We start from the raw sequence: 56,431 nt of genomic DNA, 5'->3' as shown, positions 1-56,431 counted from the left end.
TCCGTCAGCTTCTCCAGCGAATTGATGCCTTGATCCCAGAGATCCTTGCGGATGATGAACATCACCGAGCTGGAACGGGTATCGACCGGCATCAGGACGCGCCCGTTGCGGCCGCGATTGCTTAGCTGCATCGGATGCGTGATGTCGCCGATGCCGATGTCGCCTTGCGCGGAAGCGATGATCTCGCGCGTCTTGACGCCGCTGCCACCCTGGATCAGCTTGCAGTCGAGGCCGGCTTCCTTGAAGTATCCCAGTTTATCGGCGACGAACTGCGTCTGATAGACCGGCACCGCGACCGGATAGATGACGCGGCCGGTCTTGTCCTGCTGCGCCCAGACCTTGCCTGACGCGATCGAGGTTGTGCCCGCCGCCACGATCTTCAGCGCCGAACGCCGGCTGAAATGTGCCATCACGCGCGCTCCTTTTCCCTGGCGGCGACCTTCTCCAGCGCATTGAGCACCGCGTCGCCCATTTCCTGCGTTGAAAGCCGCCTGGCTCCCGCTTCCGCAATATCGGCGGTTCGCGCGCCGTTCGACAGCGCGCTGGCCACGGCCTTTTCGAGCAGATCCGCATCGTCGGGCCGGTCGAACGTCATGCGCAGCATCATGGCGACGCTGAGGATGGAGCCGAGCGGGTTGGCAACGCCCCTGCCCGCGATATCCGGCGCACTGCCATGGACCGGTTCATAGAGCGCCCGGCGCCGGCCATATCTGTCCACCGGGCCGAGCGAGGCCGACGGCAGCATGCCGAGCGAGCCCGACGCCATCGCCGCGCAATCCGACAGGATGTCGCCGAAGATATTGCCTGTCACCATGACGTCGAACTGCGCGGGATCGCGCACGATCTGCATCGCGGCGTTGTCGACATACATATGCGTGAGCTCGACGTCGGAAAATTCCGCGGCATGCAAGGCAATGACTTCCTCACGCCACAGCACGCTGGTTTCGAGCACGTTGGCCTTGTCCACCGAGCAGACTTTGTTGCGCCGGGTCCGCGCCAGCTCGAAAGCGGCGCGCGCGACGCGGCGAACCTGATCGGTCGTATATTGTTCGGTGTTGAATCCCCGCCGCTGCCCGTCGGCGAGCGTCTCGATGCCGCGCGGCTCGCCGAAATAGATGCCGCTGGTCAGCTCGCGGATGATGACGAAGTCGACATCCCTGAGCACGCTGGCCTTGAGCGGCGCCGACTCCGTCAGCGCCGGATGGGCGACGATCGGCCTCAGATTGGCGTACAGATCGTACTTGCTGCGCAGGCCGAGCAGGCTGCCCGCCTTGCGCGCCGCCGGCGGGACCTCCCTGGTTTCCGGGCCGCCGGTCGCGCCCCACAGGATCGCGTCCGCCTCCTCCATCGCCTCGACGGTGTCTGACGGCATCACCTTGCCGGTCGCCAGATATGGAATGAGGCCGTACTGCGCCTCGCGCAGCACCATGGGAACGCCGCGCTTCGCCGCGAACCAGTTCAGCACCCGCTGCGACTGCGCCGTGACTTCGGGGCCGATCCCCTCGCCGCCGACCACGGCGACCTTTATCATGTTGGAGCGTGTAATCATGCTCTTGACCCTGCCGATGTTCCTGCGAAGTGAATCCAGGGCCGCTCCGTTCGGTCGGCCGCCTGGAACGCGCGTATTTCGTCGTCACGCTGCAATGTCAGCGCGACCTCGTCGAGACCTTCCAGCAGGCCGGCGCGCCGGCGCGGATCGATCGCGAAATCGTATCGCTTCCCCGATGGCGACAGGATCGTCTGCGCCTGCAGGTCGATGCTGATGCGCCCCGCCCCCTGCGTCTGCTGCACGTCAGCGGCAAGGCTGTCCACGATCTCCTTGTCGACGACAACAGGCAGAATGCCGTTCTGGAAGCAGTTGGCGAAGAAGATATCGCCGAAGCTCGAGCCGATGACGGCGCGAATGCCCATTTCCTGCAGCGACCAGACCGCGCCTTCGCGCGAGGACCCGCAACCGAAGTTCGGACCGGTGATGAGGATTTCTGCCTGTCGATACGGCTCGCGGTTCAGGATGAATTCAGGGTTTTCCGAACCGTCAGGCAAATAGCGCAGCGCGCCGAACGCCCATTTGCCGAGCGTGCCGCGAATGGAGTTCCCGACCAGCCGCTCGATGCGGATGATGACATCAGTGTCGATATTGCTGCGCATGATCGGAGCCGCGATCGCGGTCAGCGTGTTGAAGGGCTTCGGCATGTCAGCGCCCCATGGTTCGGACGTCGGCGATGGCGCCGGCGATGGCCGCCGCGGCAGCACTTGCCGGACTGGCCAGATGGGTTCGCGCACGCGGGCCCTGGCGGCCGACGAAATTGCGGTTCGAGGTCGAGACCGAGCGCTGGCCCGGCGCGACCACTTCACCGTTGGCGGCAAGGCACATCGAGCATCCGGGCTCGCGCCATTCGAAGCCTGCATCGGTGAATATCTTGTCCAGTCCTTCGGCGACCGCATCGCGCTTGACGATTTCCGAACCCGGCACCACCCAGGCCCGGACATTGGAAGCAACCTTGCGGCCGCGCGCGATCTCGGCGGCGGCCCGCAAATCGCTCAGGCGGCTGTTGGTGCAGGAGCCGATGAAGACCCAATCGACCGGAGTGCCGGCGATCGGTGCGCCCGGTGTCAGGCCCATATAGTCGATCGCCGTTTCGATCGCGGCGCGGCGCGCGGCGTCAGCGACCTCGCTCGGATTGGGCACGCGCCCATCGACGCCGATAACGTGCTCCGGGCTGATGCCCCAGGTCACCTGCGGAATGATCTTTTCGACATCGATGACGACTTCGCGGTCGAATACCGCATCGGGATCGCTCGGCAGCTTTCGCCAGGCTGCAACCGCCCGGTCCCACATCTCGCCCTGCGGCGCATAGGGCCGCCCGCGCAGATAGTCGTAGGTCTTCTCGTCCGGCGCGATCAGGCCCATCTTGGCGCCGAGTTCGATCGAGAGGTTGCAGATGGTGAGCCGCCCCTCGACCGGCAGATCGCGGATGGCGCTGCCGGCATATTCGACCGCGTAGCCGGTGCCGGCCGCCGCGCCGATATGGCCAATCAACGTGAGAATGAGGTCCTTGGCCGTGACACCCACCGGGAGCCGGCCCTCGAACCGCACGCGCATCGTCCTGGGCCGGCGCTGGATCAGCGCCTGGGTTGCCAGCACATGCGTCAATTCGCTGGAGCCGATGCCGAACGCCAATGCGCCGAGCCCGCCATGGGTGCAGGTATGGCTGTCGCCGCAGACGATCAGGCAGCCGGGAAGGCTGAGCCCAAGCTCGGGCCCGATGACGTGGACGATGCCCTGCCCGGGCTCATCGACGTCGAACATGCGGATGCCGGTCGCCGAGGTCTCCGCTCGCAAGCCGGCCAGCAGTTCCAGCCCAACCTTGCTGGTGCCGGCCCGCCCATGCGCCGTCGAAATCGCATGGTCCGGCGTTGCAAAGGTCAGCTCCGGGTTGTGCACGGACAGGTCGCGGCTCTTGAGGTCGAGCAGGCCGCGCGAACCGCCGAGGTCGTGCAACAGATGGCGGTCGACGTGGAGCAGATCGGTATCGTTGCTGACACGCGCGATGACATGCTGGTCCCAGATCTTGGCCAGCATCGTTCGAGCGGGCGTTTGCACTGCCATATCCTCCCGTTCTTCTTTTTCTATGGCAGGTCGATCACCCACCACGGACCGTTTTGTATGGCCGGTCATTCAGGTCTTCGCCCGAACACCGGGATCAAAACATATTGGAACCCTTGGGCCAATGTCTGTTTTGGACCGGGCGGCATGCGCGGCGCGGGACACCGCACGGAGGCGGCATGGCCTGGATATTCTCTGCTCCGGCCCGTCGGCAAGCCGTCACAATCGTTGAATTCCGTTCACATCCGGCTACCTTGAACCACATGACCCTGCCCCTGATATTGCTGGCAGCTATCGGTGTCATTCTGCTGGCAGAACGCAGCGCCAGACATCTGCCATTCGCCATTGCGGCGCTCTCCCTTTGCGCAGCCGCCATCTCATTCATCGTCGGAGACTTTGACCGGGCGATACTGCTGGCGGGCTTGCTGACCGCAGCCATCGCCGCCGCATCGACAATCAAGCACAATTACAGCGCGCTGAAGCTTGTTGTAACCGACCTGCCGCTGATGTTTGCGGGTACGGCTCGCTTCTTTGTCGCGCAGTACCCGCGCGCCGTGTTGTCCGCTCTCGCCGGGACTGCCGTACTCGTCCTCGCTGCAATCGGCACGCTGATCCACGGAACCGGACCTTCAATTCCCCTCGACGTCAGAGTGTCGTTCCTCAGCGTTTCACTCATTTGCGTTGCAGCGGCCTTCAGGAAGAGTGGCGGCGGCACCTCCTTCCAGCGCATCATGGCGCAGCGGCGGTGCTTTTACTCGACCTTCATGGCTTCGCTGATCGATCCGCATTCCTGGCGACAGGCCGGTAGATTGGCGCTGAGCGATATCGCAAGCGACCCGTTGCCGCTGATGCCACCGGTGCCGGCGCGCACCTTTGACTATCCCGACATTGTCGTCATCCAGCATGAATCAATCTTCGACCCGCGCATCTATGGACTTCCGATCGAGCCGACCGTCGAAGCGTTTCTGTCGCCCAGGAACGGTCTCCATGGAATCCTCAACGTCGACATTTTCGGCGGGGGTTCGTGGCAATCCGAATTCAGCTTGCTGACCGGTCTTTCGAGCGCCAGCTTCGGCTCAAGAGCCTACCACCTGTTCAAGCAGGGCGCGGGCCGCTTCCACAACAGCCTTCCCCATGCGTTGTCGGCGCTCGGGTACCGGACCATGCTCGCGTCGAGCTGCCGCCGCAGCTTTCTCCATTACGATGCGTTCTATCGTTCGATTGGCATGCACGACCGACTCTTCGCGGATGATTTTCCTCCACCGTTCGACGTCAGCCAGTTCGAGACGACAAATTCCGACGCAACGTTTCTGAAGGCAGCATTCGCCGCTCATGCGAAAGGCATCGCCGACGATCCCGCGCCACGCTTTCTCTATGCGCTGACCAACTTCAATCATGGTCCCCACAACCGCCGGCTGGCGGCTCCCGGACATTTCGAGAGCGAGCGCAGCTTTGCCGCATCAAGTCTTCCCGATGATCAGTATGTCGAATACTACACACGGCTTGCGGAGACAGCCTCGACCTGGGAACGGCTCAAGTCCGAGTTGGCAACGAATTTCCCCAAACGTCCCGTCATCATCGTGCACTATGGCGATCATCAGCCCGTCATGGCGAAGCGGATCGAACGGCAACTCACACTGCCCGACGATGCGCGGCGCGCGTTCCGTACCTTCTATGCGATAGAGACGCTGAACATCCCGCCCGACCAGCTTGTCTCAGGTCCGGGCGCGAACCTCGATATCGCTTTTCTCGGCACCGTCGCCCTGCAGCAGGCAGGCCTGCCGCTTGATCCGATATTTGCCACCCGCGCCAGCCTGCTCGACCATTGCCGGGAAACCTACTTCGCGTCGCCCTCCGAACGGAAGCGCCGGTTTCATCGCACGCTGGTGAATCTGGGCGTAATAGACACAGCGCCGGGCGCTCCCCGCAGCCGTTACGCACGCATGCCGACGAAATGATGGGGTGACCGGCATGCATCCTTAGCAGACATCCAGCAGGTCTCGCTGGCGCTCCCGGTGGTCAGGCAGGAGCTACTTCGTCCTGCCTGCGCCATTCGCTCGGCGCCATCCCCGACCATCGCTGAAACGCATGGGTAAAGCTGCTCGAATTGGCGTAGCCGAGCGCCAGCGCTATATCGGTGACATCCATTTTCGTCCCCGAGAGCAATTGGCGCGAAACGGAGAAGCGCGCCTCGTTGACAAGATCGCGAAAGTTGACTCCTTCCGCCTGCAAACGACGGTTCAAGGTTCGTGGATGCATGACAAGTTCGTCGGCCACCGCCTCAAGCGACGCATCGGGAAAGACCACCCGGGCATGGAGCGCGCGGACGACGGCTTCCGCAGTACTCGGTTGCGTCACAGCCCAATAGTCGGCGACACATTTTTCCAGTATCCGGCGTAAATCGCGGTCTGCACATCGAATAGGACGCGCGAGCAAGCTCGCAGGAAACGATACTGCATATTGTTGCGCGTCGAATGTGGGAGCGCAACCAAAGAAGCGATTGTAGGGTGCGATGTCGTCGGGCGCTCGTCGAGCGATCAAAATCTGCTCTGGCAGCACGCCTGCCAGTTCCAGCAGCATATTGCGAGCTACCGCCATCGCTCCTTCACTGAGTTGCTCGACCGACCGCATCGCTGGATGGTGAACGGCATATCCCCAAAAAGCCATCTCGTTCTGCACCAGCAGGTAGGCAACAGCACCACGCACATATCTTCTTTGATTTGTACACAAATCGAGTATCGCCGCCTTGAGCGTCGGCGCGTTTCGCATCAGCCGGCCCACCAGTCCAAGGCTGGCGGTGGCTCCTCGTTGACCAACCAGAAGTCCGAAATGCTGGCAACCTGTCGCTGTCACGCAAGCCTGGAGCAGACTTCCGAGCTCGACGAACGAGATCGAATTTTCGGAGCTTCGCAGCCTGTCCGGGTTGATGCCGACACTCGCGATCAGCTGCTCCGGATCCTGCCCCATTTCGCGCAAGACCTGCGGAAGCTCGACGACAACTCCGACGCGTTGCTGCCCTTCCATAGGAAGAACCCCTGGCCGATCAGAACTAATCGCTTGAAGGCTAACAAATCCGACACTTTGTCGCAAATTGGCAAGCGGCCTTTCCCTGCTTCTGCTTCGATCAGCAACAAGGAAAGAACGACACTGACTGACGCCGTAGGCATCGCAGTACCGCGATACGGGTCAGATCGATGAAGCGGGCGACGAGCTACCGGAGATGTCGACGGCGTTTCGGCGGCTGGTTGGCGAGATCGATGCTTTGGATCGCCTGAACCAATGGCGGATGCGATGCCGGTTATTGGCATAAAGCAGCGGTTGGAAGACCAACAGAGCATGACGCATGCGGTTCGCCGCGTGCTCCGTGCTCGGGTGATTTTCCCCAACACTTCCCTCGAAGAAATTGCAAGCGAGTTCTCAATGCAGCCGCGAACATTGAACCGCCGATTGCAGGCAGAGGGCACGACCTTCCGGGAATTGATCAGCGATGCACGCTTCGAAGCCGCGTGCCAATTGCTCAAGGTCACGAGAATGCGAATAGCCGATATTGCGCTCGCGCTCGGCTACGCCAACGCGGCCGGATTTTCGCACGCATTCCGTCGCTGGTCAGGTGTGGCACCGAGCGAATGGCGCAACCATGATCGATCGAGAATGGCGTCATGACAAACACCATCACTCATTTTGAAATCTACGGCGAGCACCCGGTCGCATTGGCTGATTTCTATCGCAAGGCGTTCGGCTGGCAGGTCGAGCAAATGGCGGGCATCGGCTACTGGCGGATTCACACCGGCGGCGCGGAAGGGCCGGCATTGCATGGCGGACTGACCTATCGGGCAATTCCAGGCCTGAACGGCTGGATGCTGTTCGTCAGCGTGCCCTCGCTCGATGAAGCAACCGTCCAGATCCAACACCTGGGTGGTTCGATTATCCGCCCCAAGACGGCAGTACCCAAAACCGCCTGGGTGACCATTGTGGCGGACCCTTCGAAAAACATCTTCGGCATCTGGCAGGTGGACCCGACTGCCTTTCCGATGCCCGAACCAGATTGAGGCCAATCACGTACGAAACCAGGAATTGCCAACACGAAATCGAGAGGAAACAACATGTACTACACAAACGACTCAATCCTGCCGGAAAACATGGCGCCGCTGATCATCACCGCAGCGCCGTACGGCCCGGCGTGGCTGCCGGGTGACGCGAGCGACATCGCCCTCTCCTGGGACGAGCAAGTCCAGGCCGCAGTGGACTGCTACAAAGCCGGCGCTACCGTGCTGCACTTTCACGTTCGCAACCCAGCGACCGGCATGGGCTCCTCGGACTTTGAGCAATACAATTACCTGCTCAAGCGAGTGAAGGAAGCCGTTCCGGAAATGATCATCCAGGTCGGCGGCTCGATCTCGTTTTCCCCGCACACGGCCGACGCCAAGGCGAAGTGGCTCGACTACGACACCCGCCACATGTTGACGGAATTGGATCCCAAGCCGGAATTTGTGACCGTCACGACGGGGACGAGCCTCTGGGATATTTCCGCCGCCTTCGGCCCCGAGGACGTAGTCGGGACACACATGGAAGACCCGAAGGTGCAGGCGGCATGGTCCGGCATGGTGGTCGACTCGACGCCTGCCTTCTACGTCGAGCACCTCAAGCGTCTTCGGAAGAATGGCATCCAACCCTACTTCGTTCCCGGACATATCCACCAATGGGAACTCATCGAACGCTGTATCCGCGCCGGCATTTACATGGGACCGATGAACCTCGCGATCTGCGGATATGGCGGCGGCACGCTCGGTCGCAATCCATTCGACTGGATGAATTTTCTGCAGCGCGTCCCGCAAGGGTCCGTGACGACATTCTGGTCCAGCATGAGGGGGCTGATTTCCCTCTCGGCGATGTCCCTTGTGCTCGGTCAGCATGTGCGGGTCGGCAACGAGGACAATCTGTGGGGCGCGGACCGCAAGCGCAGAACGACGGTAGAGCAAATTCAGGGAGTGGTGCGTCTCTGCAAGGAGTTCGGCCGCAAACTGGCAACTGCCGAAGAGGCGCGCAAGATCATGAAGGTCGGTACCTGGTACAACAGCGTCGACGAGACGCTGCAAAATCTCGGCATGCCGCCCAATCCTTCCGAGTTCAATCCAGGCTTCCTCACCTGGCCGACGGACGGGAAGATCAGGCCACCGGTCATCGGAGGCGACTCGCATCCGATCGCCGCGTGCATGATGGCGCCGGAGCCGGTCCGGGCTGCCCAAGCCAGGTTGATGGCAGCGAGGAAGTAGTCCGCAATATCGAGAAGGTCCCGCTCCTAAACGGGAGCGGGACTGAAACATTCATGAGTATGACCCATGTCCCAATCATCTGCCAAACCGAGCGCCGCTGGACCGTGGGACCAGGCCTTTGCACAACTGGAGGGCTGGGACCCGGACTGGGCTGCAACATGCGCAAAGATGACACTGAACCCCTGGACCAGCGGGATACTGCCCCGCAAATTCATTGAGCTGGTCGGCGTCGCCCTGAATGCCGCGTGCACGAACCTCAACCCCGACGGTACCCGCCGCCATATCCGCGCGGCATTGACCGCCGGCGCGACCCGGGATGAAATCCTCGTGATCCTCAAGATGGCTTCCGTGATGTCGATCCATTCCTGCAGCCTCGGGGCGCCCATTCTGCTGGAAGAGGCCAGGGCGGCCGGAGCGAAGCCGGCCGGCAGACCCGCAGCGCCGACACCGGCCTGCGACAAGATGAGGTCGGTCGACCAATGGAATTCCGCGTGGGACCCGTTTCTTGAGCTCGATCCGGTCTGGACGGACGAATTCATGGCCACCGGCGTCGGGATCTATGGAAGCGGCACGCTCACGCCCAAGGAAGTCGAGCTTCTGAGCATCGCCTTCGACGCGTCGTATACCCACATGTATGCGCCCGGCGCGCGACGGCACATCAAGGGGGCGCTCGCCGCCGGCGCTACGATGGAAGAAATCATGGAAGTCCTGAAGCTCTGCGTCGTTCAGGGCGTGCAGGCTTGCAATCTCGGCGTACCGATCCTGGCGGACGAACTGGAGCGATTGCAGCGAGCCGCTGCGACTCCGTAGGCCGAATTTGACTCGATAGGACCGGGCGAGCCTTGGTCGGGAGACAGAACAATGGCCGAGGATCATTTTAGCCGCCTGAAGCAGAAAGCCGTCGTCGAAGCGAAAAAGCTGCTCTGGATATTCGCCTATCTATGGGCGCTGCTCGGCCTGTTCGCGCTTCACAAATCGATCGTTATGGGCGAACCCTCGTTCTATCACCAGGGCTTCGCCGTGATAAATGCATTGGTATTGGCGAAGATCATTTTTATCGCGGAAGAATTTCACGTGGCGGAGGAACTCAAGGACAGGCCCTTGATCTACCCGATCACGTACAGGTCTGCCGTGTTCGCGCTGATATTGATTGCTTTTCATCTGCTTGAGGAGGTCCTCGCAGCTCTTTGGAAAGGCAAGTCAATCATGGACAGCATCGGGGCCAACAGCCTTTTGGAAATGCTTATCCTCGGGGTGATCATGTTTGTTGTGCTGATGCCATTCTTCGCACTGAGGGAAATCGCCAGAGACGTCGGTGGCGACAGATTGTTCGAGCAATTTTTCTTGCGACGCAGTCGATCGATCGAGTTGCGTTCCTGATGGCGAGGCGGCTGGGGATGGGCCGCGTTCAACTATGACGCTGTGTCCGACACGTTCACGCCCGCCACCCAGGCCGACAAGCCGCCGCAGGCGAACGATACCAAATGCGGGTTCGCGTGTCACACCGCCGTTCAGGCAAAGGATTACGTCTTCACGGAGTACGGAAGAAGGTGATTATAACAAGGTCGATGTAACGGTATTTCACCGGATCAGCGGCATGGTGGCAAGGATTGCCACCATGCCGCTGTAAGCTCCGTTAGGGCAGGACGTTGGTGAAGCCACCACCCACGCCAAGACCGCCATTGTTGGAGAACGCGCCGCTCAAGGCCGCGCCATTCGGACCGGCCACTGCACCGGACTGACCGGTTGACTGACCGATGGACGTGCCAATGCCCGCACTGAGGCTCCCCGCGGGCGTGGCAACGGCAACGCCGCTACCCACCGAAGTATTGACACCGTTGGCCGCCGAAGCAGCCGCGGCGTTGCCCAGCGCTCCAGCGCCGGTGAGCGTGGTCACATTACCAAGATTGGCACCGCCGCCGATGGCGAGCGTGGAGCCGGCGTCAGCCGGAACAGCACTGCACACCAGTGCAACGAACGCAGCACTCATCAATAGCCTCTTCATCATGACTTCTCCTTCCTCTCGGTTACCACCACGGCGGTTGCCGCGGCGGGTGATGCCGCCGTGTGAGACTTTTCACCACTCGTCGTCGCCTTCTTCGTTGCCGAATGGCGGACGGTGCGGGCCCAGACACGGCAGCTCTGCTGGGCCACATCGTAGTCGTTGCAAAGACGGGTCTTGCCGGTCGCCCCTTCGACCAGCCAAATGTCGCCGCCGGTGTACGGTTCATCATCGGAGGCTTCGGCCCGCGCGGAGCGGGTGGGGATCGGCGGCGGGGTCGGACGGACCGGCGCGCGCTTCGGCAGGTAGATGTCGCAAACCTCCGGCATCGCGCGGTAGATGTCGCCGTTAAGGCAAAGCCGCGCCACCGCGGCCTTCTTCAGCCCCATGCTCCACAGCGTCCGTGCATCGAGCCGCGCCGCGCAGGCGGGATCGGGGATCGTGGTGCCGAAGCTTATTCCGGTCCCGACAAACGCGCCGCCGGCGGAAACCGACCCGAGGCACGTTTCGAGCCCGGCCGCGGCCAAGCCCGGTGCGAAGACGCTTGGTACATTCTTGACTGTCTGATGGGCCGGAACGGAGCTGGTGCTGGTGATCGTCGCGACACCCGCGCCGCCCTGCCCCGAGATCGACTGCGAACTCGATGTAGAGCTGCCAACGCCAACGCCCGTACCCGTCGATGTCGATGATTGAGCCCATGCAGGCTCGGTCGCCGCCATCGCAACGATGGCAGCCAACAATAGCCGCTTCATGTGTGGTTCTCCGCGCGCCGGTACAGTGAAAAATTCACAACCGTCCGCCGACGGCACACAAAGAACAGAAGAAGAAAGGGCTCCCTGGTTCTCGCCCGTTCAAGCGACGCGACGCGCCGGTGAACTCTGCGATCGATTCAATTTATCTTAAATTTTAAGCTTTGCTTCACCATACTCGTTTCGTGGTTAACGGGCGCGGCGCGCCGGAGTTCGTTGCGCACCTGTGCAAGTCCATTCGATGCAGCGCTCGCCTTCCTCGAACCGGGATCTCGACCCAGGACTACTTCGCGTATTTGCCCGCGAGCTGCGGAGTGATGTCCGGATAGGCGCGACCGCCGCCTCGAGCCGCGGCTTGTAGCTGCCCCAATGTTCGATCAGCCCGTTCATCAAATCGCCGGGGCCGGTGTGCGGGATGTCCTTGACCTCGGCACTGACATCGACCACGGCGTCGCCCTTCAGCACACCGGGCTTGAAATCGTCGAAATGCAGTAGCTTCATCGCGTATTCCTCGCCTCTTATGCCGAGCTTGCGCCCACGTCGGTCCGATCGCGCAACGTCGCTCGTCTTCTCCATGCCCGCAGGTCAGCCATGACTCTTACGGTCGCCGCGAGGACCAGCACGCAAAGCGCCACCTTCGAGACCGTCTCCATCGTACCCTCGATCAATATGCCATGAACCACGCTCCCCGCGACGATGACAATCGCAAGCAGCCTGTGGGCGATGCGCCACGTTCGCGGTCGCAGCCCCATTCGCCGGCGGAGCGTAGCCAAAAGCGCGACGGCGAAGATTGCCCACATGGCGATCACACCCCAGGGGGAAAACGGCGTCGGCGATGCGAAGAGAAGCGCGTCGATCATGTCGGGCGGACTGGTGATCCAAAGGCCCCCGACATGGATCACCACCGCCACAACCAGCGCGCCGCCGATCCAGTGATGGGTGCGCCGGCTACGATAAGCCGACAGTCCCGGCAAATATCCGGCGATCAGCAACGGCTGAATGAGCATGAGCCCCAGCGCGATAATCCCGGCGAACCCGGCCAGGATGTAGACCGGACCTCGCCATTCGAGCAGCGGGCTCGCCGCTGCAGCGGCGATCGGCACACAAACGGCGGCTGCGAGCGCGACCCAGATCAGGGCCACCCGGGCCGATCTCCATCGCTCGGTTGGCAACTCGGTCAGGCCGGCTGAAGCACGAAATGCGCTTCCAGGCTGGTTTCCTTTGCGCTGCGCATCACGGGACGCAGGAAGACGGTTTTGAATTCCCCGCTGTCATAGGCGAGGTGGCCATGCGGCTGGCCGAAGATCGGAATGATCTGCGGCATCTCGAGACGGAACGCCCCGTTCTTGTCGGTCAGTGTGGCGCCATGGCTTTGCGGTTCGTGCTCCTGCCCCTCGGTCGTGTGCGCCCAGATTTGAATACGTTGCCCGGCAAGCGGAGCGCCGTCGCCTGCGCGACGCACGGTGCCGCTCATCCAGAAACCACCCTTGCCGATCCGCTCCACTGTCGGCGCGCCCGGCCGGTAGTTGTTGGACCCACCTTGCATCGAAGCGGTCGGCGCAAGCCCTTCCGCGCGGGCGGGCAATAGGAGGCCGGAAACCCCTGACGCCAGGACAGAGCCGCCAACGGCGAGGAGGTTGCGGCGGTTGAGTACGACGGTGGTCATGTCAATTCCTCCTGGCGACCGTGCAGTTGCTCCATCGAGGCTACAACAACAAGCGCGAGACGCCCAGTTGAGGGAAGCGAAGAGCGCGATGGGTCGCAATAAAAGTGTTGTGAACGGGTGTGATGCAATCCCGGCCCGACGCCTGCCGGCGAGCCCTGGCAGACTTCGCTGCGGGCCAGCCCGCCTACCCTGCGGCGGAACGAACTGGTAGCCTAACTAAGCCGGCGCGGCCGAGCGCGGCGTCGATGACAGGGAGTGATCAGATGATACTCAATCCGGATCATATCACTATCGGAGTGGCGGACGCCGGCCCGGCGATCGAGTTCTTCGCGCTTTTTGGTTTCAGAAAGAGTCACGTCGCGACGATCGACGGTGGCGTTCCCGCCCGCTACATGGGCATGCCCAGCATGAAAGCGCAGCACATCACCCTCGCACTCGAAGGAGCAAATTTTCCTTTCGAGATCCAGCGGCTTCAATTCGATCCGCCCCCAGGGACTGATCCGGGTGCGTACCCGACGAACCTGCGAAAGCGGGGCTTCAATCACCTCGCATTCCGCGTCGACGACATCGAGGCGGCGACCGCGTACCTCCTGGCCAACGGCGTCACCGTGCTGAGCGACGAGATGGATTACATCAGCCGAAAGCTGCGGCTCTTCGAGGGTCCCGAGGGCATCACCCTCGAGTTGGTACAGCGGGACGACTGAGCCGCTGCATTACCCCCGGAGTCCTCCGACGAACTGCCTGACGCGATCGAGCACCGCCTGCCGGTCGCCGGCGAAGGCAAAGTGATCTTCGCCGTCGAGTTCGATGAACCGCGCCTGCGGGATGTGGTCGGCGAGATGTCTGCCGGCGCCGATGCGGACGGCGCGGTCGCCGCGGCGATGCAGCACCAGCGTCGGCACGGCAACGCGAGCCAGCAGATGTCGCACATCGGTATCGCGCAGGGCCTCCAGCACGCCCTTGATGGCGCCCGGGCTCGAGGCCGCACGAAGCAGGCCTGCCCACCAGGCTCTCGCCTTCGCATCGCCGGCAAGGGATGGCGCGAACGTCTCGATACCGGCAGGCCCACCCCAGGCCGAAACAAGCTGCTGCAGCCACATCAAATACTGATCGGCGCGCAGCGCGTGCGGATAATCGGGCGCAGCGCTTCCCTTCGCGAGCGACGCGAACAGGATCAGCCCGGCGACGCGGTCGGGATGATCGGCCGCGAAGCGGATGCAGGCAGGCCCACCTTCGGACGCGCCGAACAGCACGACGCGCCGCGAGCCTGCGGCGTCGAGCACGGTGCGAATGTCCTGCGCGGTCGCCTCCGCGCTCGGGCTGAAGCCGACCCGGTCGGACTGGCCGACGCCGCGGCGATCGAACAGGACGAGGCGGCCCATTTCCGCCAGCGAGGCAAGGAAAGCCCGGCACCGCGCGTCCTCCCAGACCCGTTCGACATGGGACACGAAGCCGGGCAGCATCAGAATGTCGGCACGCCCGCTGCCATAGGTCTGGAACGCGAGATGCACGCTGCCGCCGCTGACATATTGCGTCGGCGGCGGCTCTGCAGCGGTGACGGCCTCAAGCAGCGCGCGGGTCTCGGCTTCCGGCGCCACGTCGAGTTCGTCGCGCAAACGCTGTGTCAGCGCTTCGTACTGGCGCTCGGCCCCAGCCCGATCGCCGCCCAGGATGAGATTGCGGATGAGGTGGCGCGCATAGATCTCGCTGAGCGGATCGAGCGCCACCAGGCGGCCGGCATGCGCCGCGGCGGACGCGTGGTCGCCCGCCGCGTGCTTCTCCTGCACCACCCGCTCCAGCGCCTGGATCGCGCGGCCGCGCAACGCCTCCTTGCGAAAGAACGCCCACTCGTCGAATTGCGGACTGTCGCCCGGCGAGAAGCCGTCGAGGAAGTCGGCCAGATAGAGGCCGCAGGCGCGCTCGAACTCGCCGCGGTCACAGGCCTCCTCGAACAAGCGTGAATCAAGATCCAGACTGACCGACTCCGCCAGCCTGACCGTGGATCTATCGGATGCGAGGACATCGCCAAGCGCGAGCTGAAGCCGATGCAGCAGCCGTCGCAGCCGCGCCCTGACCACGTCCGCAGGGCTTTCCGGCCACAACATGGTCGCAAGAGCTTCGCGCCCGACCGGCCCCCTCGCCTCGGCCAGATAGACCAGCAGCGCAAGGCCCTTGCGCAGGGCCAACGGGCACGGGCGGTCATCACACCGAACCTCCGGAAAGCCGAGCGTCCGGATGCTGAACGAAACCATGGCACTGCGATCTTCGATTGTTGCGTCCGGGGACGCAATTGCTGCGTCCGGGGACGCTGAGGGGACGCCGCGATGATAGCACCGGTGACATTGCACCGTCACCTTCTGGAGAAACCTCATGATCGGACGCGCCGCCGCCCTGCTCTACGGCCTGGCGAGCTATCTCATCTTCTCGGCTTCATTTGCCTACACCCCGGCCTTTCTCGGCAATTTTCTTGTTCCGAAGACCATCGACGTCGGACCGGACAGCGGACGCGCGCAGGCAGTCCTGATCAACACCATCCTGCTCGGCCTGTTCGCGATCCAGCACAGCGTGATGGCACGCCCGGCCTTCAAGCGCTGGTGGACCCGCATCATCCCGGCGTCGTGCGAGCGCAGCACCTATGTGCTGATCTCGAGCCTGCTGCTGATCCTGATCTTCTGGCAATGGCGCCCGATCGCCCCGACCATCTGGCACGTCGAGGGCTGGCCGGCAGCCATGCTCACGGCGATCTTCTGCATGGGCTGGGTGATCGCGCTGGCTTCGACGTTCCAGATCGACCATTTCGAGCTGTTCGGACTGCGCCAGGCTTTCGACGCGCTGCGCGGCGCAGCCGATCGCGTGCAGGCGTTCAAGACGCCGTTCCTGTATCGGCTGGTGCGTCACCCGCTGATGCTGGGTCTCTTGCTGGCGTTCTGGGCGACGCCGCATATGACGGCAGGCCACCTGCTGTTTGCCGTCCTCACATCAGCCTACATCCTCGTCGGCGTCAGGCTCGAGGAGCGAGATCTCGTTGCCGAGTTCGGCGCGAGCTACGAACGGTATCGCGAACGTGTTCCGATGCTGATGCCGCGCCTGTTCGGCGGCAGCGGCGCTCCTGCTGTACAAACACGTCGGGAGGCCTGAGATGCGCGCCATCCTTTGCAACGCGTTCAAAGGCGCCGAGGCCCTCGCATTCACCGAGACCGCCGACCCGCGCCCGGCAGCGAATGAGGTTCTTATCGACGTCCATGCCGCGTCCGTCGGCTACATGGACTATCTGATGAGCACGGGCGGCTATCAGATGCGGCCCACCCTGCCCTATGTGCCGGGAACGGACGCCGCCGGAATCGTGCTGGCCTGCGGCGAGCAGGTCACGCGCTTCCGGCCCGGTCATCGGGTCAGTTGCGGAAACTGGTTCGGCGCATTCGCCGAGCGCATGGTCGCCAGGGAAAGCAGCGTCGCATTGCTGCCGGCCAATGTCGATTTCACCGTGGGATCGACCGTCATGAACACCTATCTCACGGCCTGGTACGCGCTGATTGAACGGGCGCGGCTGCAGGCCGGCGAGACGGTGCTGGTGACGGGAGCCGCCGGCGGCGTTGGCCTCGCCTGCGTCGAGATCGCGCATTTGATCGGCGCGCGCGTCATTGCCGTCGTGGGCAGTGCCGCGAAGGCGGCCGTGGTCCGCACGCACGGCGCCGCCGAAGTCGTCGATCATTCCTGCGAAGACGTGCGCGATCGCGTGAAGGCGCTTGTTGGCAACAAAGGCCTCGACGTCTGTATCGACAATGTCGGAGGCGCGCTGTTCGCCACGCTTGCAAGGCTGATGGGCTGGAACGGCCGGCTGCTCCCGATCGGCTTCACCAGCGGCGAGATTCCGTCGCTCGCCATGAACCTTCCCCTGCTCAAGAACTATTCGGTCGTCGGTGTTTTCGTCGGCGCCTGGATGGAGCGCAATCCGGACCAGGCCGCGCGCGCGGTCGAGGCCATCATGGCATGGGTCGGCGAAGGCAAGCTCCGACCGCAGGTCGACCGGGTGCTTCCGCTTCAGCATGCCGGCGAGGCGATGACCCTGGTTGCGAACCGGAGCGCGATGGGGCGAATTGTACTGCGGGTCAAACAGGAGCCTTGACCGAAAGCAACGGGCGGCCGAGGGACGCCTGAGGCGCCATGACATAAATCAAGGGACAAAGGAACTCGACCTGCCAGCCTCTGCTCGGGCTGGGAGGGCCCAATATGTCAATCAACCGTCGTCAAACGCTTGCGGGGCTGAGCGCCGCAGCCTCTGTCCTTGCGCTTTCACGCTCCGCGCACGCCGAGTTTGATGGTCCTATCGTCAGGGCATTGGAGGGCGGCGAGGACTTCTGGGTCGCACAGGATGCGTATATTTACGGATATCCACTGGTCACGATGGAAATGACCCGCAGGGTCATGACGAATGTCGCGTCAGCCGAAGGTACGCGCGGACCGATGGGACAGTTCGTCAAGCTCCGGAAGTATCCGGATGCCTCCTTCAGGGACGTAACGGCTCCCAATGCCGACACCCTCTACACGTCGGCCTGGATTGACGTGGGGGATGAGCCATGGGTCCTGAGCATGCCCGACATGAAGGACCGCTATTTCCTCTTCCCGATGCTGGATGGCTGGACCACCGTCTTCCAGGTGCCGGGCAAGCGGACCACAGGCACGAAGCCGCAGACCTACGCGATCACCGGCCCGGGCTGGAAGGGAACGCTTCCCGCCGGAGTCAAGGAATACAAGTCGCCCACCAGCCTCGTCTGGATTCTGGGCCGCATCTACTGCACCGGCACGCCGGAGGACTATGCCGCCGTGCACAAGGCCCAGGACGAGTTCAAGCTCGTGCCGCTCAGCGCGTACGGCAAATCCTATTCCCCTCCCCCGGGCAAGGTCGATCCTTCGATCGACATGAAGACGGCGGTTCGCGAGCAGGTCAACCGCATGGACGCTGTGGCCTACTTCACCCTGCTTGCCCAACTGCTGAAGCGCAATCCGCCGGCTGCCGCCGATGCGGCCGAAGTCGCGGAGTTCGCGAAGATCGGCCTCGTCCCCGGCAAGGACTTCGATGCGAGCAAATTCAACGCCGCTTTCGCCAAGCGCATCCCGCAGATCGCCTTCGACCGGATCATGCTGCAGTTCAAGATCAACAAGGCGATCAAGAACGTCAACGGCTGGGCTTACGATAGCGAAACCGGCATCTACGGCACCAACTATCTCAACCGCGCCCTCGTCACGGCGATCGGCCTGGGCGCCAATCGCATTCAGGATGCCGTCTATCCAACGTCGCAGAAAGGCGCCGACGGAAGGGAATACCACGGCAGCAACAAGTACGTCATGCGTTTTCCGAAAGGACAACTTCCGCCGGTCGCGGGCTTCTGGTCGCTGACGATGTATGACGAGAACTTCTTCTTCGTCGAAAATCCAATCAACCGCCAATCGATCAGCGCCCGCCAGAACCTCAAGGCCAATCCGGACGGTTCGGTTGACCTCTACATCCAGAAGGACAGTCCGGGCCCAGACAAGGAGAGCAACTGGCTTCCCGCGCCCGCGGGCAAGTTCGTTCTGATGCTGCGCATGTATTGGCCGAACGAAAAATCGCCGTCGATCATCAATGGAACCTGGAAGCCGCCGCCGGTACGGAAGGTGACAGTCAACTAGTTAGGCCGCGAACCCATAAATCTGCCAGTGCACCGCTTGCCAGAGTCCGCAGCCGGCATCGAGCCGCTTGCAGCGATTCCTTCATGCGGCTCGCCATGGCGTCAACCGCGGAATCCAGCGCGGCACATTCGTCCGAAAGCTCTCGTACTCCGTGCCGAATGCTTGCTCGAGCGTCGGTTCTTCGTACATCACCACAAAGACATGGAAAAAAAGCCAGAGTAGCGCGCCGTACCAGAGGAGACGCCAGTCACCAAACAAAAGGGCCTGACCAAAAATGACTGCGACGACCGCGATGTAGATCGGATTTCGCACGTAGCGATAAAGGCCAGTCACTACGAGCTTTTGTGTCGGCGCGACCGGGGCGGGCGTCCCCAGTCCCTCCAGCGCAAAACGGGCAAATGAATCCAAAAGTCCGGGCACTCCGACAAGGATCAATATACCGCCGAGGATGCGGGTTAGATCGACGCCGAAAAAAGCTGGCCGAAATTCCCACTGCGTGACCCACCGGGGGACGAAGCCTGCCAGCACCAACGGCGCAATGACGAAGAACAGAGCGGAGCCTAGGACGGCAATTGCTTTCGACATTGCGCGCTCCCATGACCCGACCGTCGGCGTGTCGCGACCCGATACGGCAAACTCGCAGCCAACTATCTTGCGTTCGTCAAACTCGCATCAATCCGAATTTGGCTGCGTCCTGATGAGTCCACGCCCTGGCGCAATTCCTATTCGGCCTTGATGCCCGCGAACTTGATCACCTTTGCCCATTTTTCGGTGGCGTCTGCGATGATCTTGCCGAATTCCGTGGGCGTGCCGCCGAGCACCGTGCCACCGAGCTCGACGATCCGGGTCTTGACCTTGGCATCGGCGAGGCCGGCGTTGAGTTCCTTGTTCAGCATATCGATGATTTCCGGCGGCGTGTTCCTGGGTGCTCCAATGCCGGCAAAGCCGCTGGCCTCATAGCCAGGCACGAAGTCCGCCACCGTCGGAACGTCAGGCAAAACCTCCAGGCGCGCCGCGGTCGTCACCGCCAGGGCGCGCAACTGGCCCGCCTTGATCTGCTGGACCGATTCCGACAGCGGCGCGAAGATCACCTGCAGATGGCCGGCAATCATATCTGTCACTGCAGGCGCGCCGCCGCGATACGGGACGTGGACCAGATCGACCCCGGCCATCATCTTGAAGAGTTCGCAGGCAATGTTCTGTGGCGTGCCGGGGCCGGCCGAGCCGTAATTGATCTTGCCCGGGTTGGCCTTGGCATAGGCGATGAACTCGGGGATCGTCCTGGCGGGGACCGAGGGATGCACCGCGACGACGTAGGCCAGCCGCGCGGCGCAAACGACCGGCGCGATGTCGCGGATGAAGTCGAAACCCAGATTGCTGTAGAGCGCGGCGTTGATCGCGTGCGGCGTCACGATCTGCAGCAGGGTGTAGCCGTCAGGGGCGGCTCTGGCGACCGCCTCGGTCCCGATGTTGCCGCTGGCGCCGGCGCGGTTCTCGACGATGAATTGCTGGCCCAGTCGATCCGACAGCCACTGCCCCATCAGGCGCGCCTGGATGTCGGTCGCCCCGCCGGCGGCAAAGCCGACGACGATGCGCACTGGCCGCGACGGATAGGCTTGCGCCCGCGCCATGCGGGGCACGGCCGGCAATGCAGCCGCACCCGCGGCCAGACGAAGGAATCTGCGACGGGGAAATTCCATGGCGCGCCCTCCGCAGTGCGTGATGTCGCGGACTTGCTATCCGTCTGGACGCCCTGCGGGGACAGGCTACACCGGTTTTGCGAAGAGGCGAAAGAGGCATGTCACGGCTTGGCCCATGCGGACCTGCGTGCGGCTTTGGGCGATGGTAGCTGATGACGCTACGTGGATGTTACCGCCGCGCGACGCCCGCCTGGTCCAGCTTTGCCAGGAACGTGTTGATCGCGTCGGCGCCCAGCTTCGGCTGCTGGCACATCCACCAATGTCCCACCCCGTTCAAGACAGCGACCTCTGCGCCCGCGCGCTCGGCGCAACGACGCGCGAGCGGCTCACCGCCGCAGTAATGGTCCTCCGTCGCGATCACGGCCAGGCCGGGCTTTGCGGCCGCGCGCGACAAACCGGCGCCGAAGTCTCGCATCACCGGCTGCGCGGCCGATCTGTAAACCGCAAGGATCGCCCTGCCCAAATCCGGGTTTGTGCCGGCAACCACTTTCCGGGCGATCGCCGAGGTCATGCCGAGGCTCTCGAACCGCTGGACCCGCGCCTCGGCCGGTGCACCTGCCATCTGCGCGATCGCCTGCTCGCCGGCTTCCGGTTTCTGCCAGACCTGCGCCATGTCGTGCCAGACGTAATCAGGATCGAACGCACCGAGAATATCCGACGTCCAGGATCGTATCAGATCCGGATGCTCCATTGCGATGCGGACCACATGTCCCCCGCCCCAGTCGTGCCCGATGAGATCGACCGGTTGCACCAACTTCCTGAGTTCGCCCGCAAGCCAGTCGCGATAGGCATCGACGGTGCAATCAAAGCCCGGAGGGATCGCCGATCCAAATCCGGGTGGCGAGAGACGAACGATATTCTGCTCGCGCAGATGCGGGACGAGATCGTCCCAGACCGCTTCGGTTTCGGGATTTCCGTGAACGAGAACGATGGTCATCGCGAGTTTCTCCCCGACTGAGTCCGTTGAACAAGTGGCAATTCACACTCCGTCCTGGTTCGTCACGGTCCCCGCAGCAGCTTTATGCCGTGCGCGAGCGCCGTTTGCATCAATAGCGTGTCAACGCCGTAGGCTATCATGCGAAAGCCCCTGGCGCGAAAATCGCGCGCCCATTGCTCGTTGCCGGCGAGAAAACCTGGCGTCTTGCCGTGCTTCCTGCAGGCCTGGACCAGGCGATCGACGGCGGCGTGGAATTTCGGGTTGTCGAACTCCCCGGGGATGCCGATGAAGTTCGTCAGATCGTAGTGACCAAGCCAGACCACGTCGACGCCCTCGACCGAAGCGATGGCCTCGACATTTTCGCTAGCGGTCATCTGACTGAGATTGCGCCACGTCCGCTTAGACAAACAATGCAGATTTCCATCGAGCCGACCTCAAAGTCCGCTAAGGGCCGAAAGCAGTCACTCGATCACCTCGTCCGCGCGGGCTACAAACGCGGGCGGAAGTTCGAGCCGAAGCTGTTGGGCGGTCCTCAGGTTGATCAGCAACTCGTACTTTGTCGCTTGAAGATAGGGCATCTCGCCCGGCTTTCCCCCGCGCAAGAGTTCTGCCTGCTGTTGTGCCGATAGACGAAGTGCTAGTTTGAAATCATCTGCATAGGCCATCAGCCCGCCTGCTTCTACCTGCTCTCGTAAGCAATACATCGCTGGAATGCGAGTCTGACCGACCAGTTCGACAATGAGCCGTCTGTGATGGAAGAGCTCAGTCTCATATGCAATCAGAATGCCATCGGAGTGGATGGCTGTGATTGTCTCGAAGGTGCGTCTAAGCGTGGCCTCATTAACGGGTGTGTCTACGGGGGCCCTCACCAAGAGCACTCCGAGCCTCTGAGCCACCTCGCGCGTCGCCTTTCCTCCCGCGCCGTCCCATGCTGCCGCCGTCGAAACGAAAAGCACTCTTCGTAGGTTAGGCAACGCCTCGACTAGCATCTCCAGTCGCTTGCCCCACAGTTCAAATCCAGCGTCCACGCTAACACCGGTAAGGTTGCCCCCGGGATGCGCGATATTCGTTACCAACCTCTGCCGGATCGGATCGCCGGTTACGCTCACTATAGGGATCGTAGTAGTCGCGGCCATGAACGCGCGGGTCAAGGGAGCGCCTGACGTAGCGATCAAGTCCGGTTGGGTGCTCACGACTTCGCGTGCGAGTTCAGCGTACCGGTCTTGGTTTCCTGCAGCGGTGTATCGCTCGATGATCAAGTTGCGGCCCTCGACAAAGCCGAGCCGCTGTAGTTCCTGAAGGCCAATGGTGAAGGAGCTATCTCCGCCGATCTTCATATCCTCAATCCGCCCGGCAGGATGCGCTACGGCCATGCGCTTCATGCCAGTCGAAGGTTGCGCGCCTGCGCTGCCGGTCACTGCCGCCAGTACCAGCCCACCGATGAAATCTCTCCGCCTCAATTCGATCCCCAGCCCTAAGGGTGGACGGCGAGCTGATCTAATCACAGTTCATTCCCATCTGCCAGCCGATGGGGATGCTACGGGTCCCGGGTCAAGCCGGGACGACGGATGACAGGCCCGTGGCTCCCCTACCGCCGAAAACTCTTGATCTCCGACACGCTGCCGTCGCGATAGGTCAGTTCGACCGACACCGACCTGGTCGTGGGCGCGAGCTTCATATAGGGGTTGGCATCGTGCGGGATGACGCTGGGATCGCGGGGATCGCAGGGCGGCATCTTCAGCACCTTGTCGGGCACCGCGCTGTCGATGCCGACGCGCACTTCGCGGATCGCGCAGCGATACGACATCAGGTGGGTGTAATAGACCAGAAGGCCGTTGAATTCGCGGAACGACAGCCAGCTCGTCGCGGTCATATCGAGGATCTTGCGCTGTTCGCGGATCAGCGCGGCCTCGGGGTCGAAGCGGATCGGGAACGGCCCCTGCAGGTCGCCATTGGTGTCGACATAGCGCACCTGGATGTTGCCGGCCGGCGCATCGGCCGGGAGCTCGATCGAAGGGTTCGGCATCCGCTTGCGGGTGCGCGGATCGAGCGTGTCGATGAAGCCGGTTTCGCGGAAGTCGCCGGCTTCCCCGAGTCGCCAGGAAATGCCGAGCGTCGGATCCGCAAACGAGAACACGATCGTCCAGCCGCCATTATGGCGCGAGAACGACGCGATCGGCGCATTCAGCGATTCCTTCTGCGGCGGCAGCCGCTGCACCGGCGACAACGCCGCAAGCTGCTGCGCCGGTTCGGCGGGCTTCGCCGACACTTCAGGCTGGCCCTTCATCACGCCGTTCAGGAACACGTCGTCGACCATCTGGTCGAAATAGACCGGGATCTGCTTGTGGCGGACGGTCTCCGCCATTTCGCTGACAACGCGTCGCGTACGCTGCGCGACCTGGACGAGGTTGGCGCCGGGTTGCGTCAGCTCCCTGGCGAAGGTGCGCGTAAACACCGAGTTGGGATTGGCGTCGTCATTGGAGAGCCGGTCGAGCGCGGTCTGCCGCGGTCCCGCCGAGAAGATCGAGAACACGCCTTCCGGCAATTGCGTCATCGGCGCCAGGCCGCCGCCGCCGGCAACCGCACGGGTACCGGCACGCTCGAACGGATTGTTGCGGCAGGCGTCGAACACCAGGATCGCGGTGCGCACCTTGCGGTTCTGCAGCCGCTCGATGATGCGGTCGGCGAGAACAGAGGCGTCGCGCACCAGTTCTTCCTGGCCTTCGGTCGCCGCCGGAACGTCGGTCGGCAACAGGAAATTCTGGCCGGCGATTTCGAAGCCGTGACCGGCATAGAAGAAGAACGCGGTGTCGCCGGCATCGACCGCCTTGTCGAAGGCGAGCAGCGTCTGGCTGAACGCCTGCCGGTTCTGGTTCTCCGCCAACATCACCGTGAAGCCGAGCTGCTTCAGCGTATCGCCCATGGTGCGGGCGTCGTTGACCGCCTTCTGCAGCTTGGGCACGTTGCGGTAGTCATTGTTGCCGACCACGAGCGCCACGCGCTTCTCGGCGCAGGCGGGCGCGGCAAAGGCCGCGATGCACGTGGCGAAGCTCGTCACTGCGAGCAACCTGGAAAGCCAACCCTTCATCGAACTCCCCAAGATCGAATTCCCCAAGATCGAATTCCCCAAGCGCACGAATGGTCCTGGTCCGGGCCGTGCATCGCCGCTTCATGCCATAGTCGGCATCCGAATGCCCGCGGTTCAACGGCCCCGATTGATAGCAAGGCGCCCGCCCAAATTGGCGGCCAGATGACGGTTTTTGCCCTTATTTGTGCGAAAACATTAAGGTTTTTCAGCTATAGGACCGGTTCAAAGATTGACTTTGGCCATTTCGACCCTATGTTCGCGCTCAATGCGGCCTTGGATCGAAGAGCGATTCCCTGGTTTGCCGCTCGTCTGCGTAAGTCAGAGCCCCCAGCTTCCTAGAGCGCGCCGTTTCGGGGCAAAACGCGACAGCCTTTTTACCTTCGATTCCGAACGGCGGTGTCGACTAGAGGCTCAATGTCTTTTTCCAATCTCGGCCTTTCCGATAAGGTCCTCGCCGCAGTTGCGGCCACCGGTTACACCACCCCTACCCCCATCCAGGAACAGGCCATTCCGCACGTTCTGGCCCGCCGCGACGTCCTCGGCATCGCCCAGACCGGCACCGGCAAGACCGCCGCCTTCGTCCTGCCCATGCTCACGCTTCTGGAAAAGGGCCGCGCCCGGGCCCGAATGCCCCGCACCCTGATCCTCGAACCGACCCGCGAACTCGCCGCCCAGGTCAAAGAGAATTTCGACAAATACGGCGCCGGCCAGAAACTCAACGTCGCGCTCCTGATCGGCGGCGTCTCGTTCGGCGACCAGGACTCAAAGCTGACGCGAGGCGTCGACGTCCTGATCGCAACCCCCGGCCGCCTGCTCGACCACACCGAGCGCGGCGGTCTCTTGCTCACCGGCGTCGAACTGCTGGTCATCGACGAAGCCGACCGCATGCTCGACATGGGCTTCATTCCCGACATCGAGCGCATCTGCAAGCTGGTGCCGTTCACGCGACAGACGCTGTTCTTCACCGCGACGATGCCGCCGGAAATCAGCCGCATCAGCGAAACCTTCCTGCACAATCCGGAACGGATCGAAGTCTCAAAGCCGGCAACGACCGCAACCGGCGTATCGCAGTTCAAGGTCGCCGGCGGACGCGAGGCGCACGAGAAGCGCGAACTGCTGCGCCGCCTGTTGCGCGACGCCAAGGACCTCAACAACGCGATCATCTTCTGCAACCGCAAGCGCGAGGTCGCCATCGTTCACAAGTCGCTGCAGAAGCACGGCTTCAGCGTCGGCGCCCTGCATGGCGACATGGACCAGTCGGCGCGCACCGCGGCGCTCGATCAGTTTCGCAGGGGCGAGATTCCGCTGCTGGTGGCCTCCGACGTCGCCGCGCGCGGCCTCGATATTCCTGCCGTCAGCCACGTTTTCAATTACGACGTGCCGCACCATGCCGACGACTACGTGCACCGCATCGGCCGCACCGGTCGCGCCGGCCGTAACGGCACCGCGATCTCGATCGTCAGCCCGCTCGACAACAAGTCGATCGCTGCGATCGAACGGCTGATCGGAAAGACCATTCCGCCTGCCGAAGGCGACTACACCGTGCACTCGGATTCATCCGAGGAAGGCGAACGGCCGCGTGAGCATCGCGCGCGCGAGGGTTCTCGCGAAGGCTCGCGCGGCGGCCGCAAGCGCCGTGAACGCGAACCGCGTCCCGCCAAGGCACAGGCCAAGGAACACGTCAAGGAACACGCCAAGGAAAATACCAGGTCCGCCGAGCGCGAGCCGCGTCATGCCAGGGGTGGAAGCCGCGGCGGCAGACCGCAAGCGGAAGCCGCGGCCGTTGCGCCGACGGCCCCCGCACAGCCGTCGCGTGTGCCCTCGATCGGCCGGCCCGAACCGCGACGTGCGCAGCGCGACGTCGAATCCGAGCCCGGCGATCACTCGCACCTGCCCGCGTTCCTGTTGCGGCCCGTTCGCGCGCGCGTCTGACGCGACACGATCCGACGGCCGGAACGGTTTACCGTTTACCGGCCGTTCATCCTCCTCCGTTAACTTGGCGGCGATAATTTAGTCATTTGCTGCACGGCAACGCGCAGCGCCGCCATGATGATTGTTGGGGACGGATCAGTGGTCAATCTGCTGGACGAACACGAACGCACGATGGCGTTCGCCGAGGTAGCGTTAGGCCAGATCAGATCCCTCCGGCAAACCGCCGTCCCGCGCAACTACGAAATCTGGTACGTCTACGCGACCGGATACAACGCTGCCCTCAACAAGATCATCAACGAGACGCTGGCGCGCAGCGGCAAGCTCAGCGAGTCCGATCTCGAGCAGATCTACGAAACCTATCTCTCCCACATCAAGGCCTCCGACCGCATCGACAAGGTCGGCGCGCGCGTGATCGGCGAGATCGACGGCGTGATGACGCTCATCACCGAGGCGCTCGGGATGTCCACGAGCTACGACTCGAGGCTGAGCGGCGCGAACGAGCAACTCAAGAACGCCAGGAGCCGCGATCAGCTCAAGGCCGTCATCGATGGCCTGATGAAATCGACGCGCGAGATGCAGGAAACCAACAAGGCGCTGGAAAGCCGGCTGATGCTGTCGAAGACCGAGATCAGCAATCTGCAGCACAGCCTCGAGGCGATCCGCGCCGAGAGCCTGACCGACCCGCTGACCGGACTGGGCAATCGCAAATATTTCGACCGTTCGATCGAGATGGCGGTGCGCTCCGCGCAGGCAAGCGGCGAGCCGCTGTCGCTCATGATGTTCGACATCGACCACTTCAAGTCGTTCAACGATTCCTACGGCCATCTCACCGGCGACCAGGTGCTGCGGCTGGTGGCGATGTCGCTGAAGCAGACCATCAAGGGCCAGGACATCACCGCCCGCTACGGCGGCGAGGAGTTCGCGGTCGTGCTGCCGAATACCGGCTTGCGCCAGGCGCTGACGGTCGCCGACCACATCCGCCGCGCGGTCATGGCAAAGGAATTGAAGAAGAAATCGACCGGCGAGATTCTCGGCCGTGTCACTATCTCAGCCGGCGTCTCCATCCTGAAGCCGGGCGACGACACGGACTCGCTGATCGAACGCGCCGACGCCTGCCTCTACGCCGCCAAACGCAACGGCCGCAACCGCGTGATCTGCGAGACCGACCGCGAATACGCCGACGAAACCCGCAGCCAGGTTGCTTGACCGCCTAGCTGCGCGAAGCCTTCTTCGTTGGCCGGGCCTCGCCCGTTCCGATCGCCTTCCGCTTCGGCTTGGCCGCAGCCTTCATCGACACCTTCGGCTTCGCCTTGCGTGCCCTCGGCGGCTTGCGCAGCGCCGCACGCTGCGCGGCTGCCAGGGCCGCCCTCGCCCAACTGGCCAGTTCCTCGGAATCATCGAACAGGCGCGCCGGCAACTGCCAATACGAGTTCACCGTGACCGTCTTGGTTCGCGTCTGATATTGAAACGGCCTGGAACCCTCCGCTTCGAATTGCGGAATGGTCTGTTCGTCAGCACGGAAATAAAGACCGGCGCGCAGCGAGAGGGCGAAGTTGGTGCCATCGGCGGAGATACCGTAGCCGGAAAACATCTTCCGGATGGTGACCGGACCGAAATCGGCAAACAGGTCGATCAGGAATTCCCGATCCATCGCTCACCGTCCCCGGCGATGCCGCCGCTCAAACCTTCGCAGGCGTCAGTTGCACCGACTCGCCGCAGCCGCAGGCGGAAACCTGGTTCGGGTTGTTGAAGATGAACTGGGCCTGCATCTTGTCGGCCTTGTAGTCCATCTCGGTGCCGAGCAGGAACAGCACGGCCTTGGGATCGACCAGGATCTTGACGCCCCTGTCCTCGACGACCTCGTCGGTCGGGCGGATCTCGTGGGCATATTCCACCGTATAGGACTGCCCGGCGCAGCCGCCATTCTTGATGCCGACGCGCAGGCCGACGATTTCCGAATCGGCACGCTTGGTCAGTTCCGTGATCCGCGCGGCCGCAGCCTCGGTCAATTTCATGACCTGGGGCCGGGGCCGGGGCTTCGGCTTGGACTGGACGGTGATATCCATCGCGGTTGATCTCCGGCGCCGCCTCAAGGCGACGAGCTATCCTGGCATTAAAGTAACAACGAAATTCCCACTGTGAAGGACCCAATCACACCAGGTATCACCACATGTTCAGCACGAGGCGCGCCTCGTCGGACATCCGGTCCGGGGTCCAGGCCGGATCCCAGACCAGGTTCACGCTGACGACACCGACGCCGGGAACGCTGGCGATCGCATTCTCCACCATGGTCGGCAGTTCGCCGGCCGCCGGGCAGTTCGGCGTGGTCAGCGTCATCGTGACGTCGACGCTGCGGTCGTCCTTGAGATCGACCTTGTAGATCAGGCCGAGTTCGTAAATATCGGCCGGGATCTCCGGGTCGAACACCGTCTTCAGCGCGGCGACGATTTCCGTGCCGAGGCGCTCGGTCTCCTCCGGCGGCAGCGCCGAATTGGTTTCCATATTGGCTGACTTGACTTCGGCCGTATCACTCATGCGAACAAATCCCGCGCCTTGATCAGCGCCTGTGCCAGGTGGTCGACTTCTTCCCTTGTATTATACATGCCGAACGAGGCCCGGCAGGTGGCCGTGACATTGAACCGCTCTAAAAGCGGCATCACGCAATGGGTACCGGCGCGCACCGCGATGCCCTGCCGGTCGATCACGGTCGCGACGTCGTGGGGATGCGCGCCCTTCATCTCGAAGGAGATCACCGGTCCCTTGCCACGCGCGGTGCCGATCAGGCGCAGCGAATTGATCTCGCGCAGCCGCTCCTGGGCGTAGGTCAGAAGATCGTGCTCGTGGGCGGCGATGCGTTCCTTGCCGATCGAGGCAACGTAGTCGATCGCGGCGCCCAGCCCGATCGATTCCACGATCGCCGGCGTTCCGGCCTCGAACTTGTGCGGCGGATCGCCATAGGTGATCCAGTCCTTGCTGACCTCGCGGATCATCTCGCCGCCGCCGTTGTAGGGACGCATCGCGACGAGGTGCTCATGCTTGGCATAGAGCACGCCGATGCCGGTCGGGCCGTACAGCTTGTGGCCGGTGAAGACGTAGAAATCGGCGTCGATGTCCTGGACGTCGACCGCCAGATGCACGGCGGCCTGGCTGCCGTCGACCAGCACAGGGATGCCGCGCGCATGCGCCAGCTTCACCACGTCCCTGACCGGCACCAGCGTGCCGAGCGCGTTCGACATCTGGGTGATGGCGACGATTTTCGTGCGGTCGGTGAGCAGCTTCTCGAACTCGTCGATCAGGAAATTGCCGTCGTCATCGACCGGCGCCCATTTGATCACGGCGCCGTGGCGCTCCCGGAGGAAGTGCCAGGGAACGATGTTGGAGTGATGCTCCATGATGGAGATCACGATCTCATCGCCCGCCTCGATGTTGGGCTCGCCCCAGGACGACGCCACGAGGTTGATCGCTTCCGTGGCGTTGCGGGTGAAGATGATCTCCTCGGTACGGCCGGCGTTGAGGAATTTCGCCACCTTGGCGCGGCCGCCCTCATAGGCTTCGGTCGCGGCGTTGGCGAGGTAATGCAGCCCGCGATGCACGTTGGCATACTCGCTCTTGTAAGCCTCCGTCATGCGGTCGAGCACGGCGGTCGGCTTCTGGGCCGAAGCCGCGTTGTCGAGATAGACCAGCGGCTTGCCATAGACCTTCATGGCGAGCGCGGGGAAATCCTCGCGCACGCGGTAGACGTCATAGGCTCCGTTCTTGACCGCCGGATGCTGGCTCATGACCGTGCCTCCAGCCAGCGCTGCGTGGCTGCCATTGCGAGTTCGCGCAGATCATCGTTGACGATGGATTCGATCGCCTCGCCCACGAACGCCTGAATCAGCAGCGCCTGGGCATCCTTCTCGGGAAGGCCGCGGGCGCGCAGATAGAACAGAAGACTGTCGTCGAGCGCGCCGGTGGTCGCGCCGTGGCCGCAGGTGACGTCGTCGGCGAAAATCTCGAGCTCCGGCTTGTTGTCAGCCTCGGCGTCGTCGGACAACAGCAACGCCCGCGTCATCATCTTGGCGTCGGTCTTCTGCGCGTCGGGACGCACGATGATGCGGCCCTGGAACACCGAATGGGCGCGGTCGTCGGCAACGGCGCGGAACACCTCGCGGCTCGCGCAATGCGGCACCGCGTGATCCATGAACAGCGTGGTGTCGGCGTGTTGGCGGCCGTTGAGCAGGTTGACGCCGTTGGTCTCGACCCGGGAGTGCTCTCCGGCAAACGTAATCGTCGCCTGGTAGCGGCTGACGGCAGCGCCCGAGGTCATGCCGAACGTGTTGTAATGCGCATGCGCACCCAGCGTGACGACGGCCGAACAGATGTTGAAGGCCTCCCGGCTGTCCTCGACCAGCCTGACATGATCGAGCCGCGAATTGTCGCCGATCGCGAGAACCAGCGAGTCATGAGCCTGATAGGTCCTGGCGCCATCAGCCGCCATGTAGCTTTCGACCAGCGTCACACCGGCATCCTTGCCGAGGCGCAGCAGCGAGCGCGTGAACATCGCCGCCGGCGCAGGCCCGCCGGCGACATGAATGATCTGCAGCGGCTGCTTCAGCACGACACCGTCGGCGATATCGATCACTATGCCGTCGGTCATCATCGCGGTGTTGAGCGCCACCATCGGATTGTCGTTGTCGGGCGTGAGGAGTTGCGCCAGCAGCGCCGCGTCGCCGGCTTCCAGCACATCGCGCAACGTGCGGACAGTAAGGCCCTTCTCCAGGCCACCGACTTCGGAAAGCTTCGGCACGAACACACCGTCCACCAGCACGAGCGGACGCGCGCCCTTGATCGCCTGCAGTTTCACGGCTGTGGCGGCTCGTTTCAGCGCAGCGGCGTCCGGCGCCGCCGCCAGCGGCAGCACCTCGCGCATCAGGGCGCGCAGATCGGTATATTTCCACTCTTCGATACGCCGATGCGGCAGACCGACGCGTTCGTAAGCCTCGAAGGCGGCGCTTCGCGCCCCGGCCACCTTGCCGGCGCCGGGCAGCCGGTCGCGCGCGATTGCGAAGCTGTCGCTCAGCGCGCGTCCCGTCTCGTTCTTTGCCAAAACCAGGTTCATCACAAATCCGCTCTGCGTCAGGCTGCGTCTTCGAACTGGGCGTAGCCGGAGGCCTCGAGCTCCAGCGCCAGATCCTTGCCGCCGCTTTTGACGACCCTGCCCTTCGACATCACGTGCACGAAGTCAGGCACGATGTAGTTGAGGAGCCGCTGGTAGTGCGTGATCACCACCATGGCGCGCTCGGGCGAGCGCAGCGCATTGACGCCGTCAGCGGCGATCCTGAGCGCGTCGATGTCGAGACCGGAATCCATTTCGTCGAGAATGCAGACGGCCGGCTCGAACAACGCCATTTGCAGGATCTCGTTGCGCTTCTTCTCGCCGCCGGAGAAGCCGACATTGACGCCGCGCTTCAGCATGTCCTGCGGAATGTTGAGCGACTTGGCGACCGCACGGACTTTCTTCAAAAAGTCCGGCGTGGAAAATTCGCTCTCGCCGCGCGCCTTGCGCTGCGCGTTCAGCGCGGTGCGCAGGAAATTCATGGTGGCGACGCCGGGAATTTCGACCGGATACTGGAACGCCAGGAACACGCCCTTGGCGGCGCGCTCGTCCGGCGCCATCTCAAGAAGGTCCTCGCCCCTGAACAGGATCTGGCCGTCGGTGACTTCATAGCCCGGCTTGCCGGCAATGACGTGGCTGAGCGTCGACTTGCCGGAGCCGTTCGGCCCCATGATCGCATGCACTTCGCCCGGGTTCACCGTCAGCGTAAGTCCGTGGAGAATTTCGCGCTCCTCGACTCGGACCTTCAGATCTTTCACTTCTAGCAATGACATGTCGTTTTCCGTTCTTAATCCTCGTCCTGAGGAGCGCCTTCAGGCGCGTCTCGAAGGACGTGGCCCACAATCTTTTCTCTCATCCCTCGAGACGGCCGCTCACGTGGCCTCCTCGGGATGAGGTCGCTATCCCACCGATCCTTCGAGCGAGATCGAGATCAGCTTCTGCGCCTCAACCGCGAATTCCATCGGCAGTTGCTGCAGCACGTCCTTCACGAAGCCGTTGACCACGAGGCCGACGGCTTCTTCCTGCGAAAGTCCGCGCTGGATGCAGTAGAACAGCACGTCCTCGGAAATCTTCGACGTCGTCGCTTCGTGCTCGAAGGTCGCCGAGGAATTCTTTGCTTCGACGTAAGGCACCGTGTGCGCTCCGCACTTGTCGCCGATCAGGAGCGAGTCGCAGGCGGTATAGTTGCGCGCGCCGGTCGCCTTGCGGTGTGCCGTGACGAGCCCGCGATAGGTGTTCTGCGAAACGCCCGCGGCGATACCCTTGGAGATGATGCGGCTCGACGTGTTCTTGCCGAGATGAATCATCTTGGTGCCCGAGTCGACCTGCTGGTAACCGTTCGATATCGCGATCGAATAGAATTCGCCGCGCGAATTGTCGCCGCGCAGGATGCAGCTCGGATATTTCCAGGTGATCGCCGAACCGGTCTCGACCTGGGTCCAGGAGATCTTCGAATGGTTGCCGCGGCAGTCGCCACGCTTGGTGACGAAGTTGTAGATGCCGCCGACGCCCTCGGAGTTGCCGGGATACCAGTTCTGCACCGTCGAATATTTGATCTCGGCATCGTCGAGCGCGACGAGTTCAACCACGGCGGCGTGCAACTGGTTCTCGTCGCGCTGCGGTGCGGTGCAGCCTTCGAGGTAGCTGACATAGGCGCCCTTGTCGGCGATGATCAGCGTGCGCTCGAACTGGCCGGTGTTGCGCTCGTTGATGCGGAAATAGGTCGACAACTCCATCGGGCAGCGCACGCCCGGCGGCACGTAAACGAACGAGCCATCGGAGAACACCGCCGAGTTCAGCGTCGCAAAGTAATTGTCCGAGGTCGGCACGACCGAGCCGAGATACTGCTTCACCAGTTCGGGATGCTCGCGGATGGCTTCCGAGATCGGCATGAAGATCACGCCGGCGGCCTTCAATTCCTTCTGGAACGTGGTCGCAACCGAAACCGAGTCGAACACCGCGTCGACCGCGATCTTGCGCTCGCCTTCCGGATTGACGACGCCTTCCAGCACCTCGACTTCGCGCAGGGGGATACCGAGCTTCTCGTAAGTCTTGAGGATTTCCGGATCGATCTCGTCGAGCGAGCCGATCTGCTTCTTCGGCTTTGGCGCCGAGTAGTAATAGAGATCCTGGTAGTCGATCTTGGGGTAGTTGACGCGTGCCCAGGTCGGCTCGGTCATGGTCAGCCAGCGGCGATAGGCCTCCAGACGCCATTCCAGCATCCAGGCAGGCTCGTTCTTCTTGGCGGAGATGAAGCGGACGGTGTCTTCCGAGAGCCCCTTGGGCGCCTTCTCGGACTCGATAACAGTCTCAAACCCATATCGATACTGGTCGACGTCGATGCGCCTGACGCGCTCGACCGTCTCTTGTACGGCTGGCATTCCATCCTCCGCTCGCGGTTTCAAGGACCGCGGTGGAACAATCGCAACAATCGAATTCGTAGTCTTCCAACGAAACACGCTTAGAACCGTTCAAGCCGTGTTTCGTCGTCCCTTAAGTAAGGCATCGGCAAGCTTTCGCCAAGCCTGAAGGGCCAAATCTATCTCTGCCTCCGAGGTAGACCAGCCCAGACTGAGCCGCACCGCTCCCTGCGCCAGATCGCTGCCCACCCCCATGGCGGCCAGGACGTGCGAGGCCTGAACCTTGCCGGAGGAACAGGCGGAACCCGAGGATACCGCAATACCGGCCAGATCGAAGCCAATCACGGCGGTTTCGGCCTTCAGGCCAGGCATCGTGAACAAAGTGGTATTGGGCAACCGCACAGACTCGGCCGAAAAGACGGTCATGTCAGGGGTTTGCATCAGCCCCTTCTCAAGCCGCTCACGCAGCAAACCCAGCCGCGCGGCATCTGCCTCCAGTGCGGCCATCGCCGCCATGGTGGCCGCGCCGAAGCCCGCGATCCCAGCAACATTCTCGGTGCCGGCCCGGCGGCCATGCTCCTGCCCGCCGCCGCGCATCAGCGGCTCGAGATGCATGTCCTCGGATGGGACGAGCGCCCCGACGCCCTTGGGGCCGCCGATCTTGTGCGCAGAAAGCGTGACCAGATCGGCGCCCATCGATCTGATATCACACGGCATTTTACCGAAAGCCTGGATTGCATCGACGTGCAGCAGCCCGCCTGCTTGATGCACGATGTCAGCAACTTCTCGAATTGGCTGAATGGCACCGGTCTCGTTGTTGGCCGCCATCACCGACACCAGCGCAGGCGGCCCGTCCGCCAGCAACGCGCGCAAACGATCGACGTCGACAACGCCTGCCCCGGTGACTGCGATGGTTGAAATGGCCTCTGGCGAGAATCGTCCGCCGGAAAGCACCGATGGATGCTCGATGGCCGAGACCAGAAGCCGCTGGAACGGCGGCCCCGCGCCACGGCGCACCCCGGGCGTCAGCGCCAGCGCATTGGCTTCGGTGCCCCCGGACGTGAACACCACGTCCTGCGGACGGGCGCCGATGGCAGATGCAACCGCGGCGCGCGCATGCTCGACCAGCCGCCGCGCCTGACGCCCCTCGGCATGAACGGAGGATGGATTGCCGGCCGTGTCCCATGCAGCCGCCATCGCCTGCCGCGCCTCGGGGCGCAGCGGCGTCGTCGCGTTCCAGTCGAGATAAACCCTTTCAGGCATTGAAGTACAATATTACCTATGTTGGTCAATCACCAGCAGCGCCATTCGCCGCGCTCCAGCGCTGGACGCCTTATGGCAATTGGGGATCGTGCCGTCTCCTGCAATCGTAGCCTAACGCCTTGAACCGCCTTCCAGATGTTCAAGATGCTTGCTTTTTGCCCCTTGCCTCATGCTAGAAGGCCGCACCAGTTCACATGAGCGTCGTTCGCGCATCGCCCAGCGACGCCAGATGACATTCTCTCCGCCGGATCACAATCCGCTGCCCAGGAATTACCATGCCTGAAGTCATTTTCACCGGCCCCGCGGGCCGTCTCGAAGGCCGTTATCATCCGGCCAAGCAGAAGAACGCGCCGATCGCCATGATCCTGCATCCGCATCCGCAGTTTCACGGCACGATGAATCACCAGATCGTCTATCAGTGCTACTACGCGTTTGCGCATCGCGGCTTCTCGGTGCTTCGCTTCAATTTCCGCGGCGTCGGCCGCAGCCAGGGCTCGTTCGATCACGGCACCGGCGAATTGTCGGATGCCGCCTCGGCGCTCGACTGGGCGCAGACCATCAACCCCGAGGCCCGCGCCTGCTGGGTCGCAGGCTTCTCGTTCGGCGCCTGGATCGGCATGCAGCTCCTGATGCGCCGGCCGGAGGTCGAAGGCTTCATCTCGATCGCGCCGCCCGCCAACCTCTATGACTTCTCGTTCCTGGCGCCCTGCCCGTCCTCGGGCCTGATCGTCCACGGCGAGAAGGATGCGGTGGTGCCGCCGAAGGACGTCAACACACTGGTCGAGAAGCTCAAGACGCAAAAGGGCATCGTGATCGATCAGCAGATCATCCCCGGCGCCAACCACTTCTTCGACGGCAAGCTGGAGCCGCTGATGGAGACGGTGACCGGCTATCTCGACATGCGGCTCGCCAACGTCCGCTGACATCGACTCGAGATTCGTAGCCTGGATGGAGCGAAAGCGAAATCCGGGAATTCTCTCCGCGGGAAACATCGGCCCCGGATTGCGCTTCGCTCCATCCGGGCTACAGATAATCAGCTACGTAGCCTACGCCGCCAGCTTCAGCATATGCGCGTCATGGCGCACCAGGAACGCGTGCAGCAGTTGCGGATAGTCCGGCCCTACCGCCGTGCGCACGCTCGGCCGCTGCGCGAGCGCCTTTCGCCAGGCCCGCACCTTCGGCGTATCGGCGAAGACGGTGAGATCGATCAGCTCATCGAACACGTCGAAATAGCGGAAGATCGGCGCGAACACCGCATCCACCAGGCTAAATTTTTCGCCGCCGAAGTATGGCCCCGCGCCGAGGGCCTGCTCGACGCGGGCGAATTTCACGGCAACCGCCCGCCGCTTGCTCTCGAAGATCGCGGGATCGCCTGTTGTTTCCAGGCCCCACAGCTCGCTCAGGATCGTCGATCCGAATTCCATCCACGCGCGATGCTGTGCGCGCTCGAGCGCACCTCGCGGATGCAGCTTGTCGACGCCTTGCGTCTCCTCGATGTATTCGCAGATCACGTTGCTCTCGAACAGCGCCGCTTCCGTGCCGTCCTCGCCCCGCACGACCAGCACCGGCACCTTGCCGAGCGGTGAAATCTTCAGGAACCATTCCGGCTTGTCGGCGAGATCGATGTCGACCCGCTCGAACGGAATCCCCTTCTCGGTCAGCGCGATCACGGCGCGCTGCACGTAGGGGCAAAGCTTGTGGCTGATCAGTTTCAGGGCGGCGGCCATGGCGGTCCTCCAGCTTAATGCAGATGCATGTTTTTAGATGCAAGTGCATTAAACTGTCAATGAGCGGCTGCCCTCAGCCGAACAACAAAATGTGTGCATGCCCTGGCGAGCGACTAACCGCAGGCATCGAATTCATGAGGCGTTGAAGAAAAACTGCCGCCGCCGGAGCGCTGCCGTCAGGGCCGCGCGATCATCCCGCCGGTCATCGGAAACGGCACGCCTGTCGTCGCGGGGTAGCTGAGCGGCAGGCCCTTCAGACCGCGCGCCGCCAGAAATCCGAAGGCCTGTGCCTCGATGGCGTCGGACGCCCAGCCCAGCGTATCGGCGGCCCGGACGGTCGCGGGCGCCAGGCATTCCCTGAGCATCCGCAGCATGGTCAGGTTGCGCGCGCCGCCGCCGGCCACGATCCAGTTCCTGGGCTCCTTCGGCAGCAGCGGCACGACGCGGGCGATCGCGGCTGCCGTAAACGCCGTCAGCGTCGCCGCGCCGTCCTCGGGCGGCACGTCGCCGAGCTTCAGCCCGGCAAAGTCGTTGCGATCGAGCGACTTCGGCGGCGGCAGCGAAAAGAACGGCATCGACATCGCGCGCGAGATCCAGGCCGCATCGACCTTGCCGAGCGCCGCGGTGCGGCCCTCGGTATCGAATCGCTGGTTCAGGCGGCGGAGCATGTGATCGTCGAGCAGAGCATTGCCCGGGCCGGTATCGCAGGCAATCAGCGTATCGCCGTCGATATAGGTGATGTTGGCGACCCCGCCGATATTGACCACGATGGTTGGCCCCTCCCAATCCAGCGATTGGGCGAGCGCGCGGTGGTAGACCGGCACGAAGGGGGCGCCCTGCCCGCCGGCTTCGACGTCGGCGGCGCGGAAATCATGCATGACGGGGATATGGATCAGCCTGGCGAGCGTCGCCGCATCGCCGATCTGGACGGTCAGCTTTTTCTCGGGCCGATGCAGCACCGTCTGGCCGTGGAAGCCGACAATATCGATGTCGTCGAAACGCATGCGGTTTTGCGCGGTAAAGTTGGCCACCGCCTCGGCATGGGCCGACGTGACCACCCGCTCGGCCTCCCGCAGGCAGCCGGGCCGCGCCGCGCGGTCGGGCAGATCGGAGGCCTCGTAGAGCGCCTGCCGCAGCAGGCCGCGCTCCGCATCGGTATAGGGCCGGTAGCCGGACGGTCCGAGGGCATTCACCCGGCGGCCGTCGGTCTCGATCAAAGCGACATCGACCCCGTCGAGCGAGGTGCCGCTCATCAGACCAAGTGCGGTCAACATCATCGCAATACGTGCCTCTGCAACGCCCTGCTCGAACCGTCCCGCCGACGACGATCAGCTTGTGCCAAACACGGACATCTTATAATGCCACAGCGCCCGGCCGTCGGCAGCCTGTTCCACCATGGTTCCCGCGAACAGTTACAATTACAGTGAAAATAGAATGATCAGAGCAGCCCGCCAATGACCGCATTTAAATCAGATTTCCTGAACATTTTACAGGAACGCGGCTTCATCCACCAATGCTCCGATTTCGAGGGGCTGGACGCGCTCGCCGCCAAGGGCCAGGCGACCGCCTATGTCGGCTACGACTGCACGGCGCCCTCGCTGCATATCGGCAACTACCTCACCATGATGATGCTGCACTGGCTGCAGCAGAGCGGCAACAAGCCGATCACGCTGATGGGCGGCGGCACCACCATGGTCGGCGACCCCTCGGGCAAGGACGAGACGCGGGCGATCCGCACCGTCGAGGAAATCGAGGCCAACAAGGCCTCGATCCGCGGCGTATTCGCCAAGGTGCTGCGGTACGGCAACGGGGCGAGCGATGCGATCATGCTCGACAACGCCGAATGGCTGACCAAGCTGAACTGGATCGAAATGCTGCGCGACATCGGCCGGCATTTCTCGGTCAACCGCATGCTGACGATGGATTCGGTGCGCCTCCGGCTCGAGCGCGAGCAGGAGATGAGCTTCATCGAGTTCAACTACATGGTCTGCCAGGCCTATGACTTCGTCGAACTGGCGAAGCGCACCGGCTGCCGCCTGCAGATGGGCGGCTCCGACCAATGGGGCAACATCGTCAACGGCGTCGATCTCGGCCGCCGCATGGGTACGCCGCAATTGTTCGCGCTGACCACGCCGCTGCTGACCACGGCCTCGGGCGCCAAGATGGGCAAGACCGCGCAGGGCGCGGTGTGGCTCAACGCCGACCAGTTCTCGCCTTACGACTTCTGGCAATACTGGCGCAACGCCGAGGACGACGACGTCATCAAGTTCCTCAAGCTGTTCACGATCCTGCCGATGGACGAGATCGCGAAACTGGCGGCGCTCAAGGGCGGCGAGATCAACGAGGCCAAGAAGGTGCTGGCGACGGAAGCGACCGCGCTGCTGCACGGCCGCGAGGCCGCCAACACCGCCGCCGAGACTGCGCGTCAAACCTTCGAGCAAGGCGCGATCGCCGAGAACCTGCCCACTGTCGAAGTTTCGCGCGGCGAGCTCGAATCTGGCGCGGGCGTAGTTGCCCTGTTCGTCAAGGCGGGTCTCGTGGCGTCGAACGGCGAGGCACGGCGCCAGATCAAGGGCGGCGGGCTCCGCGTCAACGATGCGGCCGTGACCGACGAGAAGATGGTGCTGACGCCGTCCAACCTCACGCCGGAAGGCGTCATCAAACTTTCCATGGGAAAGAAAAAGCACGTCCTGGTGAAACCTGCTTAGAGCACGATCCGGAAAAGTGGGCACCGGTTTTCCGAAAAGATCATGCTCAAACAGAGAATCTTCCAAGCGCATAGGCGCATTCGCTTTTTGATGCTTGCGGGGAACCGCGGAAACGCGCTCCCTGCATGGCCATGGACAAGAAGGCGCCAGAGGGAGACGCGTCGACCAGGCCGCTCAAGCCGGAGCGGGTTGCGCTCAACGTGCTGGCGCTGTGCTTTACGCTCGCGCTGCTCGGCCGCGGCCTCGGCGAAAGCTTCACGGTCTTCCTGAAGCCGATTTCGGAAGCATTCGGCTGGGACCGGGCGGAGGCGGTCTCGGTCTATTCGCTGACCTGGCTCGCCGGCGGGCTGATGGCCCCGGTGGTCGGGCGACTGTTCGACCGCTACGGCCCCCGCACGGTCTATTCGCTCGGACTGCTCTTGCTCGGCGGCTCCTTTCTGGTCGCCTCCCGTGCGCAGTCGCTGTGGCAGTTGCAGCTCAGCATCGGACTGTGCGTCGGCATCGGCATCGCCTTCATCGGCAACGTGCCGAACACGATCCTGCTCGGCCGCTGGTTCGGCCCGCGCCTGCCGACCGCGATGGCGATCGTCTATTCCGCGACCGGCGCAGGCGTGCTGCTGGTGCTGCCGGCCTCGCAGCTTCTGATCGATCAAGTCGGCTGGCGCGGCGCCCACCAGATTTTCGGCACCGTTGCGCTGAGTCTGTTGGTGCCGCTGGTGCTGCTGCCGTGGCGCCTGTTCGCAACGGGCTCGCCGCACGTAAGCCGGAAGGCCAATCCCGAATTCGTCGACGGCGTCTGGACGCTTGCGAGCGCGATGCGCCACCACGCGTTCTGGGCGCTGTTCTCGACCTTCTTCTTCACCGCCGTCGGCATGTACGCCATCTCGGCGCAGATCGTCGCCTACCTGATCGACGCCGGCTTCCCGCCTTTGCAGGCTGCGACCGCCTGGGGCTTTTCCGGTGTCGTGCTGCTGTTCGGCATGCTCGGCGTAACCCAGCTCGACGCGATGATCGGGCGGCGGCCATCGGTGCTGGTCAGCTACGCCATTTCGATTCTCGGCATCATCCTGCTCTGGCTGCTGCAGTACTATCCGAACTACTGGCTGCTCGCAGCCTTCGTCGTCAGCTTCGGCAGCATGATCGGCTCGCGCGGACCTTTGATCACCGCGACCGCCATGAAGATCTTCCGTGGCGAGCGCGTCGGCACCATCTTCGGCACGATCTCGATCGGCAGCGGCCTCGGCTCGGGCCTCGGCGCCTGGGCCGGCGGCCTGATCCACGACTGGACCCACAGCTACAACCCCGTGATCGCGTTCGCGCTGGTCGCCGTGGTGCTGGGGTTGATCCCGTTTCTCGTAGTGCCGGCGCTCAGGCGCTAGCTGCTTTGCTCTTGCGCGCCGATGGTTTCGAGCAGCCAGTTCTTGAACGAGAGCATCGCCGCTGACGGTTGGCGGGAGTGCAGCGACGTGATCCAGTAATCGCCGAGCGCGACCTCGATCTTGAACGGACGCGCCAGCCGCCGCTGGTCGACCTCGTCCTGAAACAGCGCGGCCGGCAACAGCGCCACGCCAAAGCCGCGGGCCGCCACGCTGGCGATCGTGACGGATGAATCGAACACCATTCCCTTGAGCACCGGACTCTGCAGGCCGGCCGCCGCGAACCATCTCGGCCATTCATCCTGGCGATAGGAACGCAGCAGCACCTCGCGCTTGAGATCGGCTGGCCGGGTCAGCCGGCGCGCCAGCGAAGGCGCGCAGAACGGGGCAAACGGCGCGCCCATCAGATGGGTTGCCTCGGTGCCGTGCCAGAGCCCATCGCCGAACCGGATCGCGTAATCGAGGCCTTCGCCGGCGATATCGATGCGGTTGTTGTTGGTGAACAGGCGCAGGTCGATCCGCGGACAGGCCTTGCGAAAGGCGTCGAGCCGCGGCAGCAGCCATCCTGACGCAAACGTGCCGACCACGCCGACCGAGATGACGTCCTGATAGCGGCCGTCCTCAAAACGGTTGAGCGTTTCGCTCAGCCGCCCGAAGGCCTCGACAATGCTCGGCAGCAGCAACTGCCCTTCATCCGTGAGCGCGACGCCGCGCGGCAACCGGCGAAACAACTGTACGCCAAGCCGGTCTTCCAGACCCTTCACGTGCTGGCTGACGGCGGCCTGCGTGACGCGAAGCTCCAGGCCGGCGCGCGTGAAACTGAGATGGCGCGCCGTCGCTTCGAACGCCCGCAGCGCATTGAGCGGAAGGTGCGAAAGCTTCGTCCGGCGCCGCATTGTTCTGGCCCTAGTTTTTCTTATGCCTGCCCGCAGAACTGATCGTTTGTCAAGGCCGTGACCTGTCGGCATTTTCCGGCCGGCAGCACGGAGGGATTCGAAATGATCACGAGAAGACAGTTCCAATTTGGATTGGGCACGGCGTTGGTGGCGACGGCCCTGACGATCCGGCCGGGAGCGATGCGCGCATCGATCGCAGATCAGCAGTTGATCGATGAGATGAAGCGTCTGGAGCGCGAGAGCGGCGGCCGGCTCGGTGTCTGCGTCATCGAGACCGCAACCGGCGCCCGTCACGCCTACCGTGGCGATGAGCGCTTTCCGATGTGCAGCACGTTCAAGGCGCTCGCGGTCGCGGCTGTTCTGGCGCAAGTGGATGCCGGCAAGGAACAGTTGTCGCGGCGGATAGACTACGACGCCTCGGCGCTCGTCACCTACTCGCCTGTAACCGAGAAGCATGTCGGCGACGGCATGACCGTCGCCGAACTTTGCGACGCCGCGGTAACGCTGAGCGATAACACCGCCGCCAATCTGCTGCTCGCGTCCATCGGCGGGCCGGCGGGACTGACGAGTTTCGCACGAAGCCTGGACGACCAGTTCACGCGCCTCGACCGTAACGAGCCCACGCTGAACGAGGCTTTGCCCGACGATCCCCGCGATACCACGACGCCGAACGCGATGGCTTCGACCTTGCAAACCCTCGTTCTCGGGACCAAGGCGCTGTCGGCCCCGTCGCGCGAGCAATTGACGGCATGGTTGATCGGCAACAAGACCGGCGACACGCGGCTGCGTGCCGGCTTTGCAAAGGGCTGGCGTATCGGCGACAAGACAGGCACCGGGGGGCGCGGCACCAGCAATGACATCGGCGTGGTCTGGCCGCCCAACGCAGCCCCCGTCGTCATCACGGCGTATCTGACCGGCGCCACCGTTTCCGCCGCGCAGCAAAACGCCACGCTGGCATCGGTCGCGCGGGCCGTATCGGTGATGCTGTCGGGCTAGGTGCGCCGGGCTACAGGCTTCCGCCTAATTGTTCGGCGGCAATTCGATCTGGTTGTTGTTCTGCTTGCCGGTGTTGAACTCGAAGATCTTGCGCAACACGCCGGGCGCCATCGCCGAAATCGGATTGACGCGAAGCACCGGCTGGCTCGGCGTGCCGACCACTTCATAGGTCACGCCGATCAGGCCCTCGTTGCTGCCGCCGCCAAGGAACAGGCCGAGCACGGGAATCTGGCCGAACATGTTGTTCAACCCGTACATCGGAACGAACGTGCCGCTCATGCGAACCTGATTGGCGACAGTATCGATGGTGCCTTCGATGGTGGCGCCGATCATCGGTCCCTTCACCACGCCATCGCGGATCGCAAGCTGTCCGTTCTGCCGGGTGAACTCGGCTCGCAACGCGGTAAAGGAAACACCGCTTAGCGTGCCGGTGGAATTACCGGCGGCCACACGGTCGAGCGACGACTCCCCCCTGATTGAGAAATTGCGGACGTTGATCAGGCCTTCCTTGGCACTGGGTTCGACCGTGGGTGGCTCCAAAGCGAGTTCGAGTTGTCCGCCTGATACCTTGGAATACATGTCGGTGAAGCGGAAAAAAGCGCCGGCGTCCTCGGTTTGCAGCACGATGACGTCGCGCCCGCGCCCCTGTCCCCGGCCGCGCAAATCCGCGGAAAGGGCCGTATCGCGTCCAACCTTGCCGGACAGGGTAAAGGCCTTCACGACGCCGTTGCGGCGCGAGAACTTGCTGTCGACGCTGCGCAGCGCCTCGCCGTTGAAGCCTGCGACCGCACCGAGTTTGATGTCGATGTCGAGGTCGAGGTTTTTCGACTTGTTCCTGGGGTCATCTCTCCCCGTGATCGCGGATTTCAGGAAGCCGCGGCCGTCGAACACGTCGCCGCGCATCGTGACCTTGACGACGCCGTCGGCGCCGCGCTCGGCCTTCAGATTGGTCTTGTCGCCGTCCGACGGCGCATAGGTCGGGAAGTTCGCACTCATCAGGTCGCCGTTCTGGTCGACCTCGAGCGATCCCTTGATCGAGACGCCGCCGCCTTCGACCACGATGTCCTGAAACAGCGTCGACTGCTCCTTCTTCACGACATTGAACGTCGCCTTGCCCGACTTGCCCGGCACCTTGACCCAGCCCGGCAGGATGTTGTCGAGCCGCAGCGAGGTCAGGTCGGCTTCGATGCCGACGCGGCTGTCATTCTCGCCGATCTTGCCGACCACCTTGATCGGGATCGAGCCGCTGACGGCCGGTCCCAGATCGATGCCGAGGCGCGCGCGGCTGGCGTCGTCGAGCGTCGCCTGCAGGCGGATATCGGCGTCACCCTCGCTTGGCTTGCGGTAGTCCAGCGAAGCCGCCTGGCCGTTGATCTTGACGTCGCCCTTGACCTGGTAGCCGGCGTTGTTGGCGAGCACCTTCAGCGCGTTGGCCTCGAGCTTCTGGTTCATCACCAGCTTGTCGGCGGCGAAGCCGCTGAGGTCGCCGATCACCGTGTAGGTGGTGTCGGCCTTGGTCATCGAGCCCTTGACCGGCATGCCGAGCGTGATGGTGGCGCCGACATTGCCCTTGCTCGAGTTCGGATCGATCAGCGTGCCGGAGAGATCGCTGATGCGGTCGGACGCCAGAATCTCCGCCGCGGCCGGTACCGGACAATCCACCCGGAACTTCACCCGCGACGGCGACGGCTTCGGCGCCATGTCCGGCACCTCGAAGATGAAATCGGAAATGTTGATCTTGCGTCCGGCCTTGGTGTCGGCAACTCCCTGCCCGATCGTCACCGTGGCGGTTCGCCCGGTAACCCGCGCCTTCAAATCCGCGTCGCGAACCACCGGCATGTCGTCGACCGGACGCACGGCAACGCCCGAGGCGACGATGTTGACGGCCAGACCATCATCCGGAATCGGCGGACCCTTGCGCGACAGGTTGCGCACCGGCGAGTTGACGCCGACTTCGATGCGCTGGAGCGTGCCGCGCTCGATCCGCTCGATCACCCACTCGCGCACCTCGGGCACGATCAGGGTCGGCCACATCCGCTTCAGGGCGGACGCCGACATCGGCGTGCCCGCGAAGCCGAGTTGGAGGCGCGCCTCGCCCGAATAGTCGATGCTGCCGGTGCCGGCGATGCCGATCTCGCCGTTGCTGATGTCGGCCTGCGTGAGCAGCACGCGCTTGCGATCGGTGTCGAACTTCATCCCGATGGCGATGCGGTTGAAGATCAGCGGCTGCTCATTGTCGTTGCCGGCCAGCAGGATCGTGCCGCCGCTGAGACCGGCCTGCCATTCGGTGGTGGCGCCGTTCGGCGGCTCGAGATGGCCAAGCAGCGTAATCCGGTTCGCGCCGGAGACGACCTTGAGCGGCGCGACCAGCACGCGCCGTCCGGAATCCCACTCCACGCTCATTTCCGCCGAATCGATCGGCATCGGATAGTCGGGCGTATCGCTGTCGATGAGATACCCGGCGCCCGCCGTCACCTTGCCGCGGAAGAAGGTCGGCACGCCGTCGCGGCCCAGTTCACCCTTCAACTCGCCGGAAAGCGGCAGATCCGCGCTGTAGGTGAGATCCTTGACCCGCATCGCCAGCAGGATGTTGGCAGCCGGCACCTTGTCGGCGCGAAGATCGACCGAACGCACGCCGTTCTGCGGCGATCCGACCACGACCTTGAGCGACCATGGCCGCGCGCCTTCCTCACCGAGGCTTACCGCGACACCGCCGCCGCTCGGCCGGCGCATGCTGAGGCTGATATTCTCGAACGTCCATTTGTTGCCGCGCTGCTGGTCGTCGACGACAAGGTTGCCGTTCTTGAGACCGATCTCGTTCAGGTTTTGCCCGTCGAGCCCGGTCAGGCTGAGGCTGTCGAGCCAGTCGAGGCCGGCCAGCAACCCGTTCTGCGCGGTGTCCGATGTCGTTGCCGCCGCGCCGGGAGCCTGCGCCGGCGCCTGACGGGGGAATGTCGGCGCCATGCCGGCGTCGCGCTTGGAGGCAACGCCGGTCGCCAGCGGTTTTGCGGTTTCGCCCGCCGATACCGTCACCTGACCATCAGGCGTAATTCGCACCGCGAGTTCGGCATCGACAAGATTGAGGCTTTCGGCGCGCAGCCGGCCCATCAACAGCGCCATGCCCGACAGCTTCACTTCGGCCTTCGGCGCCGTCGCGACGATGACCTGGTCGCGGTCGCGCACCACGATGTCGCGGATGCGCACCGCGATTCGAATCCGTCCGGCGCGCTCGATCTGCGTGCCACCGACTGCAACGGTATTGCCGTGCCCGATGTTTTCCTCGATCGCGGCCGCCAGCCAGGGCGTCGCCACATCGAGATTGATGGGACCGGCGCCGAGCCGCCACCACAGCCCGCCGAAGCAGCCGGCGAAAATTACCGCCAGCACAGCGATCACGACAGCCAGCCGCTTGACCCAGCGCTCGCCGCTCATCCAGCGCTGCAGCGACGAGACCCTGTCGCCGACACGATGGAATCCGGAATCGGAACGCGACAGCAGCCGCCGCGCGCGATGACCGGCCGCTTCGTCCTGCTCCCAGCCAGCCGCGTCATCCCATTGCTGGGCCTCGGCACGCGGATTCGACCCGTTTGGCGAAGTATTCCTGGCCATTGCCTCTCGGTGCGGGCGCTGAGATTGATCTCCGCCACCGGCGCGCTCATCGACTCGTATCGAGCGCTCCTGTGCCGGCATCGCTGCCAATCCTCGATTAATACTGTTACTCGCGGTCGGGCCCAAGGATTGATTGGTCGGCCCCATCGACGAGCGGATGGGTGTAGCGTCGAATTCCTTGTAACCATACTCCGGGGTCATCAAACTTGCCCAGCAGCCGGAGCGAATCCGACGGTCAGGGGCGAGACCCGCAATAGCTTAATGGTTGATCTGCGGAAAGCGACGAAAGGAAGGCGTATGTCCAAGAAAACGCGCAAGAAATCCTCCAAGCCATCCCCCAAAAGCCGCAAGTCGCCCGCCCGAGAACCAGCCACGGCGAAGGCTGCCCGTAAAACTACGCGCCCTGGCGCGGCGACACCGGCCAGGAAGCCTGCCGCCAGGGCGGCCAACCCCGCCGCCAGGGTCGCAAAGCAAGCCGCCCGGAAACCGGCGAAAAAACCGGTCGAAGCAGCCAAAACCGCCTCAGCCAAAGCGTCGCACAAGCCGACATCGAAACAGTTAATAAAATCCAATCTTTCGGCCCCGGCCGGGACCGGCGGAACCGGGCTGGCGGAGGGCGCCCTGGCCCCCGCCTTCAGCCTCCCGCGCGATGGCGGCGGCAGCGTGTCGCTGGCCGACCACGCCGGCAAGAAGCTGGTGCTGTTCTTCTACCCGAGGGCCGATACCCCCGGCTGCACCCGGGAGGCGATCGATTTCACCCGGCTGAAGGACGCCTTCGCCAAGGAGGGATCCGCGGTGCTCGGCATCTCGGCAGACTCCGTCAAAGCCCAGGACGCGTTCCGCGAAAAGCATAAGCTCGTGATCCCTCTGATCTCGGATGAGCAGCACGAGATGCTGGAGGCCTACGGCGCCTGGGGCGAAAAATCGATGTATGGCCGGACATTCATGGGAATCATTCGGACGACGGTTCTGATCGGCGCCGATGGACGGATCGCCAGGATCTGGCGCAACGTACGCGTCGATGGACACGCGGATGAAGTGCTCGCTGCGGTCCACGCCATGTGATGGGCCGGCTGCATTTCCCAAAAATTAACCATGAGAAGGTCAAATCGGCTCCGTAAAAGCAGCCGTACGGAACTGTTCTCCGACCGGCGCGGGAGTGCCGATGTCGTACCGTTCCGGTCATTATTCCGATCACCACCATCCTCAAAATTACGGCCGGACTCCGCCGCAACGTCCTGTCCCCCACGCGGCCCGCGCCGCCACGCTGGACGCGGACGGCTACACGATTGCCCACGCCGGCAAGCAGGTCCGGCTCGGCCCGGTCGTATTCTGGATCGTCGTCGGCACGATCGTGCTGCTCGGGATGTGGTCGGCGGCGACCGCCACCTACTTCGCATTTCGCGATGACGTCCTGACCCGGCTGATCGCCCGCCAGGCCGAGATGCAATATGCCTATGAGGACCGCATCGCCGAACTGCGCGCCAAGGTCGACCGCACCACCAGCCGCCAGTTGCTCGATCAGGAACAGTTCGACCAGAAACTCGACCAGATCATGCGCCGCCAGACCACGCTGGAATCGCGCGCCACCGCGCTCGGCGCGATGCCGGATGCCGCCGCCACCGGCTCGATACGTCCCGCGGCGCGCGGCGCGGCGGCGGAGCCCGCTTCCGGCACGCTGAAGCCCTCGCCGATCAGCGACACCGTTATCTTCGTGGCGCCGCCGGATCGCGAAGCGCGGCTGGAATCGCGCACGCCCGTCATCGTCAAGTCGCATGCCAACCAGTTCGCCAAGGTTCACGGCGTCGACAATGTGCTGGTACGCCTGCAGACCTCGCTTGATTCCGTCGAGCGGCGCCAGATGGCCGCGCTGAGCGCGGTCGAAGACGGCATGGAATCGCGGGTCCGCCGGATGCGCGGCGTGTTCACCGATCTCGGTCTCGACATGGCGCAACTCGAGGCGGCGACGCCGCGATCGGCGATCGGCGGCCCGTTCGTGCCGGTGAAGCTGTCGGCCGATGCCGGCGCGTTCGAGCGCCAGCTCAACCGAATCAATATCGCGCGCACCCAGATGCACCGTCTCAATGCGACGCTGGCGCTGGTGCCCTACCGCAAGCCGGTGATCGGCGACGTCGAATTCACCTCGGGCTTCGGTGTCCGCAGTGATCCGTTCCTCGGCCGCCCGGCCATGCACACCGGTCTCGATTTCCGCGCCGCGACCGGCGATCCCGTGCGCGTCACCGCCAACGGCAAGGTGGTCGCATCCGGATGGCAGGGCGGATACGGCCGCATGGTGGAGGTCGATCACGGCAACGGCCTATCGACACGCTACGGCCACCTCTCCGAGATACACGTCAGGATCGGCGACCTCGTCAAGATCGGCCAGGTGATCGGCGCCGTCGGCTCGACCGGCCGCTCGACGGGTCCGCACCTGCACTATGAAACGCGCATCGACGGCGACGCCGTCGACCCGCAGAAGTTCCTGCGCGCCGGCGTGAGGCTGAGCGCGGGCTAAATCGCGCACAATCCCCGGAATGGAACCGGAAATTTTTTGAAGCTCCCGTGTCGGCTCACACGGAGGCCAGACGTCCTCGTGACATAGGCTGAGCCGGTCCGACCACGTCCTGCTATATCCTCCGCTCAGCCACGGAGAAGTAACGTCATGTCCCAAGGTAATTCGCACGGCAATACCGTTCGCCTCCATCGTGTCCTCGCCACCAAGCCGGAGAAGGTTTTTCGCGCCTTCCTCGATGCGGACGCCCTGGCCAAGTGGCTGCCGCCCTACGGTTTCACCTGCAAGGTCCACCAGTTCGAGGCAAAGGTCGGCGGCACATTCAGGATGTCGTTCACGAACTTCACCACGAATACGGGCCATTCGTTCGGCGGCGAATATCTGGAGATCGTACCCAACGAACGCATCCGCTACACTGACAAGTTTGACGATCCGAATCTGCCCGGGACGATCCAGGTCATCGTGAACCTGAAAGCAGTATCGTGCGGAACTGAAATCCAGATCGAGCAGAAGAACCTGCCGACGGTGATTCCAGTCGAATCCTGCTATCTCGGCTGGCAGCAGTCGCTCGCCCAGCTCGCGCTGCTCGTGGAGCCGAACATTCCCGGATGATCACGACAGAAGCGAGGCGCCACGACATGGCGCCTCGTCTGCTGGATTCTAGTGCCCGACCTCTCCGGTGATGACCTCGCCGAACAGCTCCCACGCCTCGCCGTTGAACCTCATCAACTGCATCTGCTCGAGCGGGAAGTAATCGTCCGGCGCGGTGTTCACCATGATGCCGGGCAGCATCAGGTCGGAGTGGAAGTTCTTCAAGCTGGTGGCCTGCTTCATGACATTCTCGCGTGTGAGATTGTCGCCGCACTGCCTGAGAACCTGCAGCATCGCCTCCGCCTGCACGTAGCCGTAGAGATTGTTGGCGTTGGTCTTGTCGCCGTCGGGATAGTATTTGTCCATGAACGCCCGCCAGTTCACGATCGCCGGATCCTTATCCCAGGTCGGATCGGTCGGGTCCTTCAGGTAGGCCGTCGAAATGATGTCCTTGGCGTATTGCAGCCCGGCCGGCTTCAGCACTGACGCCACCGATGTTGCGGTGTTGGCCAGGAAGAATTTCGGCTTCCAGTTCAGTTCGCCGACCTTGCGGATTGCCTGCGCCGATCCCTTGGGCGCGGCCCAGGAGAAGAAGATATCGGCACCGGAATCGTGCAGCGCCACGATCTGCGAATCGATGCTGGGATCGCTCACTTCATAGGACTTGTCGGCGATGATCATGTTGAGCTTGTCGCCGAGCCCGTCCTTCAAACCCTTGAACTGGTCCTTGCCGGCATCGTCGTTCTGCCAGAGCACCGCAATCTTGCTGTTCGGAAACCTGTCTCTGATGTATTTGGCGTAGATGCGCCCCTCGCTCTGATAGTTGGGCTGAAAACCCATCGTCCAGGGGAAGTTCCTGGGATCGCCGAACTTGGTTCCACCCGACGCGACGAAAAGCTGCGGCACCTTCTTTGCGTTCATGTATTTCATGATCGCCGAATTGGACGGCGTGCCGAGCGCCTGGAAGATCAACAGGACTTCATCGCTCTCCACCAGCTTGCGCGCCTGCTCGATCGCCTTCGGCGGACTGTAGGCGTCGTCGTAGCTGATGAAATTGATCTTGCGGCCGTTGATGCCGCCCTCGGCATTGATCATCTTGAAGAAGGCTTCCTCGGTCTTGCCGATCACGCCATAGGACGACGCCGGGCCGCTATAGGGCATGATGTTGCCGATCTTGATTTCGGTATCGCTGGCGCCGGGATCGTATTTCTTCTGCGCGTGGGCCGCGGTGGCGACCATCGCGCCAATGGCAAGCGCAGCCACAGCCGCCAAATTTTGCATGCGAACCGGCATCGTTTTCTCCCGTCTTTTTGTTTTGATCAAGTCTTGTGTGCAAGGCTTGTTGTGACGGAGTTTCGCAAGCGGCTTCGGCGCTGGCAAGCGTGCGCTTATTCCGCATGACGAAACGGCATTGTTGGTAAGCGCCAATTGTGGTTGATGCATCTCGGCGCCATGACCTGGCGTAGTGGCATTGCGTAGTGGCTTGGCGTGGTGGCTTGGCCCAGAGGTTCGAAGGGTTGGAACAGAACAGACGAATTGGAGCGCGACATCCCGGGCTCGCAGCCGCAGGCTTCCGCGCGGCGCGCTGGCTTGCAGCGAAAACCATGGGTGCCGCGGGATTTCACCAGCTCGGCTCGGCTTTCGCCGATGCGCGGCTCGCGCATGTGCGTAGCAAGCTCGCCCGCGGTGAAACCGTCTATCTCGCGGGCCTCGGCGCGCCCGGCACGCATAATTCAGGCCTCGCGCTGGTCGAGGTAACGCAGGCACACGGACCGCGGCTGATCGTCAACAACGAGGAAGAGCGGTTTTCCGGCAACAAGCACACGACGGAATATCCAAAACTATCGATCGACGCGGCGATGGCCACGCTGCGGAGCATGGGTCGTGACATCTCCGATATCGACGCCTGGCTCACGAGCTGGGATTACCCGACGCTCGCCGGCACGCTGGCGCGCTCGGTGCTCGAGGAATTTCCGCAGAGCTTCAAGCTGATGCGCACCACCGAGGCCGCCGGCTTCGACGGCCGCCGTCTCGACCAGATGACGCGGACGCCAAAGATCCTCGCGCGCCAGCTCGGGCTTGCCGAGCGCGTGCCGTTGATCTGCCTGCCGCATCACGACAACCACGCCTGGTTCTCCTATGCAGCCTCCCCGTTCGCCGATGACGGCGAGACGGCGATCGCGGTGCTCGACGGCACCGGCGATCAGGGCTCGATCTCGCTCTATGTCGTCGAACGCGGCGTATTGCGCCGGATCTACTGCAACGACAGCATGTTCGATTCACTCGGCGCGTTCTACAGCGTGATCTCCTCGACCCAGGGCGGCTGGACCTGGCTGTCCTGCGAGGGCCGCTACATGGGCGCGGCCGCCTGGGGCGACATGGACCGCGCGAGCAATCCCTATTATGCGCGGTTGCGCGAGGTGCTGGATTTCGGCGCGAACGGCGAGGTCAGGCTCAATCGTGCCATGGCCAACTGGTACTGCGATCCCTTCGATCATCCCTACCAGCAGGCGCTGATCGACATCCTCGGCGAGCCGCTACGGCCGGATCAGCTCTGGAACCCGGACGCGATGCTGCGTGTCGAGGACATCCACCACCGGCCAGACACAAAAGACCGGCTCGACAAGGCGGCTGCGACGCAACTGGTGTTCGAGGACGCCATGATCCATGTCGCCGACCATCTGCTGCGCGTATCCGGCGCGAACCGGCTGGTGCTGACCGGCGGCGTTGCATTGAATGCGGTCGGGAACATGCGGCTGCTCGAACATTTCGATGAGGCCTGGTTCGCCGGTGCTCAGCAGCGCAACGCGCGGCTGCAGCTCTGGGTGCCGCCGGTGCCCGGCGATCCCGGCGTCACCATCGGCGCCGCCTGGCTGTTCGCGCACCTGGCCGGCGCCCCGCGCGGCGCACCGATGACGAACGCCTTCTATTGCGGCACTCCGCCATCGCACGACGACATCGCCAGCGCTGTCGTCGCCGACGATATCGCCGCGCAACGGATCGGCGATATCTCGACGCCCGAAGGCCGCGAGGCGGTCGCTGACCTGATGGCATTCATGGTGGCGCAGGGTGGCGTGGTCGCACTGTATCAGGGCGCGGCGGAAACCGGCCCCCGCGCGCTCGGCCACCGCTCGATCCTTGCCAACCCGTGCGATCCCGCGGCGCGCGAACTGCTCAACGCGCGCGTCAAATACCGCGAGGCTATCCGTCCGCTGGCGCCAATGGCGACGCTGGAGGCGGCACGGCAATATTTCGAGCTGCTGCCCGGCGCTGCTGACGGCGACTACAATGCCTATAACTACATGGTGCTGACGGCGCATTCGAAGCCGCATGCCCGCGGAAAAATTCCGGCCGTCATTCATGCCGACGGCACCGGCCGCATCCAGATCGTGCGCGCGGAGGACGATCCCCTCACCTACGCCTATCTCAAGGCGCTCGGCCGCCATATCGGCGTCGAGCTGTCGGTCAACACCTCCTTCAACGTCGCGGGTCCCATCGCGCAGACGCCTCAGCAGGCAATCGACACGCTGCGCCGTTCCAAGGGGCTGGATGTCGTGGTGCTGGTGGCCGACGACGGCACGGTGACCGCGGCCCGGCACGGCGGCGAGCGCGACAGCGGCAGATTCACCGGCTGGCTTATCGAATGGAAATCCAGACGCAGCTAACTCAGCGCTGAAACAACTTCAGCACCCTTCCGTCGATCACGAGCAGCGCGCTGCCGATCACCAGCGCGCCGGCGATCTCGCGCAGCGAAATCGTCTCGCCGAGTACAAGGAAACCCAAAAGGATCGCCGTGATCGGGATCAATAGCGTCACCAGCATGACGTTGGTCGCGCCGGATCGGCGCAGGATCTGAAAGAACACGATATAGGCCAGCGCCGTCGACAAAGCGGCGAGGCCGATCGCCGCAAGCCACGTTTCAGCGCCCGGCATCGGCAATTGCCAGGGACGCTCGACCAGCCCGGCAACAACAGTCATCATCGCGGCCGAGGCCAGCATCTGGAATGTCGCGGTGCCGAGCGGCGGGGCATTCGACAGCAGCCGCCGCGCCACCAGCGCCGACAATCCGTAGGAGAAGGCGGCCGCCAGGCAGAGCAGGATGCCGATGCCCTGCCCGCTCTCCAATCCAAGACCATCGCCGTGGAGAATGATCACGCCGATCAGGCCGACGACCACGCCTGCGATCCGCCGCGCGTGCAGCTTTTCCTCGCCCGCCACCGCCATCACGACCACCGTGAACAGCGGCGTGGTGGCATTAAGGATCGAGGCCAGTCCGCCCGGGATATAGGTCTGCCCCATCACGATCAGCGAGAACGGCAGCACGTTGTTCAGAAATCCGATCGCGACAAAGGGCTTCCAGCCGGGCAGGCCGGCGGGGAAACGGATGCGATACAGTGACAGCAGCGGCAGCAGCATGATCGCGGCGAGCGTCACGCGCAGGAACACCAGCGTGAACGGCGGCAGCTCCTTCAGCACCACGCTGTTGAAAAAGAACGAGCCGCCCCACAGGACCGAAAGCAGGCCGAGCAGCGACCAGTCGCGGGCATCGATCGAAGTGTCGCTGGCACTCATTGCGGTTCTTATCTGCGGGGCCGCAGATTTATTCCGCCATACGGCGCCGGGCCACCCGAATTCCGGATATCAATGCGGACCCACCCGTTCGCTGGCAACTTCGTAGCCAGACGCTTCGCAGATCAGTTGTATTGGATAAAATCCTTCCCTAACATGCTTAAATGCAGGGCTTCGTTTACATTCTAGTTTCACCGAACAGCAGTCACATCAAGATCGGAGGCACCGAGCGCCCGATAGGCGAGCGCATGCAGGGCATCAACCGAGTAGAATCTTACGCCGAGCATGGCCCGTGGGAATTGTCGGATTTCTTGCATGTAACGGACTGGCGTGTGGTGGAGAGCGGTATGCACCGCCATTTTCAGGACCGAAATGTCCGCGACATCTCCGGCACTCGCGAATTGTTCGCCGTGCCACCTCACGAAGCAAGGGCAAGGCTGCGACTGACGGACGTAGCGCTACGTGTAGGTCACGAAAAAACAGCGACGATATTTAAAAACGAAAGCGTCGGACTTTACCTATACAAACTTTTCCAGCTTTCGGGCCTGTACGGGTGCCTCGATATTCAAGGAGCTTGGACGCTCAGCCTGTTGCCCAAAACCAACGGCGGCCGGTGGTTTACTCTAAATATCGGACCTCATGAAGTCGCGTTCAGCACCTTCAAGCCAATCGACGGCAAGGTTGAACACTATTTGGTTCTGGATCGCCTGATTCTCGATTACCCGGAAACCGTCATCTGGATTGGCAAGCGTGATGGCGAGGTTCAAGACGCCACTTACATTTCCGCTGATCGAGCCGTACTCGTCAGTTTTCGCCAAGATTTTGCAAATGCAGAACTCGTCTTCAATCGTCCCGGCGTTCGGCGCGCCCTGATCGCATATTGGGCAGAGTCGCTGGCTGATCTGCGAGAACGAAAGGCGAAGAGTGTCTACGCTCGCTTCCACTCCTACGATGCCATCTCGGAGCTTATCGAATACAAGCGCGCCAGGGAGAGCGTATTCCGAGGCGCTTGATTAATCGAGAGCCAAGCAAGTAACAACTCGTGCAGTCTAATTCTTCGGCCGGGAGACGATCTCGATCATTCTGCCTTCGTCGTCATCGGGCATCTCCGCCTTCGCCCGTGCATAGGCGTCGACCGCGGCGCGTCCGACGAGCGGCGGGTTGGCCAGCAGGCTCTCGGCCAATTTCACCGCGTAGGCCGCATCCTTGTGGCGAAGCGCCGACGTGAACGACGCGCCGGAGAAATCGCGCGCGACCATGCGCTTTGAGTGGCGGATCACCTGCGGCGACGCCACCGCGCCGGTCGCCATCGCTTCGGCGACCAGGTTCATGTCGAGCCCGGCCTGCTCGGCCATCGCGATACCTTCGGCGAGGCTCGCGATCTGCACGGCGCCCATCAGATTGTTGATCAGCTTGTAGACCGTGCCGCTGCCGACCGCGCCAAAATGCCTGATGACGTCGCCGATCGGCGCGAGATATGGCCTTGCGGAATCGAGATCGGCGGGCTCGGCGCCGACGAGCAGGGTCAGCTTGCCGGTTGCCGCCGCTTGCGGCAGCCCGGTGACGGGACAATCGATGTAGATCAGTCCGCGTTGGCGCAGTTCGCGGGCCATGTCGAGCGCGTGCTGGTGCGATACCGTCGAGCACTCGATCGCGAAACTGCCCGCCTTCATTTTCTGAGCCGCGCCATTCTGTCCGAGCCAGACGGCGCGCGACGCCTCATCGTCGGCGACCATGGTCACCACGGCGTCGGCGCCATCGGCGGCCTCCGCTGGAGATGCAGCCCAGCGCACGCCGCGCGCGATCAGGTCGTCGGCCTTTGCCGTGCTGCGATTCCACACCGCGACGTCAAAGCCGGCATCGAGATAGCGGCCGGCCATGCCATGGCCCATGCGACCTAGTCCGATGAAGCCGACCTTCGCCATGGCCTAGTCCACATCCTCGACGCTGCCGGGCCCGGTGCCGAAGGCGCGCTGCGCCAGCGTCGCCGCCATGAACTCGTCGAGATCGCCGTCGAGCACACCAGACGTATCGGAGGTCTGCACGCCGGTGCGCAGGTCCTTCACCATCTGGTAGGGCTGCAGCACATAGGAGCGGATCTG

At 63.3% G+C, this 56,431-nt stretch carries 53 protein-coding genes and 3 pseudogenes (1 of these 56 cut by a window edge); 23 read left to right on the top strand and 33 right to left on the bottom strand.

What is annotated here, in order from left to right:
* The 4 genes in view from V7E26_RS06775 to leuC are tightly spaced (at most 1 nt apart) and all read right to left on the bottom strand, a layout consistent with a single transcriptional unit that may run on beyond the window.
* A protein-coding gene (locus V7E26_RS06775) for an ABC transporter substrate-binding protein (RefSeq protein ID WP_324414663.1) crosses the window boundary here: on the bottom strand, positions 1–410 show its start. It extends 640 nt beyond the left edge of the window; the window shows 410 of its 1,050 coding nt (coding positions 1–410); it begins with the start codon at positions 408–410; its stop codon lies off the left edge, out of view.
* Positions 410–1,549 carry a 3-isopropylmalate dehydrogenase gene (gene leuB, locus V7E26_RS06770; RefSeq protein WP_324414662.1) on the bottom strand — a complete coding sequence of 380 codons (1,140 nt, stop codon included), beginning with the start codon at positions 1,547–1,549 and terminating at the stop codon, positions 410–412. Before leuB ends, V7E26_RS06775 begins: the two co-directional genes overlap by 1 nt.
* On the bottom strand, positions 1,546–2,193 hold the full coding sequence (gene leuD, locus V7E26_RS06765; protein ID WP_324414661.1) for a 3-isopropylmalate dehydratase small subunit: 648 nt from the start codon (positions 2,191–2,193) through the stop codon (positions 1,546–1,548). Before leuD ends, leuB begins: the two co-directional genes overlap by 4 nt.
* 1 nt (position 2,194) lies before the next feature.
* On the bottom strand, positions 2,195–3,610 hold the full coding sequence (gene leuC, locus V7E26_RS06760; protein ID WP_324414660.1) for a 3-isopropylmalate dehydratase large subunit: 1,416 nt from the start codon (positions 3,608–3,610) through the stop codon (positions 2,195–2,197).
* A gap of 176 nt (positions 3,611–3,786) precedes the next feature.
* On the opposite strand from leuC, the gene V7E26_RS06755 reads away from it, so the two are divergent.
* Positions 3,787–5,565 carry a sulfatase-like hydrolase/transferase gene (locus V7E26_RS06755; protein WP_324414659.1) on the top strand — a complete coding sequence of 593 codons (1,779 nt, stop codon included), beginning with the start codon at positions 3,787–3,789 and terminating at the stop codon, positions 5,563–5,565.
* A 61-nt stretch (positions 5,566–5,626) separates the two neighbouring features.
* Here V7E26_RS06755 and V7E26_RS06750 read toward each other — a convergent pair whose 3' ends face one another.
* The gene (locus tag V7E26_RS06750; RefSeq protein WP_324414658.1) at positions 5,627–6,631 is read right to left on the bottom strand and encodes an AraC family transcriptional regulator; all 1,005 of its coding nucleotides are present in this window, start codon (positions 6,629–6,631) and stop codon (positions 5,627–5,629) included.
* Between the two features lie 255 nt (positions 6,632–6,886).
* On the opposite strand from V7E26_RS06750, the gene V7E26_RS06745 reads away from it, so the two are divergent.
* From V7E26_RS06745 to V7E26_RS06720, 6 genes and pseudogenes are all read left to right on the top strand, one after another.
* Positions 6,887–7,270: a helix-turn-helix transcriptional regulator gene (locus V7E26_RS06745; RefSeq protein WP_324414657.1), complete on the top strand. Its 384-nt coding sequence runs from the start codon at positions 6,887–6,889 to the stop codon at positions 7,268–7,270.
* Positions 7,267–7,656: a VOC family protein gene (locus V7E26_RS06740; RefSeq protein ID WP_324414656.1), complete on the top strand. Its 390-nt coding sequence runs from the start codon at positions 7,267–7,269 to the stop codon at positions 7,654–7,656. The genes V7E26_RS06745 and V7E26_RS06740 overlap by 4 nt, the downstream gene beginning before the upstream one ends.
* Positions 7,657–7,710: 54 nt before the next feature.
* A complete protein-coding gene (locus tag V7E26_RS06735; protein WP_324414655.1) occupies positions 7,711–8,880 on the top strand; it encodes a 3-keto-5-aminohexanoate cleavage protein in 1,170 nt (389 codons plus the stop codon).
* A 66-nt stretch (positions 8,881–8,946) separates the two neighbouring features.
* Entirely contained in the window at positions 8,947–9,690 is a 744-nt protein-coding gene (locus tag V7E26_RS06730; protein ID WP_324414654.1) for a carboxymuconolactone decarboxylase family protein, read from the top strand.
* Positions 9,691–9,741: 51 nt separating this feature from the next.
* Complete coding sequence (locus V7E26_RS06725; protein WP_324414653.1) at positions 9,742–10,260, top strand: hypothetical protein; 519 nt, start codon at positions 9,742–9,744, stop codon at positions 10,258–10,260.
* A gap of 6 nt (positions 10,261–10,266) precedes the next feature.
* Positions 10,267–10,434: pseudogene (locus V7E26_RS06720) on the top strand (cytochrome P460 family protein); the annotation flags it as partial.
* Positions 10,435–10,516: 82 nt separating this feature from the next.
* Here V7E26_RS06720 and V7E26_RS06715 read toward each other — a convergent pair.
* From V7E26_RS06715 to V7E26_RS06695, 5 genes are all read right to left on the bottom strand, one after another.
* Positions 10,517–10,885: a hypothetical protein gene (locus V7E26_RS06715; protein WP_324414652.1), complete on the bottom strand. Its 369-nt coding sequence runs from the start codon at positions 10,883–10,885 to the stop codon at positions 10,517–10,519.
* Positions 10,885–11,634, bottom strand: coding sequence for a hypothetical protein (locus V7E26_RS06710; RefSeq protein ID WP_324414651.1), 750 nt, complete (start codon positions 11,632–11,634; stop codon positions 10,885–10,887). The genes V7E26_RS06715 and V7E26_RS06710 overlap by 1 nt, the downstream gene beginning before the upstream one ends.
* A gap of 186 nt (positions 11,635–11,820) precedes the next feature.
* Positions 11,821–12,132 carry a hypothetical protein gene (locus V7E26_RS06705; protein ID WP_324414650.1) on the bottom strand — a complete coding sequence of 104 codons (312 nt, stop codon included), beginning with the start codon at positions 12,130–12,132 and terminating at the stop codon, positions 11,821–11,823.
* 17 nt (positions 12,133–12,149) lie between these two features.
* Positions 12,150–12,773: a ferric reductase-like transmembrane domain-containing protein gene (locus V7E26_RS06700; RefSeq protein ID WP_324414649.1), complete on the bottom strand. Its 624-nt coding sequence runs from the start codon at positions 12,771–12,773 to the stop codon at positions 12,150–12,152.
* Between the two features lie 35 nt (positions 12,774–12,808).
* Positions 12,809–13,297: a Twin-arginine translocation pathway signal gene (locus tag V7E26_RS06695; RefSeq protein ID WP_324414648.1), complete on the bottom strand. Its 489-nt coding sequence runs from the start codon at positions 13,295–13,297 to the stop codon at positions 12,809–12,811.
* 263 nt (positions 13,298–13,560) lie between these two features.
* On the opposite strand from V7E26_RS06695, the gene V7E26_RS06690 reads away from it, so the two are divergent.
* Positions 13,561–14,001, top strand: a complete 441-nt coding sequence (locus V7E26_RS06690; RefSeq protein WP_324414647.1) for a VOC family protein — start codon at positions 13,561–13,563, stop codon at positions 13,999–14,001.
* A 9-nt stretch (positions 14,002–14,010) separates the two neighbouring features.
* Here the strand turns inward: V7E26_RS06690 and V7E26_RS06685 are convergent, their stop codons facing one another.
* On the bottom strand, positions 14,011–15,549 hold the full coding sequence (locus tag V7E26_RS06685; protein WP_324414646.1) for an alpha/beta fold hydrolase: 1,539 nt from the start codon (positions 15,547–15,549) through the stop codon (positions 14,011–14,013).
* A 118-nt stretch (positions 15,550–15,667) separates the two neighbouring features.
* Between V7E26_RS06685 and mddA the strand changes: the two genes are divergently transcribed.
* From mddA to V7E26_RS06670, 3 genes are all read left to right on the top strand, one after another.
* Positions 15,668–16,435, top strand: coding sequence for a methanethiol S-methyltransferase (mddA, locus tag V7E26_RS06680; protein ID WP_324414645.1), 768 nt, complete (start codon positions 15,668–15,670; stop codon positions 16,433–16,435).
* 1 nt (position 16,436) lies between these two features.
* A complete protein-coding gene (locus tag V7E26_RS06675) occupies positions 16,437–17,423 on the top strand; it encodes an NADPH:quinone oxidoreductase family protein (RefSeq protein ID WP_324414644.1) in 987 nt (328 codons plus the stop codon).
* Between the two features lie 104 nt (positions 17,424–17,527).
* Positions 17,528–18,967: a DUF1254 domain-containing protein gene (locus V7E26_RS06670; RefSeq protein ID WP_324414643.1), complete on the top strand. Its 1,440-nt coding sequence runs from the start codon at positions 17,528–17,530 to the stop codon at positions 18,965–18,967.
* Positions 18,968–19,048: 81 nt separating this feature from the next.
* Here the strand turns inward: V7E26_RS06670 and V7E26_RS06665 are convergent, their stop codons facing one another.
* Positions 19,049–19,552, bottom strand: coding sequence for a methyltransferase family protein (locus V7E26_RS06665; RefSeq protein WP_324414642.1), 504 nt, complete (start codon positions 19,550–19,552; stop codon positions 19,049–19,051).
* 24 nt (positions 19,553–19,576) lie between these two features.
* On the opposite strand from V7E26_RS06665, the pseudogene V7E26_RS06660 reads away from it, so the two are divergent.
* Positions 19,577–19,657, top strand: a pseudogene (locus V7E26_RS06660) (IS5/IS1182 family transposase); the annotation flags it as partial.
* Between the two features lie 32 nt (positions 19,658–19,689).
* Here the strand turns inward: V7E26_RS06660 and V7E26_RS06655 are convergent.
* The 5 genes from V7E26_RS06655 to V7E26_RS06635 form a co-directional block, all read right to left on the bottom strand.
* On the bottom strand, positions 19,690–20,667 hold the full coding sequence (locus V7E26_RS06655) for a Bug family tripartite tricarboxylate transporter substrate binding protein (RefSeq protein ID WP_324414641.1): 978 nt from the start codon (positions 20,665–20,667) through the stop codon (positions 19,690–19,692).
* 169 nt (positions 20,668–20,836) lie between these two features.
* Complete coding sequence (locus V7E26_RS06650) at positions 20,837–21,604, bottom strand: alpha/beta fold hydrolase (RefSeq protein ID WP_324414640.1); 768 nt, start codon at positions 21,602–21,604, stop codon at positions 20,837–20,839.
* A 62-nt stretch (positions 21,605–21,666) separates the two neighbouring features.
* The gene (locus V7E26_RS06645; RefSeq protein ID WP_324414639.1) at positions 21,667–21,978 is read right to left on the bottom strand and encodes an aldolase/citrate lyase family protein; all 312 of its coding nucleotides are present in this window, start codon (positions 21,976–21,978) and stop codon (positions 21,667–21,669) included.
* An 87-nt stretch (positions 21,979–22,065) separates the two neighbouring features.
* The gene (locus V7E26_RS06640; protein WP_324414638.1) at positions 22,066–22,977 is read right to left on the bottom strand and encodes an ABC transporter substrate-binding protein; all 912 of its coding nucleotides are present in this window, start codon (positions 22,975–22,977) and stop codon (positions 22,066–22,068) included.
* 215 nt (positions 22,978–23,192) lie between these two features.
* Positions 23,193–24,692, bottom strand: coding sequence for a caspase family protein (locus V7E26_RS06635; RefSeq protein ID WP_324414637.1), 1,500 nt, complete (start codon positions 24,690–24,692; stop codon positions 23,193–23,195).
* A gap of 414 nt (positions 24,693–25,106) precedes the next feature.
* Between V7E26_RS06635 and V7E26_RS06630 the strand changes: the two genes are divergently transcribed.
* Positions 25,107–26,624, top strand: coding sequence for a DEAD/DEAH box helicase (locus V7E26_RS06630; protein ID WP_324414636.1), 1,518 nt, complete (start codon positions 25,107–25,109; stop codon positions 26,622–26,624).
* Between the two features lie 138 nt (positions 26,625–26,762).
* Positions 26,763–27,830, top strand: a complete 1,068-nt coding sequence (locus tag V7E26_RS06625; protein WP_324414696.1) for a GGDEF domain-containing protein — start codon at positions 26,763–26,765, stop codon at positions 27,828–27,830.
* Between the two features lie 4 nt (positions 27,831–27,834).
* On the opposite strand, the gene V7E26_RS06620 is transcribed toward V7E26_RS06625, so the two are convergent.
* The 8 genes from V7E26_RS06620 to V7E26_RS06585 form a co-directional block, all read right to left on the bottom strand.
* Positions 27,835–28,275: a TfoX/Sxy family protein gene (locus V7E26_RS06620; RefSeq protein ID WP_324414635.1), complete on the bottom strand. Its 441-nt coding sequence runs from the start codon at positions 28,273–28,275 to the stop codon at positions 27,835–27,837.
* Between the two features lie 28 nt (positions 28,276–28,303).
* Entirely contained in the window at positions 28,304–28,690 is a 387-nt protein-coding gene (locus tag V7E26_RS06615; protein WP_324414634.1) for a HesB/IscA family protein, read from the bottom strand.
* A gap of 97 nt (positions 28,691–28,787) precedes the next feature.
* Complete coding sequence (locus V7E26_RS06610; protein WP_324414633.1) at positions 28,788–29,159, bottom strand: SUF system Fe-S cluster assembly protein; 372 nt, start codon at positions 29,157–29,159, stop codon at positions 28,788–28,790.
* The gene (locus tag V7E26_RS06605; protein WP_324414632.1) at positions 29,156–30,403 is read right to left on the bottom strand and encodes a cysteine desulfurase; all 1,248 of its coding nucleotides are present in this window, start codon (positions 30,401–30,403) and stop codon (positions 29,156–29,158) included. The genes V7E26_RS06610 and V7E26_RS06605 overlap by 4 nt, the downstream gene beginning before the upstream one ends.
* Entirely contained in the window at positions 30,400–31,725 is a 1,326-nt protein-coding gene (gene sufD / locus V7E26_RS06600) for a Fe-S cluster assembly protein SufD (protein ID WP_324414631.1), read from the bottom strand. Before sufD ends, V7E26_RS06605 begins: the two co-directional genes overlap by 4 nt.
* A 17-nt stretch (positions 31,726–31,742) precedes the next feature.
* Entirely contained in the window at positions 31,743–32,495 is a 753-nt protein-coding gene (sufC, locus tag V7E26_RS06595) for a Fe-S cluster assembly ATPase SufC (protein ID WP_324414630.1), read from the bottom strand.
* 126 nt (positions 32,496–32,621) lie between these two features.
* The gene (sufB, locus tag V7E26_RS06590; RefSeq protein WP_324414629.1) at positions 32,622–34,103 is read right to left on the bottom strand and encodes a Fe-S cluster assembly protein SufB; all 1,482 of its coding nucleotides are present in this window, start codon (positions 34,101–34,103) and stop codon (positions 32,622–32,624) included.
* 90 nt (positions 34,104–34,193) lie between these two features.
* Complete coding sequence (locus V7E26_RS06585) at positions 34,194–35,345, bottom strand: cysteine desulfurase family protein (protein WP_324414628.1); 1,152 nt, start codon at positions 35,343–35,345, stop codon at positions 34,194–34,196.
* 275 nt (positions 35,346–35,620) lie between these two features.
* Here V7E26_RS06585 and V7E26_RS06580 point away from each other — a divergent pair, with 275 nt between their 5' ends.
* Positions 35,621–36,268 (top strand): alpha/beta hydrolase, encoded by a 648-nt coding sequence (locus V7E26_RS06580; protein WP_025589847.1) that lies wholly within the window; start codon positions 35,621–35,623, stop codon positions 36,266–36,268.
* 123 nt (positions 36,269–36,391) lie between these two features.
* Here the strand turns inward: V7E26_RS06580 and V7E26_RS06575 are convergent, their stop codons facing one another.
* A complete protein-coding gene (locus V7E26_RS06575; protein WP_324414627.1) occupies positions 36,392–37,072 on the bottom strand; it encodes a glutathione S-transferase family protein in 681 nt (226 codons plus the stop codon).
* A 176-nt stretch (positions 37,073–37,248) separates the two neighbouring features.
* Positions 37,249–38,349: an anhydro-N-acetylmuramic acid kinase gene (locus tag V7E26_RS06570; RefSeq protein WP_324414626.1), complete on the bottom strand. Its 1,101-nt coding sequence runs from the start codon at positions 38,347–38,349 to the stop codon at positions 37,249–37,251.
* A 177-nt stretch (positions 38,350–38,526) separates the two neighbouring features.
* On the opposite strand from V7E26_RS06570, the gene tyrS reads away from it, so the two are divergent.
* On the top strand, positions 38,527–39,780 hold the full coding sequence (tyrS, locus tag V7E26_RS06565) for a tyrosine--tRNA ligase (protein ID WP_324414625.1): 1,254 nt from the start codon (positions 38,527–38,529) through the stop codon (positions 39,778–39,780).
* 131 nt (positions 39,781–39,911) lie between these two features.
* Positions 39,912–41,159: an MFS transporter gene (locus tag V7E26_RS06560; RefSeq protein ID WP_324414695.1), complete on the top strand. Its 1,248-nt coding sequence runs from the start codon at positions 39,912–39,914 to the stop codon at positions 41,157–41,159.
* Here the strand turns inward: V7E26_RS06560 and V7E26_RS06555 are convergent.
* Entirely contained in the window at positions 41,156–42,052 is an 897-nt protein-coding gene (locus V7E26_RS06555) for a LysR family transcriptional regulator (RefSeq protein WP_324414624.1), read from the bottom strand. The two genes, V7E26_RS06560 and V7E26_RS06555, sit on opposite strands and share 4 nt — an antisense overlap.
* Before the next feature lie 102 nt (positions 42,053–42,154).
* Here V7E26_RS06555 and bla point away from each other — a divergent pair, with 102 nt between their 5' ends.
* A complete protein-coding gene (bla, locus tag V7E26_RS06550; protein WP_324414623.1) occupies positions 42,155–43,048 on the top strand; it encodes a class A beta-lactamase in 894 nt (297 codons plus the stop codon).
* Positions 43,049–43,072: 24 nt separating this feature from the next.
* On the opposite strand, the gene V7E26_RS06545 is transcribed toward bla, so the two are convergent.
* Positions 43,073–46,738: a YhdP family protein gene (locus V7E26_RS06545; RefSeq protein WP_324414622.1), complete on the bottom strand. Its 3,666-nt coding sequence runs from the start codon at positions 46,736–46,738 to the stop codon at positions 43,073–43,075.
* Between the two features lie 216 nt (positions 46,739–46,954).
* Between V7E26_RS06545 and V7E26_RS06540 the strand changes: the two genes are divergently transcribed.
* The 3 genes from V7E26_RS06540 (at position 46,955) to V7E26_RS06530 (ending at position 49,781) form a co-directional block, all read left to right on the top strand.
* Positions 46,955–47,722: a peroxiredoxin gene (locus V7E26_RS06540; RefSeq protein ID WP_324414694.1), complete on the top strand. Its 768-nt coding sequence runs from the start codon at positions 46,955–46,957 to the stop codon at positions 47,720–47,722.
* Positions 47,723–47,822: 100 nt separating this feature from the next.
* On the top strand, positions 47,823–49,172 hold the full coding sequence (locus V7E26_RS06535; protein WP_324414621.1) for a M23 family metallopeptidase: 1,350 nt from the start codon (positions 47,823–47,825) through the stop codon (positions 49,170–49,172).
* Between the two features lie 147 nt (positions 49,173–49,319).
* Positions 49,320–49,781, top strand: a complete 462-nt coding sequence (locus V7E26_RS06530) for an SRPBCC family protein (RefSeq protein ID WP_324414620.1) — start codon at positions 49,320–49,322, stop codon at positions 49,779–49,781.
* A gap of 48 nt (positions 49,782–49,829) precedes the next feature.
* Here V7E26_RS06530 and V7E26_RS06525 read toward each other — a convergent pair whose 3' ends face one another.
* Entirely contained in the window at positions 49,830–51,053 is a 1,224-nt protein-coding gene (locus V7E26_RS06525; protein WP_324414619.1) for an ABC transporter substrate-binding protein, read from the bottom strand.
* A gap of 311 nt (positions 51,054–51,364) precedes the next feature.
* Between V7E26_RS06525 and V7E26_RS06520 the strand changes: the two genes are divergently transcribed.
* Positions 51,365–53,425: a carbamoyltransferase C-terminal domain-containing protein gene (locus tag V7E26_RS06520; protein WP_324414618.1), complete on the top strand. Its 2,061-nt coding sequence runs from the start codon at positions 51,365–51,367 to the stop codon at positions 53,423–53,425.
* 1 nt (position 53,426) lies between these two features.
* On the opposite strand, the gene V7E26_RS06515 is transcribed toward V7E26_RS06520, so the two are convergent.
* On the bottom strand, positions 53,427–54,332 hold the full coding sequence (locus V7E26_RS06515; protein WP_324414617.1) for a DMT family transporter: 906 nt from the start codon (positions 54,330–54,332) through the stop codon (positions 53,427–53,429).
* A 161-nt stretch (positions 54,333–54,493) separates the two neighbouring features.
* On the opposite strand from V7E26_RS06515, the gene V7E26_RS06510 reads away from it, so the two are divergent.
* On the top strand, positions 54,494–55,342 hold the full coding sequence (locus V7E26_RS06510) for a GIY-YIG nuclease family protein (RefSeq protein WP_324414616.1): 849 nt from the start codon (positions 54,494–54,496) through the stop codon (positions 55,340–55,342).
* A gap of 36 nt (positions 55,343–55,378) precedes the next feature.
* On the opposite strand, the gene V7E26_RS06505 is transcribed toward V7E26_RS06510, so the two are convergent.
* Both V7E26_RS06505 and prfB read right to left on the bottom strand, forming a co-directional pair.
* On the bottom strand, positions 55,379–56,254 hold the full coding sequence (locus tag V7E26_RS06505; protein ID WP_324414615.1) for an NAD(P)-dependent oxidoreductase: 876 nt from the start codon (positions 56,252–56,254) through the stop codon (positions 55,379–55,381).
* 3 nt (positions 56,255–56,257) lie between these two features.
* Positions 56,258–56,431 (bottom strand): annotated as a pseudogene (prfB, locus tag V7E26_RS06500) (peptide chain release factor 2); the annotation flags it as partial.

Origin of the sequence: Bradyrhizobium sp., from assembly GCF_036735945.1 — a bacterium.
Lineage (GTDB): Bacteria > Pseudomonadota > Alphaproteobacteria > Rhizobiales > Xanthobacteraceae > Bradyrhizobium.
Note: the sequence above shows the minus strand (reverse complement) of the source record. Positions and strands in the feature narration are given on the sequence as shown.

Coding starts and splice junctions, on each gene's coding strand:
- V7E26_RS06650 (WP_324414640.1), bottom strand. CDS start 21,604: ATGACCATCGTTCTCGTTCACGGAAATCCCGAAACCGAAGCGGTCTGG.
- V7E26_RS06575 (WP_324414627.1), bottom strand. CDS start 37,072: ATGGCCGCCGCCCTGAAACTGATCAGCCACAAGCTTTGCCCCTACGTG.
- V7E26_RS06750 (WP_324414658.1), bottom strand. CDS start 6,631: ATGGAAGGGCAGCAACGCGTCGGAGTTGTCGTCGAGCTTCCGCAGGTC.
- V7E26_RS06580 (WP_025589847.1), top strand. CDS start 35,621: ATGCCTGAAGTCATTTTCACCGGCCCCGCGGGCCGTCTCGAAGGCCGT.
- V7E26_RS06510 (WP_324414616.1), top strand. CDS start 54,494: ATGCAGGGCTTCGTTTACATTCTAGTTTCACCGAACAGCAGTCACATC.
- V7E26_RS06715 (WP_324414652.1), bottom strand. CDS start 10,885: ATGAAGAGGCTATTGATGAGTGCTGCGTTCGTTGCACTGGTGTGCAGT.
- V7E26_RS06755 (WP_324414659.1), top strand. CDS start 3,787: ATGGCCTGGATATTCTCTGCTCCGGCCCGTCGGCAAGCCGTCACAATC.
- V7E26_RS06615 (WP_324414634.1), bottom strand. CDS start 28,690: ATGGATATCACCGTCCAGTCCAAGCCGAAGCCCCGGCCCCGGCCCCAG.
- V7E26_RS06525 (WP_324414619.1), bottom strand. CDS start 51,053: ATGCCGGTTCGCATGCAAAATTTGGCGGCTGTGGCTGCGCTTGCCATT.
- V7E26_RS06560 (WP_324414695.1), top strand. CDS start 39,912: ATGGACAAGAAGGCGCCAGAGGGAGACGCGTCGACCAGGCCGCTCAAG.
- V7E26_RS06530 (WP_324414620.1), top strand. CDS start 49,320: ATGTCCCAAGGTAATTCGCACGGCAATACCGTTCGCCTCCATCGTGTC.
- V7E26_RS06725 (WP_324414653.1), top strand. CDS start 9,742: ATGGCCGAGGATCATTTTAGCCGCCTGAAGCAGAAAGCCGTCGTCGAA.
- V7E26_RS06685 (WP_324414646.1), bottom strand. CDS start 15,549: ATGGTTTCGTTCAGCATCCGGACGCTCGGCTTTCCGGAGGTTCGGTGT.
- V7E26_RS06505 (WP_324414615.1), bottom strand. CDS start 56,254: ATGGCGAAGGTCGGCTTCATCGGACTAGGTCGCATGGGCCATGGCATG.
- V7E26_RS06520 (WP_324414618.1), top strand. CDS start 51,365: ATGGGTGCCGCGGGATTTCACCAGCTCGGCTCGGCTTTCGCCGATGCG.
- V7E26_RS06710 (WP_324414651.1), bottom strand. CDS start 11,634: ATGAAGCGGCTATTGTTGGCTGCCATCGTTGCGATGGCGGCGACCGAG.
- V7E26_RS06735 (WP_324414655.1), top strand. CDS start 7,711: ATGTACTACACAAACGACTCAATCCTGCCGGAAAACATGGCGCCGCTG.
- V7E26_RS06610 (WP_324414633.1), bottom strand. CDS start 29,159: ATGAGTGATACGGCCGAAGTCAAGTCAGCCAATATGGAAACCAATTCG.
- V7E26_RS06705 (WP_324414650.1), bottom strand. CDS start 12,132: ATGAAGCTACTGCATTTCGACGATTTCAAGCCCGGTGTGCTGAAGGGC.
- V7E26_RS06515 (WP_324414617.1), bottom strand. CDS start 54,332: ATGAGTGCCAGCGACACTTCGATCGATGCCCGCGACTGGTCGCTGCTC.
- V7E26_RS06635 (WP_324414637.1), bottom strand. CDS start 24,692: ATGAAGGGTTGGCTTTCCAGGTTGCTCGCAGTGACGAGCTTCGCCACG.
- sufD (WP_324414631.1), bottom strand. CDS start 31,725: ATGAACCTGGTTTTGGCAAAGAACGAGACGGGACGCGCGCTGAGCGAC.
- sufB (WP_324414629.1), bottom strand. CDS start 34,103: ATGCCAGCCGTACAAGAGACGGTCGAGCGCGTCAGGCGCATCGACGTC.
- leuD (WP_324414661.1), bottom strand. CDS start 2,193: ATGCCGAAGCCCTTCAACACGCTGACCGCGATCGCGGCTCCGATCATG.
- V7E26_RS06545 (WP_324414622.1), bottom strand. CDS start 46,738: ATGCCGGCACAGGAGCGCTCGATACGAGTCGATGAGCGCGCCGGTGGC.
- V7E26_RS06620 (WP_324414635.1), bottom strand. CDS start 28,275: ATGGATCGGGAATTCCTGATCGACCTGTTTGCCGATTTCGGTCCGGTC.
- tyrS (WP_324414625.1), top strand. CDS start 38,527: ATGACCGCATTTAAATCAGATTTCCTGAACATTTTACAGGAACGCGGC.
- V7E26_RS06670 (WP_324414643.1), top strand. CDS start 17,528: ATGTCAATCAACCGTCGTCAAACGCTTGCGGGGCTGAGCGCCGCAGCC.
- mddA (WP_324414645.1), top strand. CDS start 15,668: ATGATCGGACGCGCCGCCGCCCTGCTCTACGGCCTGGCGAGCTATCTC.
- sufC (WP_324414630.1), bottom strand. CDS start 32,495: ATGTCATTGCTAGAAGTGAAAGATCTGAAGGTCCGAGTCGAGGAGCGC.
- V7E26_RS06570 (WP_324414626.1), bottom strand. CDS start 38,349: ATGATGTTGACCGCACTTGGTCTGATGAGCGGCACCTCGCTCGACGGG.
- V7E26_RS06605 (WP_324414632.1), bottom strand. CDS start 30,403: ATGAGCCAGCATCCGGCGGTCAAGAACGGAGCCTATGACGTCTACCGC.
- leuB (WP_324414662.1), bottom strand. CDS start 1,549: ATGATTACACGCTCCAACATGATAAAGGTCGCCGTGGTCGGCGGCGAG.
- V7E26_RS06535 (WP_324414621.1), top strand. CDS start 47,823: ATGTCGTACCGTTCCGGTCATTATTCCGATCACCACCATCCTCAAAAT.
- bla (WP_324414623.1), top strand. CDS start 42,155: ATGATCACGAGAAGACAGTTCCAATTTGGATTGGGCACGGCGTTGGTG.
- V7E26_RS06675 (WP_324414644.1), top strand. CDS start 16,437: ATGCGCGCCATCCTTTGCAACGCGTTCAAAGGCGCCGAGGCCCTCGCA.
- V7E26_RS06555 (WP_324414624.1), bottom strand. CDS start 42,052: ATGCGGCGCCGGACGAAGCTTTCGCACCTTCCGCTCAATGCGCTGCGG.
- V7E26_RS06730 (WP_324414654.1), top strand. CDS start 8,947: ATGTCCCAATCATCTGCCAAACCGAGCGCCGCTGGACCGTGGGACCAG.
- V7E26_RS06645 (WP_324414639.1), bottom strand. CDS start 21,978: ATGACCGCTAGCGAAAATGTCGAGGCCATCGCTTCGGTCGAGGGCGTC.
- V7E26_RS06695 (WP_324414648.1), bottom strand. CDS start 13,297: ATGACCACCGTCGTACTCAACCGCCGCAACCTCCTCGCCGTTGGCGGC.
- V7E26_RS06745 (WP_324414657.1), top strand. CDS start 6,887: ATGGCGGATGCGATGCCGGTTATTGGCATAAAGCAGCGGTTGGAAGAC.
- leuC (WP_324414660.1), bottom strand. CDS start 3,610: ATGGCAGTGCAAACGCCCGCTCGAACGATGCTGGCCAAGATCTGGGAC.
- V7E26_RS06630 (WP_324414636.1), top strand. CDS start 25,107: ATGTCTTTTTCCAATCTCGGCCTTTCCGATAAGGTCCTCGCCGCAGTT.
- V7E26_RS06540 (WP_324414694.1), top strand. CDS start 46,955: ATGTCCAAGAAAACGCGCAAGAAATCCTCCAAGCCATCCCCCAAAAGC.
- V7E26_RS06690 (WP_324414647.1), top strand. CDS start 13,561: ATGATACTCAATCCGGATCATATCACTATCGGAGTGGCGGACGCCGGC.
- V7E26_RS06655 (WP_324414641.1), bottom strand. CDS start 20,667: ATGGAATTTCCCCGTCGCAGATTCCTTCGTCTGGCCGCGGGTGCGGCT.
- V7E26_RS06640 (WP_324414638.1), bottom strand. CDS start 22,977: ATGGCCGTAGCGCATCCTGCCGGGCGGATTGAGGATATGAAGATCGGC.
- V7E26_RS06585 (WP_324414628.1), bottom strand. CDS start 35,345: ATGCCTGAAAGGGTTTATCTCGACTGGAACGCGACGACGCCGCTGCGC.
- V7E26_RS06665 (WP_324414642.1), bottom strand. CDS start 19,552: ATGTCGAAAGCAATTGCCGTCCTAGGCTCCGCTCTGTTCTTCGTCATT.
- V7E26_RS06740 (WP_324414656.1), top strand. CDS start 7,267: ATGACAAACACCATCACTCATTTTGAAATCTACGGCGAGCACCCGGTC.